The organism is Bremerella alba (assembly GCF_013618625.1).
Classification (GTDB): Bacteria; Planctomycetota; Planctomycetia; order Pirellulales; family Pirellulaceae; genus Bremerella; species Bremerella alba.
In genome coordinates this window covers 403,700-461,370 of the sequence record NZ_JABRWO010000003.1, presented here as the reverse complement: position 1 = coordinate 461,370, position 57,671 = coordinate 403,700, and the positions used below count along the sequence as shown (strand labels likewise).

Genomic DNA, 57,671 nt, shown 5'->3' with positions numbered 1-57,671 from the left:
TTATCGGACTGATGATCGCTGGCAGCCGCAAAGCAGACCTTCCAGCGTATCCAATTACCTTCTTGAGCGTTGCTGTACTGTTGGCCATCATCGCGTTATTGAATCAACGATTCGCAAAGCCGATTGTTGCCCAGGAAGATGATCCGCCGGTATTGGAAGAGCGTTCTCACTGTGTCAACGAGTCGCTGTAGAATCGTCGAGCTTATGCTCGTTGCAGGGCCAACTCGCGATAATATTCAATCGAACGCTTAAGTCCCTCTTCGAAGTCGACTTCGATCTCGTAGTTCAACAGCTTCGTGGCCAGCGTGTTGTCGGCCATGCTATCGCGGACGTCACCAGCGCGGGGCGGATCGTGCTTGGCTTGGACGTCCGTTCCTAGATTCTGGTTGAGCAATTTCAAAAGCGTTAGCAGCGAAGTACTCTTGCCATTGGCCACATTGATGACCTTGCCAGCGACATCTTCGGCGGCCATCGCATTCAGGTTGGCATTAACGATGTTCTTCACGTAGGTGAAGTCACGCGACTGCTGACCGTCTCCATAGACGACCGGTTGCTTACCGCTTAAAAGCAGTGTCAGAAAGATTGGAATCACGGCCGAATAGGGGCTATCAGGATCTTGCCGCGGGCCAAATACGTTGAAATAACGCAGACCGACTGTTTCCAGTCCATACGTGTGATAAAACGCCTGGCAGTAATATTCGCCAGCTAGTTTCGCGACCGCGTAGGGGGAAAGGGGAGCAGGCAAATCGGATTCGCGCTTCGCCAGATTGGGCTGATCGCCATAGGCACTGCTCGATGCAGCATAGACGACCCGCTTCACGCCAGCCTTGCGGGATTCGTTCAATACATTCAGCGTACCGGTGACGCAGTGCAAATTGGTATCTAACGGTCGCTCGACACTCAGAGGAACCGACGCGAGAGCCGCTTGGTGAAATACGTATTCGACACCATCGAGCGCTTTGGCTAAGTCATCAGCGTCGGTAATCGATCCTTCGATAAACGTTGCATTGCCATGTTCGGGCAGGTTCTTCCGGCTTCCCGTGCTGAGATTGTCGTAGATTACAACCTCGTCCCCTCGGGCAAGCAAACCGTTAACAATGTGAGAACCGATAAAACCGGCACCGCCGGTAACAAGATACTTGGCCATGGCAACTAGTTTGGCTGAGGGTTTGTTCGTCTAGGCTGATCGCAAGGACTAACGACTTAGCAGCCAAGTATAGCACTTAATTGCGAATGGAGGTGGCAATAAGCCCAGCCGGATCGACCCCTACGCGATGGTAGCAATCGACGGCAGCCTGAATGTCCTCGCGGGATACGCTCCCCAGATTTGCTTGAAGATACGTCTTGTTAGCAACTTGCGCGAGCAACCAAGACGCCGGGGTGTTTGGTCCCTCCCCTGCGATCAAGACGATTGAGCATGTCTTTAAGATCTCGCGAATCTGATCTCGCAGCGAAGCGAGGTCTTGTTCGCTGTTGGTCAGCATGAAAGAAGACTTTCCCGCCGGCATGACGGAAATGCCTAAATCGTTGTCACGGTAAGTCCCGTCTTGCCGATACGTCTCACGCCGAACCGTCTCGAAGAGTCCAGAACTAGACTTCAGTCCCAATTGCTGGGAGAGCGTTTTGTTTCTTAACTCGCCGTCGATCAAGAACACATTACACTTATTCAGACTGAGCCAAGATGCCAGTCGCAAGGCCAATCCCGATGTATCACGACCTGGAACGCAAGTCCCCAGGAAGATGACCATCGGTTCTGTAACCGACGAAAGTTGAACGGTCCCAAAGATGGTATCACACAGCGGAACGAGTTCCTGCGAGAAGTCCGTACTATTGAGCGAAGCGATCTCGCGATGAAGAGCATCTGGCACCGGGATCGGCTTTACGGTCTCGGATGCTCGCACCTGGGCTTTGAAAGCCATCGAGGCTTCCGCAGTCATTTGCGTCGGCTCGCTTTGTTTAGGCTGAACTGCTTCCGCAGTGGAAACTTCCCTCGTGGAAGCCGTTGCGGCCTGGTGCTTTACACGCTGCTCGACATCGCTCAGCTTCTTAGTAAACGAGTCTTCCTGCCGCTTTAGTTCTTTGAGCAGCTGGGTCTGAATTGACTTTGCTGATTCCTGGTGAGTTTCGAGCGTATCACGCAAGCGAACAATCTCTTGCTCGTATCGCTTATCGTGAGAGGCCAATTGCTCTCGAACTCGTTGCATATCCTGCTCAGTTTTGGAATCTTTGGCCACTGCCGGAGCGGCAGACTGGGCTTGGACCCGCAGCTCAACCTCACTCAACTTCTGAGTGAACTCTTCCTGCTGCTTCTGCAACTGACTACGAAGTTCCGTCTGAATCGCCTTTAGGTTCGCTTCGATCGCCTTAGACGATTGCTGATGGGTCTCGAGCGTGTCCCGCAGCCCGATGAGTTCATCTTCGTGACGTCGGTCGTGCGAAGCCAGTTCTTCTTTGACCTGAGACACTTCTCGGGCAACTTTGTCACGCTGCTTCAGCATGCTAGCAAGCTGAAGCGTTAACTTTTGGATAAGCTCGTTCTGCTCTGGTGAAGCGGCCGGTTGGGGTGGCGTCTTCGCCTCCGGTTCCTGAGCTTGCTCTGGCATGACGATGGTTTGTGCCACCGGTCGAGCAGGAGATTCCCCTGGCGGAGTCGCTTCCGCAGCCGATGGCTCGTTCGACACTTCGGGTGACCTATCCGACGAGCCTGAGGGGGCCTCTTGCGGAGGAGTTGCCTCAGGCACATCGGAGTGCAAACCTTGCAGTGCTTTTAGAAAACGAGCCATGAGAACCGCTTATGCGTGTTGGCGACGCAGTTGAGAGAATAATTGACGATACGTTCTTCGGCGCGGTGCGGGCATCTTGGGATGCTGTGGTTCTTCCACACGCTTTTCCTTGGAGTCGATCACGATAATGTCGCGATCGTCCCAATCGGTAAATCCAGTGGAATGCGTAGAGAAGTCACGTGACACAACCATACCCTCAGCATTTGAGTAGCTTGGCTGAACCACTTCGACTTCGGCTGGGTTATCTTCGGAGCCGACCAGAAACGCAGCGATTTCCGAGTTGCGTGGGCTAACCACCCGCCGAATTCCCCGAACGTCTTGGTCACCCAGCGAAGCGAATCGATCGATAACGACCTCTTCCTTTTCGAATTGCTCGTCGAACGGATTGGTGGCATTTTGAAATGCCAGTTCGACTTCAGGCTCTTCTGCGGCCTCTGGCGAGAACTCTTCTTGCTCTTCAGCCAGGGATCGTTCTTCAAAGCGAACGACCGAAGGGTATTCGTTTAAAGGTTCCGGCTTCGTTTCTTCCAGCGAGCCAAACTCGATCATCGAATCCGTCGTGTGCGCGCTGTCCGTCCGAATTTGTCGCTTAGGAGCTGGGAGCCGCTGCAGGTCGGCCCATGCCTCTTCGATCGCGTCGGCATCCAGCGTCGTCTCATCCCCCAGAGCTGCCAACAGCAGAGCATGGTCGCAAATTTGATTCACCAAACGCGGAACGCCTTGACTGCGCTGGGTAATCGTCCCGATCGCCGATTCGTCGAAAATAGTTCGCCTGGCTCCCGCGTCTTGCACTTGCTGACGGACATAGTTCGCGACTTCTGCGGTGGAAAGCGATTGTAGAAACGTCCGCGCACCAATTCGTTGATTGAACGACATCAAGTAGGGACTGGCCAGGCGTTCTTCCAACGACATACTCCCTAACAAGACAACCGACACTCGCGACCGATCTTTACTAGCGAAATTGGTTAAGAGCCGAAGCTCTTCCAACAGGCGGATCGGCAGCAGATCTGCTTCATCGGCGAGAATGACAATCCCTGTCATTCGGCGACTGTCCAGTCGTTCGACATACTCGGCGAACTGAATTCGCAGCTCCCCTTCTTCCAATCCACGGCATGGCAAATCCAACTCATAGGCGATTGCCTGAAGCAAGGCACGTCGCGAACCGCAGTGACCACTATTAAGACGGACCACCTCGAATTCGTCTTCTAGTTCCTCGTGCAGTCGCAGAGCGATCGTCGATTTGCCGAGCCCTGGTGCCGAGATCAGTGTGCCGACACCTTCGTCACGGCGAACACAACGCAACAGGGTTTCAATCGCTTCTAGGTGAGATTCCGTTTCCACGTAGCCGACCAAGGAGGGGACGCTGGGAAATGGGCGATGCGACAATCCAAAAAAATCTTCGTACATGGTCATCCGTGTCCCGGGAAGGGGTTTGATCTCCGCGTCCTTGCGGCTGGCCGAGCGATTCACCACTAGAGAATGCAGGGCTTTCTTTTCATCGGCATTTTAAGTCGTAGTTCTCCAAACCGAGGATTGGGCAAGCCACACTTACTTCTACGATGGGATAAGATTGCGCATCATCTCGCGTAATGCTGCCAGTGGGTCGTCTCGTAGCAATAGGCTAAATTCAGGTTGCGTCTGGGTTGCTAGCACCACCAGGCCAATGACGAATACAATCGATAATTCCGCAAGTCGAGTTAGCACAAAGGATGCTCGTCCGAATCGCCAAGCACCTCCACTCTCTGGCTGGGTGCTGCCGGTAAGGGTCACCGTTCCAGCCACGGCAAGGGGTGTGGCGGCGGCTAACTTGTGCGTCGAGGAAATCATTGCCGGGCTGGCCGAACTCGAAGCCAATTGAAACGCGATCAGACCTGCGAAGATCGACCAACCGCCGAGTACTAATAACGCCGTCGACCGCCAGACACCGCCAACCGAAGAGACGGTGATGTCACCGGAATGCTGCATCGTTATTCCATTCAGAAAGCCGAGGGCTTTGGCGGCATCTTTTTGCCGAAGCTTCAACGCGTCGAGCTGAGTTTGATTTTGCGCCATTTCTGAATGCAGTGCGGCAATTCGCTGTTTGTATTGTTCTACTAGTTTTTCACGATCCGACATCGGCTCAGGCGGAAGCGGTTTCGACTGAAATTCTGGTAGGGCGGCAAATTGCGTTTGTAGCTTCTCGATCTTCTTCTCTTGATCTTGCACAAGTGGATGCCGCTGAGTACGGGTCTCTAACAATTCCTTGAGCCGCGATTTCGCTTGATCTAACTTCTGCTGGGCTAGGAGCCAAGCGGGGCTGCGAGGCAGCGATAATTTTTCTGGAGCTGGCGCCACGTCACCTGGTACGGTCGCTTCAAGACCACGAAGCTCTGCGTCCATGGCGGCGAGTTCGCTTTCAGTGCTTTTGAGTTGATCGATGTACGTGTCTTCAATTCCTGTGACCTTTTCTCGCTTCCAATCATTGAACTCGCGATCGAAATCTTGGAGGATTCGGGACAGTAACCGTGAACACGCCAGGCGGTCTTCCCCGTAGTAATTTAAGCGAAGGGAAACTTGGCCACCAATTCGGTTGGGTGAAACTTCTAAGCGGCGGCGAAGTATTTCCAGGGCGGCTTGGTCATCAGACACCTGCAGATCTTGTCGTAGCTCGGGGTCCTGTGCCAAATAGTTTACGAGATGGTCGTCGGTTGTCGTTGCCTGTAATATTTCTTCAACCAACGGCTGCAAATGGGCGTGGGCCTCCGGTTCGAGAGAGTCCGAAACGATCGTTGCCTGGCCATGAGCCACGTAGCCCGATCGGTCCGTTCGACACCATGGCAATCCAAGAAGAATGACGGCCACGACCACCACCAAGGCGCGGTACCAGACCCAAAGACCTCCATGACGAGATCGAGGGGGAGTGTAGCGTGGTTGCGACATGGACACCAACGGGTCACCTTGAGCAAAGGATGCTGTAAAATATAAGCAAGGAGAACCGTGTGTCCTCCTGACATCACCGCTATCTACCTTGCATCGGTATCGCGAGGAAGAATATTCCGTCTAGCGAGGCGGTTAACGAATATACGGACTTCGTCGATCATGCCTGTCCCTGATATTTTTCGCATCAAAATCTGTGGATTGAACGATTTCGAGAACGCAATCGCCGTCGCGCATAGCGGGGCCGATGCGATCGGACTGAACTTTTTTCCTCAAAGCAAACGCTGCGTGGAAAAGAAGACCGCAGTGAAGATCGCCAACACGATCCGCGGCGAGGTGCAAATCGTTGGTCTGTTTGTGAACGCGACCCAAGAGGAGATTGAACAAACTCACGATCAAGTTGGTTTCAATTGGATCCAACTTCACGGGGACGAATCGGCCGAGTTTGCACAGTCTGTCAATCAGGCGACCGGCGTTCCCATTCTGGCTGCCAGCCGAGGTTCACTCAGTCGCTGGGCAACACTGCCCAATGACCTTCACCCTCATGCCCTACTGATGGATGCGGCAGTCCCTGGTTTCTTCGGTGGGACGGGGCAGCTTTCCAACTGGGATTTGGCTGCCACTTGGCATACGATGCCTCACCTGAAGCACCTGGTTCTAGCTGGGGGGTTAACTCCGTTGAATGTTGCTGAGGCGATACAAGCGGTTCAGCCAACTGCCGTCGATGTGGCGGGTGGGGTCGAGAATAACGGTCGGCCCGGTGTCAAGGATCTCGTCAAAGTCGAAGCGTTCGTCTCGGCTGCCCGCAAAGCGTTTGCGGAGCTTCCTCAAGAATAGGGCCAATCCGATTCGTGGTGGACGTGACGTATCTCTTGAAATCCCACGACTTTCTCAGCTGTTACCTGGGATTTCGCGTTACCCTGAGCCCCTCATCCCGGGTTGCTAAAGAGTGCCAGCACTTTATCATAACAGATTAGTTGCGGCGCAATGTTTTGCGTATTTAATGAGTCTTCCGGCGACCCCCTGGTGTGGAGTTTCGCATTGGGCTCATCCCCCGGTCCCTCCAATACAAGGTGGAGTTCATAGTGTCCCAGGTCGAAAAGCTTCCGTACAAGGTCAAGGACATCTCCCTCGCGAAGCGTGGACGTCAGGAAATCAAACTGGCCGAAATCGAAATGCCCGGCTTGATGGCCCTTCGTGAGAAATACCGCGACGAGAAACCCCTCGCCGGAGCACGAATCGCTGGCTGTCTTCACATGACCATCCAGACGGCTGTGCTGATTGAAACGCTCGTCGAGCTGGGTGCCGAAGTCACCTGGAGCAGCTGTAACATTTTCTCGACTCAAGACCACGCCGCCGCCGCCATGGCCGAAGCTGGCATCCCAGTCTATGCCTGGAAAGGGATGACCGACGAAGAATTCGATTGGTGCATCGAGCAGACCATCTTCTTCCCTAGCGGCGAACCACTGAACCTGATCTTGGACGATGGTGGCGACTTGACCGCCATGGTTCATAACAAGTTCCCCGAACTGCTCGAAGGCATCAACGGCCTTTCGGAAGAAACCACCACAGGCGTCCATCGCTTGTACCAGATGCACCAAAAGGGCGACCTCAAGACGCCTGCGATCAACGTCAACGACTCGGTTACCAAGAGCAAGTTCGACAACCTCTACGGTTGCCGCGAATCGCTGGCCGACGGTATCAAGCGTGCGACCGACGTCATGGTTGCTGGCAAAATTGTTGTCGTGGCTGGTTACGGCGACGTTGGCAAAGGCTGTGCCCAGTCGATGCGTGGCTTCGGTGCTCGTGTGATCATCACCGAAATCGACCCAATCATCGCCCTGCAAGCCGCCATGGAAGGCTTTGAAGTTTGCCCCATGGAAGACGCTGCCGATCGTGCCGACATCTTTGTCACCACGACCGGCAACCGCGACATCATCACCGGCGAACACATGGAGCGGATGAAAAACGACGCGATCGTGTGCAACATCGGCCACTTCGACCTTGAAATCGATATGGCTTGGTTGAATGGTCGCAAGGACGTTTCCAAGGAATCGATCAAACCACCTTCCCAAGAAGGCGGCCCGGTTGATCGCTACACCTTCCCAGACGGCCATAGCATCTTGATTCTGGCCGAAGGCCGCTTAGTCAATCTTGGCTGTGCCACCGGTCACCCGTCGTTCGTCATGTCGGCCTCGTTCACCAACCAGGTGCTGGCCCAGATCGAACTGTGGAAGAATGCCGAAGCCTACCCACTGGGTGTTCACGTTCTGCCCAAGAGCTTGGATGAAGAAGTGGCCCGCCTGCACTTAGACAAGCTGGGCGTGAAGATGACCAAGATGAGCCAGGCCCAAGCCGACTACATCGGCGTGCCAGTCGACGGCCCGTTTAAGCCAGATCACTACCGCTATTAATTCCGCGGGGCCGTTATTGGTCGCAATCGGTTAAAATGGGAGGGACTCGCACATGTGGCGAGTCCCTTTTTATTTACCTGTTAACAAACAGCACGAAATATTTCATGCCAGACATTCGAGCCATTCACGGACTGCGTTACGACCTCGGCCATATTGGCGCATTGGCAGACGTCATTGCACCGCCAGCCGACAAGTTGACGCCAGAGCAGATCGACGAACTTTACAAATGCCATCCAGCGAATGTCGTGCGCGTTCTGACCAATCGTGAAGAGCCAGGGGATGACGAAAATAACAATCGCTTCTCCCGGGCAAAGCGTTTCCTAACCGACTGGCAGCGGCAAGGCGTTCTACAACGCGAGCCTGACCCGGCAATTTATGTCTATCACCAAGAATTCGACTGGCAGGGTCAGCGGGTGACACGAAGGGGTTTTCTGGCAGGGCTCGCCCTCGAGGATATCGACCAGCAGCAGTACGAGGCGGTTCAGGTCCTGCTTGCCGAGAGTTCGGCTTCACGGCTTGATCGACTCCGAGCAGTCCAGGCCGATATCTGTCCTCAGGTATCTCTCTATGCCGACCCTAGCATTTCGGTGCAGCAAGATCTGGAGAACCATATTGCGACGGCGACTCCATTGGTCGCTAAGGATGGGGCAGGCGTCATCCACCGTTTATGGCCAGTGACCGATCATAACCTGATTGGATTGATACGTGAGAAGATGGCCCATCGTCAACTGCATCACGTCAACCCAGACGATTTAGCCGCGGCGACCCTCTATCGTTACGAACTGTCCCAGCAGGGAGAACTGACTCCGCAGCACCCGGCCAATGTCGCTTTGACGGTGTTCTTCGAGATGACGGAACCGGGACTTGAGGTCTTGCCTAGTTTTCCGCTTGCTCACCAGGCACCTCCTCTCTCCAGCCCAGAGCTGATCGAGAAGTTGGGCGTTCACTTTGATTGCTATGTCTTCGGACAAGGTCGTCATGTCGCGTCTGCCCTCTGGGAAGAACTTCAAACCAGCGGCGAGTTGGGCCACCTTGGGATCTTTTGTGCCGCAGACGAGACCTGGGTCAGTGCCCAGCTGACGGCGGACGGCCAATTGAAGATGGAAGGAGCCACCCCGGAACGAGACGATCTCTGGCGGGAACTAGACAACAACTTATGGGAGTGGTTAATCCTGACCGAACTGCTGGAGACGGCCGATGCCAATGAAACCTTTGTCCGCTCGGTCGACCATCTTGTTGATGCCCTGGACGAAGACACGGGTAAGAACGTTCGGCTTGCCGCTCTGCTCCGCCCTATCACGATGAGCCAATACCAGGATCTGCAGCACAGAGAGGTTGGCTTCCTGCAGACGGTCGCCACCCAGCCAATTCCACCCTGCGGATTAGTGATCCATCCGTTCTCGTAGCGAAGCGTTTCACGTGAAACAGGATCGAATGCCGCACCTGGAGCAGATGCTCGTCCTTTCACGATCCTGTAATCTGGGTGTTTCACGTGAAACACATAAGATGCGCACGAATGTTTCACGTGAAACAGGCCATCAAGTAGCCAAAGTGCCGTTTCCTCGTTTTCACGTTCGTGTCTAAAATCCTCACCTCGAAAACGGATTTTCGACTCGTTACTGCATTGAGGCATCATGGCTCGCATCCTGTGCATCGCCAACCAAAAGGGAGGCGTCGGTAAGACCACCACGGCCATCAACCTGGCCGCAGGGTTGGCCATGGCCGAAATGCGCACGTTGCTCGTCGACCTCGACCCCCAATGCAATGCGACCACCGGCGTCGGGCAGAAGCCGACCGAGCGTCATCCACTGGTTTCAGATCAGGCTTTAGGCGAGTCGATTCTGGAAACCAAGATAGAGAACCTCTTCCTGGTTCCCGGCAGCCGCAGCTTCGAGGACGTGGAACGTTTGGCCGGAGGCGAGAAGACGACGTCGGCCGTCCTGACCAATCATCTCGAGTCCGGCATGAATCAGTTCGACTATGTCCTGATCGACTGCCCCCCTTCAGTCGGCGCAATCACGCAAACCGCTTTGGCTGCCTCGACGGAAGTCCTCATGCCCATCCAGGCCGAGTACTTCGCGATGGAGGGGCTCACGCAGATGATCAAGGTGATCCGCGATGTCATGCGGCGTCCGCCTGGCAAGCTTGAGTTTGGTGGGATCGTACTGACGATGTACGACCCGACCCTAGAACTAACTCACGAGGTCGAACAAGAGGTTCGCGATTTCTTTGGCGATATCGTTTTCGATACGGTGGTCCCTCGGGATCACTGGGTTTCCGAAGCACCTAGCTTCGGTCAATCAGTAATTACCCACGCACCTCGCAGCCGCGGGGCACGTGCTCATATGGAATTGTGCATGGAGGTTTTAGATCGTGACTAGACAAAAGCGATTGGGACGTGGTCTGGCCGCTCTGTTGGGAGACCCAACCGATGAAACAGCGGAAGTAGAATTGCAAGAAGAAGCCACCGAGACGGTTCCATTCCGTCCTCGCTTGGCCGAGTCGGACTTCACTGAGGAAGCCTCACAAAAGAAAGACTCTTCGCGGATCGCGCTCGACCAGATCGACCGCAACCCGTTTCAGCCGCGGCATCACTTCGACGACGCCGAGATCACCTCGCTGGCCGAGAGCTTGAAGGAGCATGATATCCTTCAACCGATCGTTGTACGTCAGGTCGGGGATCGCTTCCAACTGATCAGCGGTGAGCGTCGTTTGCGTGCGGCCGGCATCGCTGGCTGGGACTCCATTCCGGCACTGGTTCGCGAAGCGGACGATCGTCTGGTCGCCGAACTGGCCATCGTCGAAAATCTGCAGCGTCAGGATCTCAACCCACTGGAAAAGGCCATTAGTTTCCAGCGTTACCTCGAGCAGCACGACGCTACCCAAAGCGAACTTGCTGACCGGATCAAGGTCGACCGCAGCACCATCGCTAACCTGGTCCGCCTGCTGGATCTGCCTGATGCTGTAAAGTCTTCGATACACGCTGGTGAGCTTTCCCAAGGGCATGCCCGGGCACTCTTGCCACTAGGCGAAGAAGAGATCCAAAACGAATTCGCCAAGCGGATTGCCAAGGATGGCTGGAGCGTCCGTGCGACTGAGCAAGCCGTGCAAGACTTCCTCAACGGGGAAGAACCAGCCATCGCGACAACTCCGGCCAAGAAGGGCTCGCGGACGAAGTCGCAACAGGTCGTTTCACTCGAAGAAGACCTGCGTATGGCCTTGGGTACCAAGGTCGACATCAAGCAGGCGACCAAGGGAGGCAAAATTGTCATCCACTTTAAAAACGCGGATGAATTCGATCGGTTAAACGAGTACTTGCTCGCCGACACCGAAGAAGACCGCCGGGCTGCTTAGCCACGTGGGAACAACGATTCGGTAATTACGACAGGGAGCCTCACGGCTCCCTGTTTCTTTTGGGGTGGGGGTGACGGCTTCCGAATCGTCCACAGGTCGCTTCTCGCTTTTGGTGACAATAGTCCGTAAAACGCTATCGATCAGCCAATCTACTTCTACCTAACTGTCTGCTTCAGGGTTCTCTATCGACGTTTCCAATCTGATTCCAGTCTATTGGCCACCCAATCGTTTCAGTATAGATTTGAATCATCTGTTTCAAGGTAGCGTTGATTGATTGCTCCGGAATTTAATACTTTCCACTTTCACCATAGATCGAGATTTAATAATGACGGTAGAAGGCCAGCACGATGTCGATGGGGTTCTTCGTATTGGTCAAGTCGTTGCCCGCGTTCGGGATGCCATGCTGAGAGTTGTCGAACCTGGAATGGCAACGGCTGAACTGGACGACTTCGCGGCAGAGATGCTAGCGAGATACGGAGCGATATCAGCCCCTAAGATCACCTACGACTTCCCTGGCACTACCTGCATCAGCATTAACGAAGAAGCGGCTCACGGGATTCCCGGTGAGCGGATCATTTGCGGCGGTGATATCGTCAATGTGGACGTCTCCGCAGAACTGGACGGTTACTTTGCAGATACGGCCGGTACGGTGGTGGTCCCCCCAATTTCCAGCTTAAAAGATCGGTTGTGTCGGGCGGCCAAGATTGCGTTAGATCACGCAATTATGGAAGCCAAAGCAGGCTCCCCTATCAACCACATCGGGAAGGCGATTGAACGTACGGCGAAGTCGCACGGGTTCAAAACAGTCAAGAATCTCGGAGGCCACGGCGTCGGGAGAAGCCTGCATGAAGAGCCGGAAGGGATCGTCGGATACTATAACCAAATCGATACTCGACGCCTTCAACTGGGCCAAGTGATCGCTATCGAACCGTTTCTTTCGACTCGAAGTTCTTACTTGAATGAGGCGGAAGATGGCTGGACACTTATCGGGCACCCTGAAAACCTCACGGCCCAATTCGAGCACACAATCATTGTGACTCAAGGTTCCCCAATCGTCGCCACGCTGTCGACATCTAGCCTCTATTAGGCAAGGCACCGAAACGCTACATCACTCGTAGCGTTTTAGACGACGGCATAAGCTTGTGTTCAAGCACAAAAAAACCTTTCGCAAGCCAAACTTACGAAAGGTTTTTTGAGTCGGGATGATAGGATTCGAACCTACGACCCTCTGCTCCCAAAGCAGATGCGCTAGCCAGACTGCGCCACATCCCGAGGACTTACGAATATACCCACATGGTTCAAGATTGACAATGCGGGGTTACCGATGATTTCGATATAAATCTAGTCACGATTTCAGACCCGAGGTTCGCTGTAATTGGGAAAATTATAGCGAGTCGTGGCTGACCACTAATCCGTCGTCTATCACGCACAGGCGACGGAACATTTCTCCGTCGACCGTGTAGCTGACAAATCTCACCGATCCGTCCACCAATACCGTGTTGATGCCGCTGGGGTGGGCCGCTCCAAAGAGGTTGGAATTGGAATCGGTCCCTAAAACTGTCTCGGGGTGATTTCGGTCGTGGTCTGGGGGCGAATTGCCCCGGCGGTAGATATCAACTTCCCAACCAGGATTGTAGGGGTTCTCGTTGTCATCGCAGCACCCGGAATCGTAAGTCCTGTCGGTTTGCTTTTCTCCGACCATCATGGTGTTTGATGTACCGTCGACAATGTCCTGAAACCCAGTTCTTGCCCGGTCTTGCCGGCGTGTAACTCCATTATCCCCTTCATTGTCGGTCCCGGCGTTGGCGGCATAATCAATCCGAGCATGCGACGATCCGCCGTATCCCTGAGCACTTCGACGACTGGGACAGTAATAGAGTTCGACTGCCGTTTGATAAACCTGGTTGTGATTCGTGTTGTCGTAGAGATTGTTCTGCTCGATATACGGCAGAATTTGATAAGGCCAACTCCATTGCGTCCGTTCGGAATGCTCGCCTTGGCAACATGGGTCGCCGTCAGGAGCATTGATGCCTCCATGTGGGAACTTCTGCAGAATGTCGTGATGGTTATGAAAGGCTAAACCGAGTTGCTTGAGGTGGTTGACGCATTCGGTTCTTCGAGCCGATTCACGTGCCATCTGCACAGCCGGAAGCAACAAAGCAATCAGGATGCCAATAATGGCGATCACAACCAGAAGTTCTACGAGGGTGAACGCTGAACGACACGAAGAACGTGACATAGTGGTGCCTAAAGATGAGACGGCCTAAAAGCAGTAGATAATTTAAAATTATCCTATCATCGACGCACCTGGATGAATAGAACAAAACACAGGATTCTTGATAAATTGCCCACTTGCCTTCAGCTGGGAGGCAAATCCTTTATCCCGGTCAACTGGTCTTCTAAACTTTTTCCTGGCCTCGGTCGATCACGACCATCCGTCTTCGACTAGCTTCCAGGGGATGCTATTTACCGAGTCCTCTTTTCCTCAGTTTTATTAGTTGGCTCTTCTCACCATGTCTGTTTCCGTTCAAATACCGTACGCACTCCGGCACGAGTGCGCGGGCAAGTCCGAGGTAGAGGTTAACGCTGGCTCGGTTCAGGACGCCCTAACCGACCTGAAAAACCACCAGCCAAAACTCTATCGCAGTGTCTGCGACGAGACGGGAGCCGTTCGCAAACACATCAACTTGTATATCAATGAGACGATTATCCATCGAGTCGACGGGCTGCAGAAGAAGCTAGAACCAGGGGATCTTCTTTTCATTATGACCGCAGTATCAGGAGGCTGAAGATGGCCGATCGCGTTGTTTTGTGCATTGGGACCAAGAAGGGGCTATTCGTTGCCGAGGCCAGTAAGTCGCGAGGGCGATTCTCGTTGCGGGGACCGTTCGGCTCTGGGGTCGCCGTTTATTCGGCTTTGATTGATACCCGTAAGTCCCCTCGCATTTTCGCTTCGAGTTGCAATGCCTGGTTTGGGATGAAGGTGCTAACCTCATCCGATCTGGGTAAGAAGTTCAAGGAAACCAAGTCCGCGCCTGCGTTTCCTGAAACTGATGGCCGTGTCCTCGCAAATATCTGGTCACTTGAGCCAGGCACCGACAACCAAGAGATATGGGCTGGTGTCGAACCTGCCTCGCTTTTTCGGAGCGAAGATGGTGGCAACTCTTGGGAGATGATCGCTGGTATCAGTAATCACAAGCACTCAAAAGACTGGCAGCCTGGCGCAGGCGGTTTGTGCCTGCATACGATTGTCCGCGACGGGGAACGCATTCACCTGGGTATCTCCACTGGGGGACATTACCTCAGTGAAGATGGTGGACAAACGTTTAACGCTGCCAACGATGGGGTGGGAGCTGGATTCGATCCCAATCCCTACCCAGAATTCGGTCAGTGCGTACACAAGATAGCTCGGCATCCCGATGCTCCTGGCCGACTGTATATGCAAAATCATGGCGGTTGGCCTGAACGCCCTGGGATCGGAGTGCTACGTAGCGATGATTACGGCCACACTTGGCAATCGATCGCCGATGGGCTGCCTTCGGACTTCGGCTTCCCTATTGTCGTTCATCCGCACGATCCCAATACGATCTATGTCGTCCCCCTAGAGCCCATGACACGAACGTGCCCAGAAGGGAAACCTGCCGTTTGGCGAAGCACTTCCGGAGGCAAGAAATGGAAAAAGCTATCGAAAGGATTACCCAAGCACGACGGCTATTTTACGGTGCTGCGTGATGCGATGACGACCGATACGCTGGCCGACCCTGCAATTTATTTCGGTACAACCACCGGTCAAGTATGGATGGGGCACGATAGTGGCGACGAGTGGAACTGCTTGTTCGACTCGCTTCCGCCAATCAACTGCGTCAAAGTCGCCGTGGTTTAATCGATTTTTAGATCGCATGTCGAAATGCACGCAGCGAGATCGACTACTCTCCAAACAGGCATCACGACCAAACTGGGAGAATCGATTTCATGCAGCGCATCACCCCCTTTCTTTGGTTTAACGATCAGGCCGAGGAAGCCGTCGAGTTCTACCTTTCGATCTTCGACGATTCACGAGTCTTGACGCAAACCAAGTACGGCGAAGTGGGACCGGGGCCCGTAGGCTCGATTATGACGATCGAGTTTGAACTTCAAGGCCAGAAGTTTGTGGCCCTCAATGGCGGTCCGCACTTTACCTTCAACGAAGCTGTTTCATTCGTGATCCACTGCGAATCAGCCCAAGAGGTGGATCACTTCTGGGAGAAACTCTCCGTCGGAGGCGAGACATCTCAGTGCGGTTGGCTGAAAGATAAGTACGGCGTCTTCTGGCAAGTTGTGCCAACTCTCTTGCCCCGTCTGATCAGTGACGCCAATCAAGATAAGGCTCAAATGGTAATCGCGGCCATGTTGCAGATGCAGAAACTGGATGTCGTCGCGTTGCAAACCGCCTATGACGACGCCTAATCCCAGATAACATTCCTCGACTTAACTTCCAAATCCTTAAAATAGAAAGAGACCCCATGACTCAATCCACCCCCGCTATTAACCGCGCCGGCCTTATTCCTTACTTGGTATGCGATCCCTGTTCAGAAGCGATCGAGTTTTACAAGAAAGCGTTCGCGGCCGAAGAGAAGTTCCGCTTGCCGACCGAAGCAGGCGATAAATACATGCACGTCGAACTAACGATCGGCGGTGCTAGCATTTTTATGGCCGATGACTTTCCCGAATACTGCGAAGGCAAATCGCAATCTCCTAAGTCTTTGGGCGGCACTCCGGTTACCATCCATCGCTATGTCACGGACTGCGATGCAGCCATTGCTCAGGCGGAAGCGGCCGGGGCCACGATCAAGATGCCACCAACCGATATGTTTTGGGGAGATCGCTACGGAATGATCGTTGATCCATTCGGACATACCTGGTCGTTCGCGACGCCTCAGCGAGAGGTCGGCATGGATGAACTGAATCGTGCCGTTCAGTCGATGGGCAAGCAGCAATAATAATATTTTATCGACTGCGACGAATGACCTTAAGCTTCTTACTTAAGGTCATTTTTCGTTTCACCAGTGGAGGAAATCACGTGATCGCCTGGGATCGAGGACGGATAGCAGCGTGTGCTGTTGCGATCGTCTCATTAGTGATTCATCTTGTGATGAGCCTAGACTTTCAGGCGGTCGCCTCGCATGCATTGTTTATGCTGTTGCCCCTTTCGGTCATTTTCTGGCCGGAATACAGTGATCGAATGTTTCGACTATCGGAGGAGGGGCGCGTTCATTCCACATCCAAACCTACGCCTGAAATCATGCTTCAACTAGTGGGTTGGATCCTGCTTGTGGTCGTCTGCGGCATTCCGCTTTTTATACGAGCGGATTCCTAATCGTCCCTTATCATAAATCCTTGCTTAACGATTATGCAGAGAGTATTTTGGGACTGACCTTCTCATTCCTACGCTCGCTCGAGACTTGACCATGCACAGTATCTTCCGCGCCCCGGTGGCCTTCCTCCTTTGCATTTGTCTTTTAAGTCACTCACTTTCTGCAGCCGACGGCGACCCCACGGCCGCGGAAGTTTTGGTAGCGATGAAGAAAGCTGCTACTTACTACCATGACCAGGTTGCTGTTCATGGGGGCTATGTCTATTTCTATAGTCCAGATCTTACCCAGCGTTTCGGCGAAGGAACCGCATCGCCCGATCAAATTTGGGTTCAACCGCCAGGCACACCCACGGTTGGCATGACCTACCTTGCTGCCTATAACGCCACGACCGATGCGTTCTACTTAAACGCGGCAACGGAGACCGCCGAAGCGCTCATCTATGGCCAATTAAACTCGGGAGGATGGACGAACTGCATCGATTTCGATCCTCAAGGACAACGCACGGCTCAATACCGAAACGGCAAGGGGAAAGGCAAAAACAATTCCTCGCTGGACGACGATCAAACCCAATCGGCAATTCGCTTTCTGATGCGAGTCGATAAAGCATACGACTTCAAAAATGAAATAATACATCAGGCAGTCACAACGGCACTGGATGCCTTACTTGCGGCCCAGTTCGCCAATGGTGCGTTTCCCCAAGTTTGGGCCGAGCCAGTCGATCAATCGTTACCTATTCAGCCGGCAAGCTTTCCGAAATATGACTGGAAAACCGAGGGCCGCGTTAAGAACTATTGGAACATGTACACCTTGAACGATGACCTGGCCGGCAGCGTCTCGGCGGTTTTAAGAGAAGCGTATGATACCTATGGAGACCAACGATATCTGGCGTCACTTAAGAAGCTGGGAGATTTCCTGATACTGGCCCAACTGCCGAGCCCGCAACCGGCATGGGCTCAGCAATACAACTACGACATGAATCCGATCTGGGCGCGTAAATTCGAACCCGCTGCCGTGGCAGGTCGGGAATCTCAAGATGCGATTGAAACGCTACTGCTAATTTATGACGTGACTCGCGACAAGAAGTATCTAGAACCCGTTCCCAAAGCCGTGAAGTATCTTGAAGCGTCGATGCTTCCGGATGGGCAACTTGCACGCTACTACGAACTACAAACCAATCGCCCGCTCTACATGAATCGCAACGGCAAGGATTACTTCCTGACCTACGATGACAAGAATCTGCCTGACCACTACGGCTGGAAAACAGGCCAGAAACTGGAGCATCTAAAGAACGAGTACCGCAAACTGATCAGTTCTCCGAAGTCTCGTCGCGCGAGTCGAAAGGTCTCGCCCGACCAGGTTAAGCCCATTCTCGCAAGCCTGGACGATCAAGGGCGATGGATTACCACCTTCGAGGAAGAGAAACTTGTTGGCGATCAACGATTTCGTCCTGGCGACCAGTACATATCCAGTCAAACGTTTGCCAAGAACATCGAAGCGCTCAGCGGGTATCTTAAGTCGTCTCGCTAAACAGAGAGTGTCTTTCTCATGAGAAAGTTCTTCAGCGTTACACCGTTGATGGTGACCTGCTGAGGGGTCACCGCGTGAAATCCGTGGACTTCAAAGAATGGCCTGGCCGTCATACTCACATGCGAGTGAAGTTCAGCCAGCTTCATTTGCTCGGCTTTGTGGTGAATCTCAGTGAAAAGCCTGCTACCGATACCTTTTCGCTGCCAGGCATGGTGCACATAGAACATGTCGACCAGCCCATCCGCTTGGACATCGGAGAATCCAACGATTTTGCCTTCGATCGTCACCACAAACGGATTGATACCTTCCAGACGTAAGCTCCAGTGTGAGAGATCGACCTTTTCAGGTGCCCAGGCCTCTAATTGCTGCGGTGTGTAGTCCCGCCGGTTGACGTGATGCACGGTATCGTGGAACAACCGCCATAACTCTGGGTAGTCTTCCGGCTTGGCCATCTGAACATTCAATCGCATCGTGAGCCTACTTACGAATCGACCGCGACGCCGCGGTAGGTGACCTTGCCTCGCGTGGCACAGAAGCGTTCGGCAAGCTGCGGGATATCGTTGGAATGCCCCAATACGATCACCACGTCGCCCGGATTAAGTATCGTTTCGGCGGTGGGGTTCAGCATGGTCGAGCCATCCTTCCGGCGAAGTCCAACGATCAAAAAGCCATGATTGCTCCGCAGCTCGATACTGCCAATCGACTTGTCGACCAGTGAGGAACCATCAGCGACGATCAACTCATCGAACTGAAGTCCAATCCGACCTAGTTCGTCGTTCATGTCTCCCTGGGTCGTTACTTGTTCGAGCATGTTCTCAGCCGACGGTCGAATAATCATCTGGGCGAGCTTCTTCGCGCCTATGGCGGTTGGCAAAACGACCTTATCGGCCCCACATCCAATGAGCTTCTTTTCGGTCTTGGGATTTTCGCCGCGTGCGATGATCATGATGTCGGCATTCATCCCCCGAGCCGTGACCGACACGAATACGTTGGTCGCATCGTCTGACAAGACAGAAGCAAGAACTGCGGCCCTTTTGATACCGGCTTGCTCGAGCACATGCTCGTCGGTGGCGTCTCCGTTGATGAATAGATAGCCCAGTTCCTGAGCCGAATTCAATCGCCGTTCGTCTGTGTCGATCACTACAAACGACTTGCCTTGGGCGGCTAATTCACGGGCCAGAATCGAACCCATGCGGCCAACACCACAGATAATTGCGTGATTGTCTAATCGATCAATATCCATGCACATTCGTCTCGCTCCCAAGGCCTTCTGAAGTTCTCCATCCACCACCATCTGCATGAATCCGCCGACGGTATAAATAACGGCCCCATATCCAGCGATAATCACCATGATGGTCAAAGCACGCAGAGCGATCGATTCGACCGGTTGGACTTCGCCATATCCTACGCCAAAGATCGTAATGATCACCATATAGATGGCATCATCCAGCCGCCAACCATGAGCCACGTAACCAACCACGGCCACGACGCAAATCGCCACAAACAAAGCTGCACCGGTGGCCATCTTGCGGATGGGACCAGTCAGGGGCTGCTTTCGCGGGGGAGGCGGATGATCTGGATCGAGATGTTGTGATACCACGTTCGCTGTTTCACGTTGTGCGCATGCTTGGTGGCTGAACCCCATCCGCCAAGCGTGATTCAGCTAACCGGTTACCGCCATGGGATGGGCAAGAATGCACCTCCGCAAGACAGACCGTTCTTAGTCGAGTCTACCAGTCTGACCCGCAATTAGCCATTGTCAATCGATCCACACGCTCGAGTTCATTCACACTTGTCTTGACAAGTGTTGTTCAGACATTTTCAATATCGGATATTAGTTTGCAGCTTAACCTTTACTGGGATTCGACCTAGATGGGGATTCCTCCTGTCCGCAGTTGGCCACGAATCTGGCCATTCCTCGCCTGGCTGACAGTCTTCTACTTTATTTGGCTAACCATCGTTACCCTCGGCAATTATTGGCCAACGGTGATATCCCATTGGCCGATTGCATTGACGATGTCTGTTGGTTCTTATGTTGCCGGCTCGACACCGATGGGGGGTGGTACAGTTGCGTTTCCGGTGCTGGTCCTGCTGTTTGACTTACCTGGCTCCCTCGGCAGAAACTTCGGCCTAGCGATTCAGTCGATCGGAATGACCTCGGCGGCCATCTATATTCTGTCCACCCATCGTCCTGTCGATTGGCGACTCCTCCGACCTTCGTTTGTCGGCGCCCTGGTTGGAACACCTTTAGGCGCGGCTTTAATCGCCCCGATTGTGCCCGACTTGTGGGTCAAGCTGATCTTCGGCGTGATCTGGGCAAGCTTTGGCATTCTGCACTTAGTGAAGTTGAGAGAACTAACTTCCAACCAGGGAGTGGCCGATCAAGCGTCTCCGCATGAGTTTTCCCTTGGCATTTTCATCGGGCTCGTGGGCGGCGTCGCCTCGTCGATCACAGGCGTTGGCATCGATATGATGATCTACGCAACCCTTGTGCTGCTTTATCGTGCTGACCTGAAAATTGCCATCCCAACGTCTGTGGTCCTCATGGCGTTTACTTCACTGGTTGGCATCGGATCGAACCTCGTACTTGCCCAGGCTCGCCCTGAGTTCTATGCAATTGATCCGCAAGTCTTTTCGTATTGGTTGGCGGCCGCTCCGATTGTCGCACTGGGGGCCCCTTTCGGAGCAATCGTTGTGAATCTAATCAGCCGAACCCCAACATTGATCGCCGTGTCGATACTTTGCATAGGACAATTCGTGTGGACACTCGTTCATGAACAAGTGTCAGGCACCATGTTGATCGCGGCTTTGACTGGCGTGGCAATCTGTAACCTTGCCTTTCAGATGCTCTATTCGCTCGGCAAGCAGTCGGACATCTTGATCTCGGTTGATGCAGCGGAGCAGGTAATAGATCAAGAGACGCCAGTCCTTGGAGAAGAGACTTTATGAAGTCGACGAGATGAATTCGCCACGTGATGCTTGCTTCGTGCTTACATCTCGCAGGGAGGAACCGGTGACGTCACCAGTGAGCTGAATCACGCTGCAAGATCCATCGGTTTCAAGAATGACTCCACCGACATTCGAGATATCGGCATATCCAGCACTCCGGATAGCTGACAGGACTTCTTCATTGGTGATACGAGATCGCTTCATTTCCTCCTTAAGAAACTGCCCATCGTAAAACACCAAGCGAGGTTCTCCTGTCACAATTCGCTTCACCCAGGGAGCCCGGGCACTTGACCAGGTGACTAAATATTGGAGCCCTATCAAAACAGAAAAAGCGACAAGCCCCTCTGCCAAAGCGGTCTGCTTGTTCAACAAAATCGTAGCTAACGTCGAACCCAAGGCGATAGTGACAACGAAATCAAACGCATTCATTTTCGATAATGTTCGATTGCCGCTAACTCGAAGTCCCAAAACTAGGGCGATGTAAGCGGCGACTCCAATAACGAACGTCCGCGCCAAACTGTCCCAATCATTGAAGAAGATTGAGCTAAGGTTGAGTTCTGCCCATAACAATTCCATACCTAGCATCTCCATGTAGATTACCAAATTCAATGCATTGAATGATTGTTAGGCAGGAAAAGCTTGGGGGCCTGCCTTCTTTGACGACCCTGTCAATGCGTCCAAAATAGAGAGTGCAATTCACGTTCCACTACCAGTAAAGTTAAAAGCAAAAAAGGAGAGATAGCTCATGCCGCAGAATGAAACGGTCTTTAAAGGCGTTCGTTTCAACGTTGAACGGGTCTGGCAAGGTGAACGTCCACGTGATGTTATGCGTCATCCTGGTGCCGCCGTCATTCTTCCGCTGGTCGATGACAACCACGTTTGTCTTATCAAGAACTATCGCATTGCTGTCGAGCAAACGCTTTTAGAGCTACCTGCCGGAACGCTTGAACCGAACGAAGCTCCGGAAATTACTGCTGGCCGTGAGCTAGAAGAAGAAACAGGCTACCGCGCAGACAAGATCCAACTGCTATCGACTTATTATCCTTCGCCAGGCGTTATGGACGAACGAATGTACACCTATCTGGCCACAGGACTCACGATGCACGCGCCGGCTCGGGAAGAAGGGGAAGAGATCGAGAATCACGTCGTAACGCTGAACGAAGCCAAGACCATGATCCAAGACGGACGTATCGCCGACGGCAAAACGATTGCTGGTTTGCTGTTCTACTTCCAGTTCCGCACTTAATTCATATCAATCGGCGGATCAAACTGGGGATCGGTAGCTTTGGTTTCTTTGAAGCCAGCGTCGAGCAGGTCTTGATACGTCTTGGTGATCGGTATGACTTTGGCGTCCACGCGTTCGAACATTTCAGACGCCAAAATCGCGCGACGCCCCGTATTGGAATACGCGTAAATCTTCAGATCAGGATCTTTCTTATATTTCGCGATCGCTTTTCTGGCATGTTTGTCGGTGGCCATTGCCGAAAGTGGGATAAGCTCGGCCTTGCTAAGATGGGCCTTCTTCCATTCGACTTCTTCGCGAACGTCGAGCAGTACTGCCATGCCTTCGTCGACTTCCTTCTTGACTTCTTTCAGATCAACGGCCAAGGCAATTGATGCCAATGAAAGCGTCCCCAGGACGCTTAGCGTGACAAGCATCAGGTGGCGGATCATATCTCGAATCCTTCGTGGAAGATGACGTGCGTGAACCGGCAGTTTAGAACTCAGCCCAACCTGGGGTGCGAGGGAAGGGAATCACATCGCGAATATTCCCCATGCCCGTAATAAACTGTAGAACGCGTTCTAGGCCAAGTCCAAATCCGGAGTGCGGAATCGTGCCATATCGTCGTAAGTCCAGGTACCACCAGTACTCTTCGGCATCGAGCCCCTGCTCTTTCATGCGGCTTTCGAGCACATCAAGGCGTTCTTCTCGCTGGCTTCCGCCGATAATTTCGCCTACCTGTGGCACAAGGACGTCCATAGCACGCACCGTTTTCCCATCGTCGTTACAACGCATGTAGAACGGTTTAATCGAGCGAGGATAGTCGTGCAGAATTACCGGTCGCTTGAAGTGCTGCTCGGTCAGGAATCGCTCGTGCTCGGATTGTAGGTCCATGCCCCAAGTAACGGGATACTCGAATTCCTGGCCAGATTTCTGCAGAATATCGATGGCGTCGGTATAACTGCATCGCAGGAATTCGCTCTCGACAATGCCTTGCAGCGTGTCGAGAATCCCGGGTGCGATACGCTCGTTGAAGAATGCCATGTCTTCGGCACAGTCGTTCATCACATCGCTGAAGATTCGCTTCAGGAAGGCCTCGGCGACCTCCATATTCTCTTCCAAATCAGCAAAAGCGATCTCCGGTTCCACCATCCAAAACTCGGCCAAGTGGCGACTAGTATTCGAGTTTTCAGCACGGAATGTTGGACCGAACGTGTAAACCTTACCCAACGAGGTCGCGAAAATCTCGCCTTCCAACTGGCCACTCACCGTCAGGTAGGTCGGACGCGCAAAGAAGTCTTTACTGAAGTCAACCTTACCGTTGACCTTTGGAGGCTGATCGACGTCCAAGGTCGTTACGCGAAACATCTCACCCGCCCCTTCGCAGTCGGAAGCGGTAATAACAGGCGTGTTCACATAAAGGTAGCCACGTTCCTGAAAGAACTGGTGAATCGAATACGACACACGATTCCGCACACGAAAGACACTGCCAAACGTGTTGGACCGAGTCCGCAGATGGGCCCATTCCCGGAGCTTCTCGAACGTGTGACGCTTCTTCTGCAGTGGATAGGTCTCTGCATCAGCGGTACCGAAAAGAAAGACTTCGCTGGCCTGTACTTCGGTGGCTTGTCCCTTCCCTTGAGATTCCTTGATTTCGCCGACAACGCGTATCGAACAACCAGGCGTCAGGTGCTTCACTTCGTTTTCGTAATTAGACAACTGGTTGTCGGCGACGACCTGAATATTCGCCAGGCAGCTACCGTCGTTCAGTTCAATAAAGCTAAAGCCACCTTTGGAGTCACGTCGCGTACGCACCCACCCCTCAAGGCAAACCTGCTGTCCAATCGAATCTGCACGACGTGCCTGTAAGACCGTTCTCTTTTCCATCGCACCGTCCCTGTTGTTTATTTGCCTGAAGCGGCGGCTCTTTCAAAACGACAGAAAGAGCCGCCGAAGTTTCCATTCTAGGCAGTTTCGGTCGCTTCGGCTTGGACTGGCTCATCGTCGTCCTTGCCGGTGCGGAGGAAGAATCCGCCTACGAATAGGATCAGGTACCCAATAACGACAGTCAAGACGACGGCCTTCTGCGCGAAGGGAGTACCAGGGTTTGTAACTTTGTCGGTAATGGACACAACAGCAGCTGCGATCGCTCCGATGACCGAGATGACCATCAACACGTTCCAAATGATCCAGCTCAGTCCCTTCGGCTTGTTTTCGCCGAGGATTTTCTTGCTATTCATCATCATGAAGAACGTCACGTAAGCGATTGGTAAAAACATCACCGCAAAACTGGAAACCAGAATGGCCAGCCAAGTCTTGGCCGGGCCATCCCACACGATAAACCACGATGCACCAGAGAGCCCGGCGACCAAACAGCCAATCACATGAGCAACACCGTTAGGCTTCGTGTTGAGCATCTCGGTAAATGCGTAGCCGTTGATCATCATTAGGATGATGATCGTCGAGAACCCCATCCCGAAGATTCCGATCCCAAACACCCAACGGGCCAAACCACCTCCCAGCAGGGGCGCCAGTGATTCGGACAATAGAAACTCACTGCGTTTGACGAGCGAAGCGGAGAGGCGTTTCTCGTTGTCGGGAAGTTCAGCCACCGCCAACTTCAACGGTTCGTACTTGGCTTCCAGAAGCAGATCAGCGAGCTTGGCATTATTAACCTTACCGTCTTCTCCGGTTGCTTCGTCGAGATATTCCTTAGGAACATCCAAGCTGTCCTTGTCGAATTCAAGGACGCGAACGGCTAACGTCTTCTCGGCACCACCGTAGATAGGGCTCTTGGCCATCGTATCAGGCGAAGTCGAGAGAAAGTCGGCATCCACTTTGGCATGAAACGCCGCCGCCGAGGCAATCACAACACAGCTTGTCACCAAGATGTAGGGAATCGCCATCCCGGTCGAGAGGTCGAATCGTGCTAGACCTCGGAAGGTTTTGTCCCATCCGCGAGCCAGCATCGAATAGGGCAGCAGGAAGGTCATATTAATACCAACGGCAGTCGCCGCGGCACCGATCATCGCGGCGCGTTGATCAGCGACGATCCGATCAGTCCAAAAGGTGCGATAGGGATCTTCTACCTCGGCCGCAATCTCGGCCACCTGCCCTGTTGGTTCACTTGCTGCGGATAAATCAGGGATAAAACCAGCGAAGACTTCTGACCATGTGAAAGCCTCGCCTGACATGCCCAACTTAATAACAACTCCAAAGAAGCAAAGCACGATCACACCGATCATGCCCTTTAGCAGCATATCGAATATCTTGGTCGCGATCCCTGGTCGCGAATTCATGTAGACGAGTACGCCGCCAGCGATGAGAAGCAACAAGGAAACAATCGCCTTGGTTGACGTATCATCGCCAACGAGACCAGGGGCCAGATTTTTATTCAGGGCAGCATAGCAGAGCCCGAACTGCGGCATGAGGAAAATCATATTCGCCGCAACTGTCGCCACGATCCACCCCCAGCCAAGCACAGGGTTGATGTGCGCATTGATTTGGCGAAATGGCCGCTTGCCGGTCGACAAAGTGACGTAGCTAATCGCCGAGAGCATTACCACGCCGCAAATGATGGCCACTAATTGCAGCCAAAGCAAACTGTATCCGCCCAAGATCCCCATGAAGAGCGCGCCGGACAAAGAGCCACCACCCAAGGTGATCGCACTTTGCAACCAACCAGGTCCTGAAAGTCGAACCCAAGCACCCAGCGTGGCACCAGGCCCCTTTTCTTGTGCTTCCTGGAGAATCTCTCGATCCGTTTCGACTTTGCTTACGGTCTCAGACATAGCGAATCCTTCGCCTAGATTCGGCGTAGATAAGGGATGATGGGGAGGGATCTAATAGAACAAGGGGAACGATCTTCGTCCCCCTTGCTGCGTTTTTTCGTTGACACACGGAACGTGCAAGGTTCTCAGTGCATCTAATGATGGTTGCATTTTTAGCTTAATGCAAGCCCTGCGAGGCCAACCAGCGTTCCGCATCCAGTGCCGACATACAACCGGTTCCTGCTGCTGTTACAGCCTGGCGATAGTAGTCGTCGGCCACGTCCCCGGAAGCAAAGACGCCGTTGACGCTTGTATTGGTACGAAAGGGAACCGTCCACTTAAGATAGCCCGCGTTATTCATTTCCAACTTCCCCTTCAGAAAGTCGGTGTTGGGTGTATGACCGATGGCTAGAAAGAACCCACTCGCATCGAGCTTCTTCGTGGAATCATCCACCGTGCTTTCCAGCATGGCCCCGGTGACGCCGTTTTGATCGTCGCCGAGCACCTCGGTCACGACGTGATTCCAAACAACTTCGACCTTCTTGTTTTCCGTGACCCGATCGACCATGGCCTGGGAAGCCCGGAATTTGTCTCGACGATGTACCAAATAGACGACCGAGCTGTACTTGCTCATGTAATCGGCTTCTTCAATAGCCGAGTCGCCTCCACCTACCACGATGCATGGCTTTTCACGGAAACGCGGCAAAGCGCCGTCGCATACGGCACAGGCACTAACGCCCCGGTTCTTGTAGGTTTCTTCCGATTTCAATCCGAGGTAATTTGCACGAGCGCCCGTAGCGATAATCACTGAGCGGGCTTTTAGCCATTCTTCGCCTTCGCGAGGCTTGAGTTTGAATGGCTGTTCGCTGAAATCAACTTCTACGATGTCGTCGGTTACAACCCGAGTGCCAAAGTTCTTGGCTTGTTGCCGCATTAGCTCCATCAATTCAGGACCGCTGACACCATGCTTTTGGTGCGGTGCCATATACTGACGCAAGCTATCGTCAATGGCGTCATCCAAGTAACCGCCCAGGTCGCCAGAGGGAAATCCGGGGAAGTTCTCTACTTCCGTCGTCATTGCCAACTGGCCGAGTGGCCCCCGTCCGAGATCGTAGTGCTCTTGAAGCGCAGCACCTTCGTAGAGAAGCGGCTTCAAATTGGCTCGAGCTGCATAGATGGCGGCAGTCCATCCCGCAGGGCCACTTCCGACGATAATGACGTTTTCAATCTTTTCCGACACGGTCGTTCTAGTCCTTTTGAAAGCGCAAAGCCGCGAAAAAAATTTATCTCAATTGAATTGTGAGCTATTCACGTCGCTGAAAGAATTCATCATTATAGAGATAAGCAGGAAAGCTCACTATCCCTGCGTACCACCCACCATCAAGTTCGCTCCTCTGTTGGATGCACGATGCCTCACGTCGTGACACAAATTTTACGCTTATGTCGACGCTAATTGTTGCCGTTCTGTCTTTCGTTGGCTTTATTGTTGCCTATAACACGTATGGGCGCTGGCTATCGAAACGGCTATTCGAGCTTGACGATAGCAATGAAGTCCCCAGCAAACAGCTCCGGGACGATATCGACTACTGCCCAACCGATCGTCAAGTTGTCTTCGGACACCATTTCACCAGCATCGCAGGCACCGGTCCCATTGTGGGCCCCGCCATCGCCGTTTTCTGGGGTTGGCTTCCGGCCCTGTTGTGGGTCGTATTCGGTTCGATCTTCGTGGGAGCCGTTCATGATCTGGGTGCTTTGATCATCTCACTTCGCAACCGAGGGCAAACTGTCGGTCAAATCGCTGGCCGTATGATTAACAAGCGTGCCAAGTATTTGTTTCTCATCGTGCTTGCCGCCGCGTTGATGGTCGTCCTAGCGATCTTTGGGTTAGTGGTGGCTGTCATCTTTGCTGAATACCCACAAACCGTATTGCCGGTTTGGATCAGCATGCCGATTGCGATTGCCTTGGGTATTTACGCCCGTAAAAAAGATGCCCACCTGCTGCTTCCATCACTGGTTGCTCTGTTTATTGTCTACGCTTCGATTCTCGTGGGCGTCTATTACCTGCCCATCGATCTTTCGTTGATTTTGGCGAAGGTTCTGGGACCTACTCTTGCAGAAAATCACTACCTAAGCGCCTTGATGATCTGGACCGTCATTTTATTGGGTTACTGTTTCGCCGCTTCCGTGTTACCGGTTTGGCTGCTGCTTCAGCCTCGCGACTATGTCAACAGCCATCAGTTGATCGTGGCGTTAGTGCTGCTGTTCGTGGGACTTCTTGTGGCGAGTGTGACCGGTGCGGCAGATCTGGCCCAGGCAACGCCTGCGGTGGCGACGACGATGCCGGCAGGTGCCCCCCCCATCTTTCCGTTTCTATTTATTACGATCGCCTGCGGTGCGTGTAGTGGATTTCATTGCCTAGTCAGTAGCGGAACCTCGAGTAAGCAAGTCGAGAAAGAATCTGATGCCCAATACATCGGCTACGGTGCCATGCTCCTGGAAGGCGGGCTCGCCGTTATCGTTATCCTTGCTTGCTGTGCAGGCGTCGGCATGGGCATCTTTGAAGGGAGCAAAGGGCCTGACGGGTCGTACGTATACACCGCTATGACCGATGCCGAAGGCGTACCGCTAACAGGGCAAGCCGCTTGGGAAACTCGGTACGCTATCACGAAGAATTGGAGTGATTTCAAACTGCCAAACTTGGTGGCGGCTTTTGTCGAAGGAGGAGCGAACTTCCTCACTGCGATCGGCATTCCCCTAGAAATCGGCATCAGCATTATTGCGGTACTCGTCGCGAATTTCGCAGCCACGACCCTCGACACGGCCACGCGACTTCAACGATATGTCCTGCAGGAACTGTTCGTATCGGTACCAGTGACCAGGCCTCTTTCTGGAAAATATGCGGCGACGGCCGTGGCCGTGATTTCGGCATTAGCGATCGCCGTATTTGCCGACACAGTACCCGGCAAAGGTGGGACACTGCTCTGGCCATTGTTTGGAGCAATCAATCAATTGCTTGCAGGACTTGCCATGATGGTCACCGCGTTCTACTTGTGGCGGCGTAACAAACCGATTTGGTTTGTTGCCCTGCCGATGATCGCGATGCTCATCTTGCCAGCCTTGGCAATGTACTACAACGTCTTCAGCGAGACGGGATATTGGGCTAAACAGCAATGGTTACTGTTAGTCTTGGGCGTTGGCGTGCTCATCCTGCAAGCATGGATGTTATTCGAAGCAATCGTAATGTGGCCGCGTGTGAAGGGTGTCTTGGAAGAATCGCTCCCTCCGTTGCCGGAGAAGAAACCTGTCGTAGCCGCGGAGAACTCATAACCAAACAGGCCCCTGATTCAATCACGAATCGGGGGCCTGTTTTTTACTTTTTGGAGATACCGTTATCGACTAGGTTTCCGATTTTCCTTCGGTCACCACGACGGTCGCAACTGACTCGCCACTGATACCTTCACCGAGGTCGGTCTCGATGGTTATCTTCTTAACGACCGTTCCACCTTCGCTTCCCGCGGTAAACGTTAGTGGCAGGAAGTGAAGCTTCTTGGGTTCCTCTGGCAAAGCCGCAAACTGAAAGCTTTCGCTGTCACAGTTGATACCAGTAATAAGAAACGGCTTCTTGGCTCGCACGATTAATTTCGCTTCGGTCTTTTGGCCGGGCTTCAACTCACCTAGCGACAAAGCGCTCGGGCTGACGTTCAAAGCCGACTCGACTTTGCCTTCGACAGGCAGCGACACGGAAGGGCTTCGCTTGTCGTTGGTAATCAATGCCAATTGGCTCGAAATAAAACCGACCGGAGCATTATCTTTTAGGCGAACGACCAAATCGTATCCAACCCGACCGCCACCACGATTGGTTTCACTTAGTTCGACGCCTAGGAAATCGTCGTTACTACGAACATCCGTGATTTTCCAGTCGCTACGACCGGCCTGAGTCACGTGAATCTTGGCAACGCCACTTTCACCTTGTTCGACGTTACCGAACTGGACCGAGCCTGGCTGAAAAACCAAGTCACCGCGAATGTCCGTCGAAACATTCAACTGAACTTCCGCATAAAAAGGCTTATCGATTGTGACCGTAACGGTCGCACTTTTATGGCCCAGGAAGCTGTCGGTGTTCAGTTTCGCGACAATCGCCCCTTTTTCCCACGTTTTCAAGGTGTCGTTCTTGATCGAAGGGCTCGTGCAGCCGCAGCTGGAACGAACACTGGCGATATGAACATCTTCTTCATAGATGTTTTGAAGTTCAAACTCATAGGTAACTTTGGCCCCTTTAGCCACGGCACCGAAATCGTGCGAGCGAACTTTGAACATCTTGTTCGCCCAATCCTGGCCCATGCCGAAGGATGCTAATAGTGGTAAGAGACAGACAGCGAGCCATACTTTACGAAACACGTTTTGATCCTCCGATATTTGGCGGGCTTGGTCCATAAGGGTAGGATGTGGCCCAAGTCACTCCGACTTCACCACACGTAGACCATTCCACCAAAGGTAGCACGTTCCTCGGTGCACGTTCGACAATATCGTTTCCGGACGTACCCGGAACAATCGCTATAATCGTTATAGATTGTCGGCAAAATTCCATGCTCACCCCAGGAATTTTTTCAAGATGCTCGCCAGACTCCCCTACAGAGTGGTCGATGCATGCACGCCAGACATCATGTGAAAAGAGCTACCCGGAACATCCTGAGCCGGTAAACTACTAGTATTGTAAGAATAAACACAGCCATTCTCTCCCTAAATCATTCCAATTTTATTGGAATCCTGCCCTCGAATCCGGAAGGTCCTATAGATGCCTTACCTGCACTTTTCTCCGAAATTCATTTTACGCAAGCTAGCCATGTTTGCTGCTGTCTTGCTGCTAGTTGGTTGTGGCAGTTCCTCATCCCATCCGTTTGCGATGGCCGAAGAACAGCAACCGGTCGCGGCAAAGGAAAAAGCAGCAGACGATACGCCTGATGCCAAAGAAGACGATCATCCCTTCCGCGCACGCATACCTGCGCCCGAGTTTCCGCAGGACATGGAGTGGATGAACACCAAAGAGCCTTTGGAGCTCGAAGAGCTCAAAGGCAAGTTCGTCTTGCTCGACTTCTGGACTTACTGCTGCATCAATTGCATTCATATCCTCCCTGAACTTAAGAAGTTAGAGCACGAATTCCCCAACCAGTTAGTTGTGATCGGCGTTCACTCTGCCAAATTTGACACTGAAAAAGAGGCCAAAAACATCAGCGAAGCGATCCTCCGATACGAGATCGAACATCCCGTTGTGAACGACGACGAGATGAAGATCTGGAATAGCTTCAGCGTCAGTAGTTGGCCCACAATGTACCTGATCGATCCCGAAGGCAACGTTGTTTACCTTCGCCGCGGAGAGTTCAAAGCAGACGATATTCGCGAGGTGCTTAATCGAGCGATGCCTTATTACCGAGAAAATGGTTCTCTCGACGAAACTCCGATTCAGTTCGATCTGCTGGCCTACGATCAGCAGCCCACCCAACTACGATTTCCAGGGAAAGTCTTGGCCGATGAAAAGTCGAATCGGTTGTTCATTTCAGACAGCAATCACAACCGAATCGTGATCACTTCACTCGATGGAGAATTGCAGGAGGTCATTGGCAGCGGAGAGATCGGTTCCGCAGACGGTGCCTACGAATCTGCCCAATTCGATCACCCGCAAGGCATGGCCCTTAAGCAGGACACTTTGTATGTTGCCGATACCGAAAACCACCTCATTCGCAAAATCGATTTGAAAGAGAAGCAGGTTTCAACGATCGCAGGCGTAGGTGAACAGGCCAAAAACAACTGGCCTGGCGTTGGCGAAGACGCCACCTTATCGAGCTTGCCGAAACGATTCGTTGGCACTCCGAAGACAACGCCAATCAACAGCCCTTGGGCTCTTTGGCCGCATGGTGACAGTCTCTACATCGCCATGGCAGGTCCGCACCAGATCTGGAAAATGAAGCTCGATGAGTCGGAAATCGGCCCCTACGCAGGCAACGGTCGCGAAGACATCGTCGACGGCCCCTTGCTTCCATCGATTCCTTACCAGCAAGGCCACTCGTCTTTTGCTCAACCCTCAGGTTTGACCTCCGACGGTAAGTCTCTGTTTGTTGCCGACAGCGAAGGAAGTTCGATACGCGCCGTACCCTTCGACCCTGAAGGAAGCGTGCGGACAGTGATCGGAACAGCGCATTTACCGTACGGTCGCTTGTTCAGCTTCGGGGACGTGGATGGCCCTGCCAAGACAGCCAAACTGCAGCATGCACTGGGCGTCACTTACGTCGACGGCATCATCTATACAGTGGACACCTACAACAACAAGATCAAAGCAGTCGATGCGACCACAGGCAACGTAACAACGATCGCTGGTACCAGCGAACCTGGGACCGCCGACGATCCCGCTCAGTTCGACGAACCAACCGGTATCTCGCATGCAGGCGGGAAACTGTACATCGCCGATACGAATAATCACTTGATTCGTGTGATGGATTTAGAATCCAAAAAAGTTTCCACGCTGCAAATCAAAGGGCTTAAACCGATGCCTGCGAAGAAACGGCCCGAAGCTTTGCCAGGTGCGATTCAGAAGTAAGATAGCTACATGGCTCACTCTTTTACGCTGGACGATTTCAGAAAACAGCTTGAACAGATTACTCGCCCAAGCCTTCTGAAGAGGATGCTGGGGCTCACGCTCGGAATGGGCGAGATGACTAAGACGCTACAAAGTGGCGAACACCAAAGAGAAATGTGCCGCCTGGGCGGAATGATTGACGCAATGACCCCAGTCGAACGCAGCGATCCCAAGTCGATCGACCTCGGCCGACGGCTGCAAATTGCCAAAGGCACGGGAGTCTCTCCGCGAGAAGCTACCGATCTGATCAAACAATTCGAGAGTATGGCTACGCTCATGAAGAAAATGGCAGAGGGTGGCAATCGCCATGCCATAGAAAAGTTGCGAGAGCTTCGTCGGGGAGAACTTGTCGATGATTGGGATGATGACGACATCCTAGGCACAGACGACGACTCGTAGCTATGCATAGCACTACTCACCACCCATCAAGGGAACACCACCTACCGAAAAACCTTTTCCCTGTCCCGCTTTACCAATTGCCAACCTGCCGTGGGGTTCGCTAGAATACGCGTTTCGACCCATCTCTCGGGAGCGGGCCATGGGATTGTTTTGTCCTTGAAATGGGCAAGACATCGGTCCCCCGAGCGAACTCCCAGCTACGTGATAATCGACCCTTAGGCAAATCCTCCGATGTTGGAATCGCTACAAGACGGCTTACAATCAGCGTTTAAGACGCTGCGCGGACAGGGCCGTCTGACCGAATCGAACATGCGAGAGGGCCTGAAACTGGTCGAAAACGCCCTGCTCGAAGCCGACGTAAGTTATGACGTCGTCAAGGCTTTCATGCAGGACATCTCCGACAAGGCCGTTGGCCAAGACGTACTCAAGTCGCTCAAGCCTGAGCAGCAGCTTGTCGGTATAGTCAACGAGGCCCTGATCGAACTGCTGGGCGGCGACTCTGACCCGACCTTGCACCTGAAACAAGATGTCACCGTGCTGATGATGTGCGGTTTGCAGGGTGCTGGTAAGACAACCACGTGCGGTAAATTAGCGCGATTAATCGGCCAAGATGGCAAAAAAGCCTTACTTTGTGCCGCTGACCTTCAGCGTCCTGCCGCCGTCGATCAGCTGCATATCGTCGGTAAGAGCGTCGACACGCCCGTTTACAGTGAGCCGGGTGCTACCGACCCGATCGCTGTTTGCCAAAACGCGGTCAAGCATGCCCGTGAAAATGGTATCGATGTCGTGATTCTCGACACGGCCGGTCGACTGGCTATCGACGAAGAGCTGATGCAACAGCTCAAAACGATCGACCTGAAGGTGCATCCTGACAAGGCCTTCCTGGTAGTCGACGGCATGACCGGACAAGACGCGGTCAATAGTGCCAAGGCGTTTAACAATGCCCTGGACCTCAACGGCGTCATCATGACCAAACTCGATGGCGATGCCCGAGGCGGTGCATTGCTGTCGGTTAAACAGGTCACCGGTGTACCGATTAAATTCATCGGTACCAGCGAGCACATGGACGGCCTCGAACCCTTCCATCCGGACCGCTTTGCGAGCCGGATCCTCGGAATGGGCGACATCCAATCGATGTTCGAGATGGCCCAGCGTGAGTTCGACCAGGAACAAGTCCAGAAGACGCAGGAACGGCTTCAAAAAGGCCAGTTCACGCTAGACGACTTCCGCAAGCAACTCAACCAGATTGCTCGTCCAGGCCTAATGCAGAAGATGCTCGGTATGATGCCAGGCATGGGCGAGATGACCAAGATGCTGCAGGGCGGCGACCACGAAAAAGAAATGCGTCGCCTGGGCGGGATGATCGACTCGATGACATCGGTCGAACGCAACGATCCTAAGTTGATCGACAACAGCCGTCGCCAGCGGATTGCCAAAGGATCTGGTGTTTCCCCGCAAGAGGTCAACGAACTGATCAAGCAGTTCGACAGCATGGCCTCGCTGATGAAGGGAATGGCCGGTGGTGGCATGGGGGGCGCCATGGACATGATGCGGAAGCTTCGCAGTGGCGAGCTCATGGACCCGACCGGCAAAATGAAAAAGTCCAAGCAGAGTACCGGTAAACGGATGACTGCGAAGGACGTTAAGACTCAAAAGAACCTTAAGAAGAAGCTCAAAAAGCGGCGTCGTTAACCTCGTCGTTGAGCGCGTTTAGACAAAAGATTTACTTTAGGAGTAACGTTACGTGGCAGTTCGCATTCGCATGAAAAAGATGGGTCGGGCACACCGTCCGTTCTATCGTATTTGCGCCATGGATTCTCGCTCTCCGCGAGATGGCAAGGCAATTGAGTATCTCGGCACTTACGATCCTTTCGTCAAAGAAAAAGACGCCCGGGTCAACATGAAGTCCGAACGCGTCGACTACTGGCTTGGCGTCGGTGCTCAGCCTTCACCTAAAGTGGCCGTTTTGATCCGTAAGTACGGTTCCAACGGCAGCCACTTGGCAGCTCGCGAAGAAGCCTTGGCTCGCATGGCGACCAAGACTGCCTACGTTCCTCCGAAAGTTGAAATCAAAGAGCCTGAACCGGAAGCACCGGCCGCCCCTGAAGGCGAAAACGCCGAAGCTCCGACCGAAGAAGTTGCCGCTCCAGCTGAAGGTGAAGCTGCGGCAGCACCGGCTGAAGCAACCACCGAAGGTGGCGAAGAGCAGCCCAAGGCCGAAGGTTAAGCAGGCAGACTTGCCATGCGGTTCGATGTCCTCACGTTGTTTCCAGAGATCTTCACCGGCTATCTCGGTGAAAGCCTGCTCAACAAGGCCATCGACAAACGATTGGTCGAAGCCCATGTCCACAACCTGCGAGACTGGGCAAATGACAAACACAATCGAGTCGACGATCGACCTTTTGGCGGTGGACCTGGAATGGTCATCCGTGCACAGCCGGTTGTCGAGGCGATTGAACAAATCCAGCCACGGGGTAATAAGCCAGGCCGGTTGATTCTGCTAAGCCCACAAGGGAAAACGCTTAATCAACCACTAGTCGAAGAGCTTTCCCAACAAGAGCGGCTGACCATGATCTGCGGCCGCTACGAAGGTTTCGATCAACGCGTGATCGACCTTCTACAGCCGGAAGAAATTTCGCTGGGAGACTTCGTCCTTAACGGAGGCGAAGTCGCAGCGATGGCGATCATCGATTCGGTGATTCGCCTGATCCCTGGTGTACTGGGTGACGAGCAAAGTGCAGTCGACGATTCTTTCAGTGAAGGAAATCGTCTTCTCGAGTTCCCGCAGTACACGCGGCCTCGAGAATATCGCGGCCTGAATGTTCCGGAGGTTCTCCTCGGTGGCAATCACCAAGAGATCCTTGCCTGGAGAAAGCAACAGTCGCTAGAAAAAACCAAGATGCGACGAGCCGACCTGCTGGACCAGCATTCGGACGACGCCCATGAAAATAAACGTTAAATCGCTGTAGCAGAAGGAAACTGGCAATGAGCCAAGAATTGATGAACAAGGTCGAAGCGGCCTACCAAAAGTCGGACGTCGATTTCTTTGAAATCGGTGACACTGTCGAGGTCCACACCAAGATCCTCGAAGGTCAAAAGGAACGTATCCAGAAATTCATCGGCACCGTCATCGCCAAGAGCGGCAGCGGTACCCGTGAAATGTTCAGCGTTCGCCGTATTGTCGCTGGCGAAGGTGTTGAAAAGAAGTTCCCACTTCACAGCCCACAGATCGCTAAAGTGGAAGTTACGCGTCGCAGCGTCGTCCGCCGAGCCAAGCTGTATTACCTTCGTGATCGCGTTGGTAAGGCTACTCGCCTGCGAGAACGCCGCGTCTAAGACGCCCATCGCAACTTCGCCTACAGCGAGACGAATCGGAAGCACCGCACGAGGTAAACTTCGCGCGGTGTTTTTGTATGCGCTAATCCGGTGACCAACGATAACAGTTGAGTTCACCGAACCTTTGGAAACCGATCTTCCGATAGAGCGACTCCGCCTTCCGTGAAGCACAGAGCGTCGCCAGCTCATACCCCTGTTCTTCAATCAGGGATAGCAACGAGATCGTAAGCGTCGAGGCGACTCCCTGCCCGCGATACTGGGAAAGCACTCCGATGTTATAGATTCCCGCAGCCTGACTTCCATAGAAAATTGACCCGACTCCAGCAACTTCTCCATCCACCAATGCGAGAAAATGCTGAAGCTTTTTCCGGCTACCAAGTCCTGCTTTTTTGAGTATTCGGAGCCATGGTTCCTGGGTGAACTCCGGCAAACCATAAACTCCGGTCATGATCTCGACCCACGTCCGCAGATCGATTGCCGAAGTGACGGCTCGAATCTCAACTTCCTCAGAGACACGTTCATAGTCGGCAACGTTCGGCTCAATAGCCATCGCTGATTCGCAGGCCACATGCTCTAATTCATGGGCGATTAGCGACTGGCCAAGTCCTTTCGGTCGAGTTTTAGGACCGACCCACCAGGCCATTGGCAGTTTTCTCTCTCGAAATGGATCCAGTGCCTCATCAACGACTTCAGAGAGTTGGGCCGGTGGGACATTCGCCTCGAAGATGCTATTGAAATACGGGTGCGAGATCTCACTGATCAGACGGTACCAGCGGGACTCCCTGATTAATTCCACCTCTGACGACTGCGCCCAGTGGCAACAGAACTCGCTGTCGTTCGCTTCAATTGTCTCGGCAATTTGCGAGGAATTCAGGCCTGCCAATCGATTCTCCAAACGCTCTACCCATTCGAATTCTTTTGTTAACAACCGATCAAGTGACACCATCGAAGCGTGAAGGTTCGATTCTTTTTGCCTCGGCTTATATGGCGTCCCAATCTTCTGCCAAAGGTTTCTCTTGCGAAGGACGACAAACAGTGTACATTCATACACCACTCAAAGCAAACCTTCCTAAGGGCGAACGCGATGACTCACGTGAACTGGATGATGCAAGACATGAACTCTTTTTTTGCGTCTGCCGAGCAGTTTTTGCGTCCCGAATTGCGAAATCGAGCGATCGGGGTGGTACCACTCGACTCGGACTACACCTCCATCATCGCGGCCAGTTACGAGGCCAAGCGATGTGGCATACAAACGGGCACCAAGGCCCACGAAGCCAAGCGGCTCTGCCCTCGCATTCAGTTGGTCAGGGCACGACCGAGCGTTTATGTCGAGATTCACCACGACTTACTTAAAAGCGTCGATCGATGCGCTGAGGTCCATCACGTATACTCCATCGACGAATGGACCATCAAGCTGTGTGGCCGATACCAGCAAATCGAACATGCCGTTCAGCTTGCCGGCGCCATCAAGCGGCAACTTCGACAAGATTTTGGTCCCTGGCTGACTAGTTCAATCGGAATTGCTCCCACGCGATTACTGGCCAAGACGGCAAGTAATCTGAAAAAGCCGGACGGTTTGACCGTTCTTCCGATAGCAGAATTACCAGGTCGACTTTCTCATCTCTCACTGGAGGACTTGCCTGGGCTAGGACGAGGCATGGTATCGCGACTCAACAACTCACGCATTAGAACAATTGAGGAACTCTGGAAACTCGATCGTCGACAGGCCCTACAACTCTGGGGTTCGGTTTCTGGTGCTCGTTGGTGGGATGGATTCCACGGCATTGATGCCCCGGAACCTCCCACCCAGCGTCACTCGATGAGCCACGGTCGTGTGCTGGACCCTCGCCTACGAAATGAATCTGGGGCGCATTGCATTTTGGTCTTGCTGCTCTGCAAACTTTCTCGACGACTGCGGCAAACTGGCTACTGTTCTCGCAACCTCCAACTTACTCTATCCGGGGATCGCGGAGCCTTATTCAATGAGAAAATCGATCTGCCTTGTGTTCAAGATACGCTATCGATCCTTCATCAGTTTGAACGCCTGTGGCGTCGGCGGCCGCAGAATTTGCGTGGGCTCAAAAAGGTCGATGTAACGGTGAGCAAACTAGAGCCGCGCAGTGAAGTCTCAGGCTATCTCTTCGACGAGATCTCTCAGTCCCAGCGGCTGTCCCATGCCCTCGATGAAATCAGCGATCGCTGGGGAGCAAATGCGATTTATTTCGCGAATACGCACGCCTACCGCGACGTCTTGGAAGACAAAATTGCATTTGGGCGTATTCCCGAGTTGGTCGCCAAAGGAAGTGCGTTTCACACGGTCACTTAAGCAGTTCGCTGCCACTCACGATAAATGAATTGGGCATGCTCGTCTTCGCGGGTAACTTCCCACTGACTGCGATTGAATTCAGGGAAGTATTTGTCTCCATCAAAATCTTCTTTGATTTCACTCAAATACATCCAGTTCGCATGCGGCAGAGCCAATTCATAGATCTGCGAACCGCCAGCGACAAAAATCTTCACCCCATAGGAGCGAGCCATTTCGAGTGCTTTCTCGATGCTGTCGACAACCGGCACGCCAAGATCTGGTGCTCCTCGCGAAACAACAATGGCCTGTGCACTAGTGAGATCGGGGCCAAATACTTCGTAGGATCGTCGTCCCATAATGACCGTTTGCCCACGAATGTTGTCGATGAACGTCTGATATTCTTCGGGAATGTCCCAAGGCATTCCATTCCCTGTACCAATAACGCGATCTTTGGTCATGGCACCTACGAGAATAACCGGAAGATTGGTATCGTCGGATCGGGTCGTCACTTGCTGAACTCCTGCATCAAGAAACAAAAAAAGCGGCTTAAGACCGAAGTCTCAAGCCGCCTCATTCTACCAGGCCAGTGCCTTAAACCCTCCGGCAGAGAGTCCAAGGAGCCGGTTTCGCATCGTTACGCACCGCAACCACAATCGCTGGCAGCAGCTTGGCCACCGCAGCAAGGATCGCAAGGGGCCGGGCAGCAAACTGTGACCGGAACCGTCTTGCAGATGGTCTTAGGAACGCAACGGGTAACCGTGTAAGCAACCTTCTTCGGCACACACTTAGCGACCTTGACGGTCTTGGTGGTGTGAACAGGCTTCTTTACACAGTAAGGAACTTGCTTGGTGTGGGTCTCTTGGACCATCTTGCACACCTTGTAAGGAACTTCCTTCGTGTGACATTCCTTGACCATCTTGCAGACCTTGTAGGTGCAAGTCTTGGTACGCTGTTCAGGAACCATCTTGCAAACCTTGTAGGTGCAGGTCTTGGTACGCTGTTCAGGAACCATCTTGCAGACCTTGTAGGTGCAAGTCTTGGTCTTGTTTTCCTTGACCATGTGGCAGACCTTGTAAGTACAGGTCTTGGTACGCTGTTCAGGAACCATCTTGCAAACCTTGTAGGTGCAAGTCTTGGTACGCTGTTCAGGAACCATCTTGCAGACCTTGTAAGTGCAGGTCTTGACGCGTTGTTCCTTCTCCATGCGGCACACTTTGTAAGGAACTTGCTCAGTGATGGTTTCATGTTCGTAGCGAACGCAATCGATTTGCTTTTCAGTGACTTCTGGAACCCAAACCTTCTTGCAGCAGGTCTTAGGTGGGCACTGAACTTCAACAACCGAGGTTTCGCCTGGGCAGTAGACACACTTGCACTGGCAAGGGTCCCAAGTCCAGCAACCTGGCTCTTGAATGCACTTCTTTACAACAGGACCGGGGATCGTTTCGGTCTTGGTTTCCCAGTGACCGCCACAGACCTTAACCGTCTTGGTGTAATGAACTGGCTTGCAGATCGTCTTGCAAACGTCACGATACTTGGTCTCGTAGACAGGCTTGCAAACGGTGTAGCAAATATCCTTAGTCTTGGTTTCCCAAACAGGCTTGCAGACCGTATAGCAAATCTCTTTCGTCTTGGTTTCCCAGACTGGCTTGCAGACGGTGTAGCAAATTTCCTTAGTCTTGGTTTCCCAGACTGGCTTGCAGACCGTGTAGCAGGTTTCCTTCGTCTTGGTTTCCCAGACTGGCTTGTTCACGGTGTAGCAAATTTCCTTGGTCTTGGTTTCCCAGACTGGCTTGCAAACCGTGTAACAGATGTCTTTAGTTCGAGTTTCCCAGACCGGCTTGCAAGTGGTGTAGTTCACCGTGCGGTACTTGGTTTCCCAAACTGGTTTGCACGTGGTGTACGTGCAATCTTTGTAGCGCGTTTCCGTTTCGTAGGTAACGCAATCCACAGTCTTGTCTTCATAGACCGTTTCATAGACGGTCTTGTAGCAGGTTTGTTCCTGCTGTTCGTAAACAGTCTCTTTACAAGTCTTGTTTACGGTGTAGCACTGCTGCTTGCAGCACTCGTAAGTTGCTGGTTCACAACAACCCGCATTCCGGAAGCTGAACAATCCGCCATAAGCGGCTTCAGCCGAGTTCGCCGAAAAAGCAGCCAATATGACCGCTAGGATCGGCAATCCCATTACAGCTCGCATTTTCCTTCTCCTTCGTTGACAAAACGCCGTACGACTAAGGGCCTGGCCTGGTTTGGGCAAATCCTTGCCGTGTCCTGTGCCCTCAAACATTGAATCGTGCAATATCTCCTGCTATCGCCCGTTTACCCGCAGCACCTACTCTTGGCATCTTTCGTGTCACTCACTGACACCCCAATCCGCCTATTCAGTACTCAGATGTCCTTCTGTATCGTCAATCTGGGATGAATGCTTGAGATAGAACACATGGGAGTTACCCAAAAGATACGAAGACATCAACAGATGGGCAGAGTGCGAGCATCGAAAGGAATGCAACAAACAAGTACCCTTTTGCCGGCTATGACAATTAAGACAAATGCCCCACAAGTGCATTTAGTGCGGTTTTTATAGGGGGGATCGCCTACCCGCCCATGAGAAGAGAAGCCATCGGTCACAAGCTATGTTTATGCCAGTGGATAAATAAGCAGCAAATTCACCCCTCACAATGGATGGCATGCATGCGTTTTAGAGAAAATCTCCTTGACCTGGCATCCGCGTAACGTATCTACCTTCAGAAAGCAAATGCATCGCCGCTTTCGGGTAATCCACTTACGCAATGAAAACATGATCCTTGCTGATTGATCCTAGGCGAGAATTCTCCCTAAACGAATCAGCAATATTCGACTTGGAGTGTCAAAACAATGTCGCAAGCAAAAAAAGCTGGTTTCACGCTTATTGAAGTCCTGATTGTCGTGGTGATCTTGGCTGTCCTAGCAGCAACGGTTATCCCTCAATTCACGGACTCAACGACGGATGCCAAAAAGAGTAGCGTGCTGTTCAATCTGCATACATTGCGGTCGCAGATCCAGCTCTATCGCGCCCATCATGAAGGTGCTGTCCCCGGATCTGCTCTCAATGAGCTAACTATTTCAACCAAAGCCGATGGAACAGCCGACGGCCCGTTCGGTCCGTACCTGTCAAAACTTCCTGTAAACAACTTCACCAACAGCAACACCGTGAAGGTCGTCACAGACGATCCTGTGACTGCCGACTTCACCGACACCCATGGCTGGCTGTACAATGCGACTACCGGCGAAATCTGGGTCAACTACGAAGAACTTGGCACCGAGTAATCGCGCAAGTGTGATCATCCGATAGCATTGGTGAGAGCCTGGCTGAAGTACTGCCGGGCTTTCACACTTTCTTGTTGGGGCCGCGTCCAGCAACCACCCTTGTTGGGCAGTCTGCTGACAGGGTAGAGTTGATGGTGTTCTATCCACCAACTCTCGCGATACTTCGATGACGCCTTGGCGTCGACCTGTTGGCACACGTCATGGCGAAAAGCAAAGACAACAAGAAAGCTTCCAGCGACCAGCGTGTCTCAAAGGCCGTCGTCAGTCGATTGAGCCTATATTTGCGTGAGCTTTCTCGTTTAGAGCGGGCCGGAATCGAGACCACTAGCAGCACCAAACTAGGAGAAATGCTAGGTTTCTCGGATGCCCAGGTCCGAAAGGATTTGGCAAACTTCGGGCAATTCGGCTATCCAGGCGTCGGCTATCGCTGTTCAGAATTGATCGCCACGATTCGCCAAATCATGGGGACCGATCAGAAATGGCCGGTGGCTTTGGTAGGCGTGGGTAACCTGGGCCGCGCACTTTTAGGTTATCGCGGCTTTTCCAATCAAGGTTTCAATACGGTTGCCGCATTTGACCTCGATCCCAAGATTGTTGGTAGTGAGATCGAAGGGATCCCTGTCTTCAACCTGGACAATGCAGACAAGATCGTCAAAGAGAAGTCCATCCAGCTTGCGATCCTTGCCGTTCCTGCTGCGGCCGCACAGGAGGTGGCTGAGCGTCTGGTTGAGGCAGGTATTCATGGTTTTCTCAACTTCGCTGCGGTAACACTCAGACTGCCGGATGATGTCACTGTCATTGGAGTAGATCTGGCAATTGAAATGGAACAACTGTCATTCGCAATGACGTCGCGGATGCCTTAGTTTCCGCAGCGAACCCGATGTTTGTTCGCGGGTCCTCTTGTCGTACCATGACGGTATCCGGTACTATCTATACTCCCGCAAACGGGAATTACCCCCTAGTGTAATGGTAGCACTACAGATTTTGGCTCTGTCGGTCGAGGTTCAAATCCTCGGGGGGTAGCTAAGCACGCCTAAATGGGCGTGCTTTTTTTATGCACGTTCCCAGGGGATTAGCGATCTTTTCTGTCCAGAACTTACTAAATTCGGCGGAAACGGGCAGTCGCTCTGTAACACTACAAACAGATTAGCATCGAAAACATATGCATAATCATTTCTTGTCCCACTGATTAACGGGGCAAAGCATTGCCAACAAGAGGATCCACTAATGGCGGGACAAATCTGGTATCTCAAGTCGTGCCGGCTTTTTGAGAACTGTACACCTCCCCAGATAGCACGTCTCGAATCCGCTAGTCGTGCCAAATCTGTCGGCAAGGGCGAGCCCATCTATCTGCCAGCTGATGATGCCAATTCGGTACTGGTTTTAGCGAGCGGCCGCGTCAAAATCTGCCATTTGACCAGTGATGGAAAGCAATCCATTCTGGCATTCATCGAGCCAGGCGAAATCTTCGGCGAATTAGCGATTTTGAACATGGGGAATCGCGATGAATACGCAGAAGCAGTTGAGGACTCGCGCGTAATTGCCATTCCAGATCAAACGCTGCGGGAATTGATGGAAGAGCATGCGAATCTCTGCCTAGGCGTCACCAAGATAATTGGCCTGCGACGACGAAGAATCGAACGTCGGGTAAAGAATTTGCTCTACCTGCCTAATCGCGAACGGATCATTCACCTCCTTCTAGAGTTAGCAGAGCAGTATGGCCATGAAACAGATCACGGTATTGAACTGTCCATTCGCCTGTCACATCAAGATTTAGCGAGTCTCGTGGGTAGCACGCGCGAAACAGTGACCGTTGTTCTCGGTGCCATGCAGAACGAAGGACTGATTAAACTGGGCCGCAAAAAAGTTATCCTCAGAGCACCTGACCAATTAGCTCATCAAGTTAGCGTCCCACCGCTGCGTATGAGCGAACAACCTCCATCTAGTACACCTGCCGGTTTCTATTTACGACACTCACTTGGCACGTGATCAATCCTCTTAGCATCTCCCAAATTGAGGGGTTCGCCTCGACCTGGGAACGACAAGGGGGATTTTTCCGGAAATCGCTACCATGCCCACGAACAAACCTTGGTCCGAATGCCCTGCTGGAGAGCTCGCCGAGCTACAGCGGTCGCTGCAAGAACAATCGCGTCGTGTTCATGGGCGCCGAAACTTTATGATCGCTACAGGAAGCGTTACTTTAGGAATTGCTAGTGCCGGGATCGGCATTGTTTTAAGCCGCCGCGAGCCAGGCATTTCGATCCTCTCTTGCCAGGAAACCATTGACCTTCTTCCTCGGTTTGTCGATGGAACACTGACCAATGTATCGATGCGAAAAGCGATTGAAGTACATCTAGACCATTGTGTGCGTTGTCGTGAGCATTTCGAGGCAACCTACTAGCCCCTTTCTATCGTGTAGGTCGTTGACGATTCTGGAAGAATCGGCTATTCTCGTGAGCTTCCATCCCCCTCACTTTGTTGCCCTGGGGGAAGTACCAAGAACTAGGGAGGCTCCTACCACTTAGGAAGCCAGCCACGGTTCGGCCGTTCAACTGCGACGAATTCTCCGAAAACTGTGTGGGAAGTGAGGTTTTCGGAATCGAGAATCGCCGTAGTACAGGTATCGCTTCCACTAATTGGCATGGCGCCAATCTAGAGCCTGAAACGCCCGCATATCGTTGCAATCCCTTACACAAAAGGACTTTGCGCCATGTCGAGCGGACAACAATTCGTTCAGGAACTTGTCGAATGCGGCATCCACTTCGGTCACCGTACCAGTCGGTGGAATCCGAAGATGGCACCGTACATCTACGCTAAAAAGAATCAAATCCACATCATCGACGTCCGCGAAACCATTCGTGGGCTTCTACGAGCCAAGAAATATCTGGCCCAGGTTTCCGAAGGGGGCAGCTTAGTGCTGTTCGTGGGAACCAAACGACAAGCCGGCGCGGCCATCGAACGTGAAGCCGAACGCTGCGGTATGCCGTTCATCAACGAGCGCTGGCTCGGTGGAACTCTAACCAACTTCCGTACCATTCGCAGCCGCCTGAGCCGCTTGGAAGAGTTGGAACGAATCATCGAAGGGGACGAATTGGCCAAGTACTCGAAGAAGATGCAATCTTCTTTGAACCGCGAATATCGCAAGATGTATCGCAACTTGAACGGTTTGCGAACGATGAACCGTCTGCCGGAAGCTTTAGTTATCGTCGACCCCAAGAAAGAAAAGAACGCCATCAAGGAAGCTCAATCCCTGGGCATCACGACGGTGGCTTTGACCGATACTGATTGTGATCCGGACCAAGTCGACCTGCCAATCCCAGGCAATGACGACGGTATCCGTTCGATCGAAATGTTCCTTAAGCTGATGGCCGATGCTGCCATCGATGGTAAGCATCACGCTGCCCAGCAAACGGAACAATCGGCCAAATAGGCTTTATTTCAGCTTCGGAATCCCTCGGTGAACCTCGAAGGAAGATGCAATCTCCTTCAAACGTTAACCGAATCGGTCTTCGCCGAGGGAAACCTGCAGCGGTAGAATTTCTCACGTAGAGCTCCCAGACTTTTAGAGCGACGAATTTCGAGCATTGGAGATAAGACAATGACGGCAATCACCGCCGGAGCAGTTAAGGCACTTCGCGAAAAGACCGGCCTTCCCATGATGGAATGCAAAAAGGCCCTGGCTGAGTCGAGTGGCGACGAAGATAAGGCTATCTTGTGGCTTCGCGAAAACGGCAAGGTCAAAATGCTCAATCGCACCGACCGAGTCACTGAATTCGGTCGCCTTGGTATCTTCACCGACGGTGAAAAGGGTGCCATGGTCGAGTTCAAGTGCGAAAGCGCACCGGTCACGCAATTGGAAGAGTTCATCGCATTGTCGGACGACCTGGCCAAGGTCTATGCTGAGACTCCTAGCGTCACCAATGCCGAAGAATTGCTGGCTCAACCATCGACCATCAAAGAAGGTACCACGCTGGGCGAGCTGAAGGACGACATGTTCAACCGCATCCGCGAAGTCTTCAACATTGGACGTATGGTCCGCGTCGAAGGTGCCACCGGTGGTTATAGCCATAACTCTAGCACCGTTAGTGGGGTTCTGGTCGAAGTCGAAGGCAACAATGCCGAAGCGGTTAGAGACGTTGCCATGCACATCGCCGCAATGAGCCCAGCGGTTTTGAGCAAGGATGAAATCGATCCTGCCCTAGTGGAAAAGGAACGATCCATCCTCAAAGCAGCTGCCATGAACGAAGATTCGAGCAAGCCTGAGAACATCATCGATAAGATGGTGGAAGGCCGACTGCGTAACTTCTACGCCCAGGTCGCCCTGCTCGAACAGCCATTCGTCAAGGAACCTAAGCAGACCGTCAGCAAGTACGCTGAAGAAAATGGCGTGAAGATCAAGAACTTCACCCACTGGGTCATCGGCGACGACGCTGTTCCTGCTGAAGAAGGCAGTGAAAGCTAGTCGTTTGAACTTAGTTCAATTGCTAAAGCACAAAAATCCCTCGTCAAAACTGCCGAGGGATTTTTTTATGCGCCGCGTTCTCCTGCACATCGCAAGCAATCCCGGTTAGAATCTCCCCAACCCTGAAACTTGCCACGATTGACATGAGGAAGACTCAACCATGCCGGAAACGCCTGAGAATAACACCACGAAGTACAAGCGGATCATCCTCAAACTTTCAGGCGAGAGCTTTTCCAGGGCAGGCGAACGTGGGATCGCAATGGACGAGGTCGTCAGCATTTCGCAGCAAGTTCAACAAGCTTCGGAGCTTGGCTGCCAAATTGCGGTCGTTATTGGTGGGGGCAACATTCTTCGCGGTGGCCAGTTCAAGAATGAAAGTGCTTCGATCCAAGAGGCCACGGCACACTATATGGGCATGCTGGCTACAGTGATCAATGGGCTCGCTCTGCAAGACGCGTTAGAAAGCTTGGGCATGTCCACCCGCTTGATGACTGCCATCCATATGCACGGCGTTGCCGAACCTTACATCCGCCGTAAGGCATCGCGTCATCTGGAAAAGGGACGTATCGTTATCCTGGCCGCTGGAACAGGCAGCCCCTTCGTCACCACCGATACGGCGGCCGCCCAACGAGCTCTGGAACTGGAAGCCGATATCTTGATGAAAGCCACCCGGGTCGACGGCGTTTACAGCGACGACCCAGAAAAGAATCCTCATGCCGTCTTTTACCGCACCCTAGGCTTCGAAAAGGTCGTCACCGAGAACCTTCGCGTGATGGACGGAACAGCAATCAGCCAATGTCGAGAGCACGGCATGCCCATCCTGATATTCAACTTTAAGACCGATGGCAATATTCAAAAGGCGGTCCAAGGAGAGCAGGTCGGAACGCTGATTGATCCTAACCTGTAAAACGAAGTCGCACCAAGAATGCCTCGGTCCAAACGAATAGTATGTCAACGAAGGTAATTTGCCCGGTGACTTGTTTGAGGCCTGTGCGATGAATGAATCCTTGTTTCCGGCCAAAGTTGACTGGGGTGTCTCTCTGCTACTGGCCGGATTAGCTGTCCTGTGCTTTGGATTTGGCATCGCATGTTTCTTCTTCCCCGCACCCTCATATATTGGCGGGGTATTGCTACTGCTAACCGGTGCACTTTTGCAGTCGGTTTGGATGCGTACCAACTACAAGCTGGATGAACTGCGCGTGCGGATTCAGTGCGGGCCCTTTTGGTGGACCATCCCCCTAAGGCATATTACTCAGGTAGAGAAGACCTCCAGCATTTGGCTCTTGATGGGAGGTCCTCATCTTCGGTTTGCCCTCTCGAAAGAAGGCCTTATGATTCGCTACCGTCGCCCCACACAGCAAAAGTGGTTTGGACTTTTCGATCCATCGGTACTGATCTCGCCTGCCGATCGAGATCAATTCTTCGACGCTTTGCTGTCCACTTGCCCAAACATGACGCTCACTAAGGACGGAAACTTGGGACTTAAAGCGTAACTGTTGTTGCCAGATCGTTATCTTTTCATGCTCGGGCCGGTGGTGTAGGTTATTCTCGTAGGCACCCCCATGCCTCAATCGTCAGTTAGCGAGGATCATTCCTGCGATAAAGGATATTTAAAATGAACACGGATCAAATTACCGAAGACGCAACAAAGCGTATGGAAAAGGCGATCGACGTCCTGAAGAATGGCCTCAGTGGCGTTCGCACCGGGCGTGCCACACCGGGCCTGGTCGATTCACTTCGAGTCGAAGTCTATGGGTCGCTTCAACCTATCAAGCAAATCGCTTCGGTCAGTGTTCCCGAGCCCAGCCAGCTTTTGATTCGCCCCTATGACACTGGCGCCATCAAAGATATTGAAAAAGCAATTGTCGCCAGCGATCTCGGCATGGCACCGCAAAGCGACGGACGCGTGATTCGCCTGAACGTTCCACCACTTTCGACGGAAGTTCGTAAGAAGCTCGTTTCGCGAATCAAAGACCTAGCGGAAGAATCCCGAGTTGCAATTCGCAACATCCGCCGCGACGCCAACAAGGCAGCTGATACGGCAGAAAAAGAAAAGACGATCGGCGAAGATATTCGCGACGACATCAAGGACAGCGTCCAGGAACTGACCAAAAAGTACGAAGAACAGGTCAGTGAACTGGCAAAGACCAAAGAGAAGGACGTAATGGAAGATTGAGCCTGAAGACGTAGGCTCTCGTTTCCAGAGCAGTGCATTTACGTCACTGCACTGCCCAGTGAAATAAACACAAGCGGTACGATAACCCCATGATGGTTTGTCGTACCGCTTTTTTTTGCGACGCCCTCATGCGGCAGTTTTGCTCTGTTGCTCGTCCCCGGCACACTTCTGGGTGCTAGCATTCTCGCGATCCACGGGAACAGCTTTTGACTGGATAGAAGAATCGACCTTGACCCGGTTCTAGCATTCTTCTTATATTTCGCTGCCCGAACCTTATGGTATCGGTCTATCGAACAACTCTCCTTGAGAAAATCTTGCAAGAAATTTTTGGAGCAAGCGGAATGACTGGCAAGGATGCTACTCGCCGACTTCCCCTGGGTACGTCCTGGGTTTTGGCAGCCGTCGGATTTGTTATTTTGATCGGTGGAGTCGTCGCCTGGCGACAAGTCACCGGCGGTCCGCAAACGGCGGAAGCTCAAGCACCTGTCCAACAACGACAGGCGTCCCCACAGCGTCAAACGGCTTCTGGGCCTTTGGCAGCTCCGGCGGAAGAAGTAGCTGCCCCGACGCGATCCGTTCAGAAAATTCAAACCGTTGCGGTCGTGAATCGTGAACCGATCTCCCGCGAAATACTGGCAGATGAGGCTCTTCGTCGTCATGGTGAAGACGTTCTCGAAAGCCTGCTCAACCGTCACCTGATCTCGATGGCCTGTCAGCAAAAGGGCATCCAGATCACCGAGGCAGACATCGACAACGAAATCGCCAACATCGCCAAGAAGTTTGGCCTATCGATCGATCGTTGGCTGGGACTTCTCAAAGAAGAACGAAACGTTAGCCCGGGTCAGTATCGCCGCGAAATCATTTGGCCCACGATCGCTCTTCGCAAATTGGCTGAAGGCCAGCTTGCCGTGACCGATGCCGAAGTTCAAGTCGAATACGAAAAGAACTACGGACCGAAAGTCAAAGTCCGCATGATCTCGCTCAGCGAACGTGGCCTTGCTGAAGAACTGCGGGCCAAAGCCGCAGCGAATCCAGATTCGTTCGCCGATATGGCCAAAGATCACTCCCAAGACGTCAACAGTGCGGCGGCTCGTGGCTTGATCCCACCGATTCGTAAACACATTGGCAATCAGGAAATTGAAGATACCGTCTTTGCGTTGCAACAAGGCGAAATTTCTCCTGTGTTGTTCGTTCAAGGTCAGTACCTGATTTTCAGGTGTGAAGAACACCTCGCGGCCGATCAAATTCCTGCCAACAGCCTGCCAGCAATTCGTCAACGCCTGGCAGACGCCGTTCGCGAGAGCAAGATGCGTGACGCCGCTGGCGACATCTATCAACAGCTGCAAGCAAACGCTCAAATCGTGAATGTTTTCAATGATCCGAGCAAGTCTTCGCAGATGCCTGGGGTGGCTGCTACGCTCAATGGCCAGCCTGTTAGCATCCAGGAACTAAAAGAAGAATGCATCAGCCGTCACGGCGTGGAAGTCTTGGATGGAGAGATTAATCGTAAGATTCTTCAGCAGGAACTGACCCGTCGCAAACTCTCGGTTTCTGAAGCGGACCTGGAAGCCGAGATCATTCGAGCAGCTGACTCCTTCGGCTTCCTTACCAAGCAAGGCAAACCCGACATGGAAGCTTGGCTGAAACAGGTAACCGAAGAGCAAGGCGTTTCGGTCGAACTGTACGTTCGCGATGCTGTCTGGCCTACGGTTGCCCTGAAGAAGCTGGTCGACAGCAAAGTCCAGATCAATGAAGAAGACATCGCCAAAGGTTTCTCGGCCAACTATGGCGAGCGAGCCCAGGTCCTAGCGGTTGTCTTAGATAGCCAACGCCGTGCTCAGGAAGTCTGGGAAATGGCTCGCCGAAACCCAACCGAAAAGTTCTTCGGCGAACTTGCCCGACAGTACTCGATTGAGCCTGTCTCGAAGAACAACGATGGTCAAGTTCCTCCGATTCGACAAAACGGTGGGCAACCAACCATTGAAAAGGAAGCCTTTAATTTGCGGCCAGGCGAAATCTCGGGCATTATCGCTACCGGTAATCAGTACGTGATTTTGTACAGCCTTGGTCTAACCAAGCCGCTGATCAACAATGTCGAAGATGTACGCGACGAGCTGGTCAAGGAACTGCACGAGAAAAAGCTTCGCTTGGCAATGGCCGAAGAATTTGAGCGTCTGCGTGATAACGCTCAAATCGATAATTTCCTGGCCAACACCACTCAGGCCGGCAAAGCGTACGAATCGGCTGTTCGTCAAAAGATGCAGCAGCAGCGAAAATAGTGCTTAAGCATCATCTCTGACCTCGCTGGTCAGATCTTCCTTCAAATGAAAAAGGATCGCACATCTGTGCGGTCCTTTTTTCATCTGCATGCATAAGCGATTTTTGGGATGAATTTCCTGACAAACTATCGTATCGTTTAAGAAGCAGCCCCCGCTGAGGGCATTTGCCTACCACCCTTGTCTCGCCAAGTTACCTCGTCATGCATCGCCTCACCTGGTCTCATTTGCTTCTCCGTAACAGCATGGTGCGTTTGCCCATGCTCGTTGCTTTTGTTCTGCCCCTGCTTCTCCATGCAAACGATTGCCGCGGGCAAGATACTGGGCAGGGCCAGCCCCTACTAAATATGGTTCTTTTTGTTCCATCAGATGTCGAACCACCCCCGGGCGTACAACGTCGCTTCGCTCAGATTGCGGCGATAACCGAAGAGTTTGTGGTTAAAGAGATGACCAAGAATGGTTACCCACCGAAAGTGACGACACCCTTCTCTCGTGACGAACGAGGAAACTACAAGTTCCTATTCGTCCGCGGAGAACATCCGGTTGGTAGCGGCAAATACGATAAGCCTGGTTTCCAGCACGGTGTCATCAACGCGGCCGTGAAAAAGTACAAGCTATCTAGAGATCGCCATGTTTGGTGGATCTGGGTTTACTTGGGTGATCCACCTAAGCGGTATTCCGACTATCGAGGTAGTGGTAACTCGATCGATGGCGGTTGGGCGCTGTGTAATTACACCAATCTTCAAGGCGAGCTCGATCCCAAGCTCCCCTTGGCTGGCGGACTCCATCAAGACCTAACCTTGAAGGCCTGCATTCACGAACTTGGCCACGGTTTTGGTCTGCCTCATTTAGGGCCCATGTCTCATGACCGACGTGGAAACACATTGATGGGGCCGCAAACGAAGGTTTTTCACGGTAAGGTCGATGCCCGCGAAAACGATGTCTATATGTGCGACGCCACAGCAGCGATGCTATGGACGCATCCAATTTTCTCGGGTAGCACCGCCAAACGACTGCAAATGCCGCAGTTTGAAATGACCTCGTGCGAGGGAGTGTACAATCGTAGTGGCCGCTATTTGGAAATCACTGGGAAAATCAAATCCTATATTCCCGCGCACAGCGTCGTTGTCATTGAGGAAGCCCCCAACGGGGGAGCCTACTACTTCCGAAAGTCGTTCGCAGGAAAGGTCGATGAGGATGGAAAGTTTCGTGTCAAAGTCACCGAACTGGAAAGACAAGAAGGGGAATTCCGCATCCTTTTCTGCTTTGAAAACGGAGTCAACTCGGGTGATGGAAAAGGGCACGGCGACAAAAGCGGGCTCACTAAACCGTATCGTGTCACCCGACGGGGAGTAGAACTTGTCGGCACAGGAGCCGAAAATTAGGTTCTGGCGTCAAACCGTGAACACTTCTTACTATCGGTTGTCCAATGTGAACAACTGGGGCTAACGCAATCGCGTCTCGCCTTGGCTTGTGCGCTTGTCGATTTTAGAATATGCGTGCCGGTTCCCCTTGTGAATCCTGGTAAATATAACATTCCACCACTTTGCTGAAACACGACGTCCATGTCCGATTCCGCTCAAACCAATGACGACCAACAAGACCCTCCTTTTGAGGTTCAATTCGCGCAGCGTGTCTATCGCTTGCCTCCGTACATGTTTGGGAGAATTAATGCCCTGCTGTACGAAAAGAGAGTCGCTGGAAACGACGTTATCGATATGGGAATGGGTAACCCGTCAGACCCGCCCGCTGATTACGTCATGGAAAAGATGTGCGAAGCTGTTCAGGATGTTCGCAACCACGGTTACAGCAAGTCCAACGGTATCCGTAACTTGCGCCGAGAAGTCGCCTCCAAATACCTCAAAAAGTATGGCGTTCGGCTAGATCCCGAATCGGAGGTCATGGTCTGCCTAGGATCCAAGGAAGGCTTTTCGCATATGTGTCTGGCCATGATGGGGCCTGGCGACACGGCGATTGTTCCGGCACCTTATTTTCCAGTCCACACTTATGCTGTCGCGTTGGCTTCAGGAAATGTGATTTCACTGGACGTTGGCGACAGCGAAAAGTTTCTCTCGAACATCGCCTACACGTGCGAGCACCTTTATCCTAAGCCCAAGCTTCTCATCATTTGCTATCCACATAACCCTTCGACAGTGACCGTCGAGCCGGAATTCTTTGTGGATGTGGTGAAGATTGCCAAAAAATATGGGCTGATGGTTATCAGCGACTTCGCTTATGCGGATGTCGCATTCGATGGATACAAGCCACCAAGCTTCCTCTCAGCCCCTGGTGCCAGTGACGTAGGTGTTGAATTCACGACGATGAGCAAAGGCTATAACATGGCCGGCTGGCGAGTCGGGTATTGTGCTGGCAATAAAGAGATGATCCGTGGCCTTGGTACCATCAAAGGCTACTACGACTACGGCATGTTCCAGGCTATCCAAATTGCGTCGATCATCGCTCTGCGAGAAGGAGATGCGGCGGTCGAAGCCCAGAGCCAGATCTATCAAAGCCGCCGAGATGCCCTGGTTGAAGGCCTGGTTCGACTTGGCTGGGACGTGACACCGCCTCGTGCTGGAATGTTTGTTTGGGCAAAAATCCCCGACCAATGGCAGAAGAAGATGAGTACGATGGACTTCGCCATGATGCTGCTTGAGAAAGGGGACGTTGCTGTCAGTCCCGGCAGTGGCTTTGGACCAAGTGGTGAAGGGTATCTGCGACTTAGCCTGGTTGAGAATGAAAATCGACTTCGTCAGGCTGTCCGTCAGATCAAAGGCTGCTTGAAAGACGCCGATTCGGAATCGATTTCAACTTAAGCATGTCCCTATGGCGGAAAACCAAGATTTCGAGATCGAGCTTGTCCACCAAACGCATGCATCTTGCGTGGGCAAGTTTCGCCTGACCACAGGCACCGACGATCCGCGACGCTGTGTCCTTACGGTTAAATGCGAATTGGGTGAATTCCAAGCTACCGAATGGAACTACTTCGATGCCCTTTGTCTGATCCGAGAGGAATTGGAACCCTCCGGTTGGCGTCCTCGCTGCTATGGTGCGTGTGAGGACGTCTATCCCTCCAACATGTGCCGCGACATGGGACGAGGGATGGTAGCCTACCGCAATCAAATCGGAAGGCCTGCTGAGCAAGAGCATCTGGTAGAGACGTTTGCAACCAGCTCTGAGATCGAACCCGCCTCAGTCGAACAGCAGCGGGCCTTTTTCCAGCGTTGGTTAAGTTCCCCGAGATAAATCAGGGTGCTCTGCTTGCGGATTCCCCTAGAGAGAAACTCTAGGCCCTGTACTTGAGAGTCTCGCAGCCTATAATAGCGGAAATTTGCCCACAGCCAGGGTCTATACCTACGTAAAAAAAGGAAAGCACCTGCTCGCCGAAACAAGTGCTTTCCCAAAGGCTGTCCAAACTTTCGCTTGGAGACCCACAGCCGTACTCCTTGGTATCGGGCTCACCTTCGGGAAGACTTTAGCCGCGTCAAAGAGCGGGTTGGTTTCCTTCTCGAAAATGTACATGGTCGTCCCCCGCGAACCCAGATTAAAGAAAACGAATCGACATGCCGCAGCCCGCCAAACTTGCTCTGGAAGATGGAACCGTTTTCACTGGCACCGCATTTGGAGCCATCGGCGAAGTCGCTGGCGAAGCTTGTTTCAACACATCGATGACAGGTTATCAGGAAATTCTGACCGACCCGAGCTATCGCGGCCAAATCCTGACCATGACTTATCCGCAAATTGGCAACTACGGTGTCAATGCCGAGGACATGGAGAGTGCTAAGATTCATATGGCAGGCTTTATCGTCCGCGAAGCGAGCCGCACGGTCAGTAACTTTCGCTCGGAAGGATCGCTTGACGAATTCCTAAAGAAGAATAATGTCGTTGGGATGGCCGATATCGACACGCGTGCCCTAGTGCGTCGACTGCGGTCCCACGGAGCGATGAAAGCAATCCTTTCCAGCATCGACCTGGATGATGCTTCCCTGGTGGAAAAAGCGAAAGCCAGCGATGGGCTACTAGGTCGCAACCTCGTTCAGGAAGTCCTCCCCGACCAGCAGAAGATGTGGGAAGAAGACCTCAGCCCCTGGATTAAGATGGGGGACCGTAATCGTGCACTTACCAGCCGCAAAGAACAAGACTTGCACGTGCTGGCTTTAGACTACGGCATGAAATGGAACATCCCTCGGCACTTGCGTGACCTGGGCTGCAAAGTCACCGTGCTGCCCGGAACGGTATCGGCGGAAGAAGTCTTAAGCCACGATCCGGATGGCATCTTTCTTTCCAACGGTCCTGGCGACCCCGAACCACTATCTGGCCCTGTCGAGACGATTCAGGGGCTTTTAGGTAAAAAGCCTATTTTCGGAATCTGTCTGGGGCATCAGCTGCTGTCCCTTGCTTGTGGTGCCAAGACGTTCAAGCTGAAGTTCGGACATCGAGGTGCCAACCAGCCGGTGCTCGACTTGGAAACCGATAAGGTTGAAATTACCTCGCAGAATCATGGTTTCGCCGTCGAAGAAAACACGCTTCCCAGTTGCCTGGAAATTACCCACCGCAATCTAAACGACAACACCGTTGCAGGCGTTAAGCACAAAGAACTGCCAGCATTCAGCGTGCAATATCACCCAGAAGCATCGGCCGGTCCTCATGATAGCGAGTACCTGTTCCTAAGGTTCCGCGAAGCAATGGACGAACGCAAAGGTGCCGCGACTACTTAGTTAGTCGGACGAGTTCTCGTCATCCACTGGTGCATACTTCTTCATGTACGCCAGTGCAAACCAGTCGTACAGTGTATGGATGACGATCGGAACGATAATATCTCCGGTGTAATAAAACCAAAGCCCGAGATAGGCCCCCATGACGGCACTGATGATGAAGTATTCCCTCGTCACAAAGTGCACCAAGCCGAATAATAGGCTGGTCAAGAGAATTGGCACTGCAGGACCAGCCTCAGGCCCCATAAGTTGATGAAGGTAGCTCTGAATCACTCCGCGAAAGAGAGCTTCCTCGCCAAGCCCTGCAGCTAAGCTAATCATCCCCAGTTCGAGAAGGGTCGCTTCGCGAAATAACGGGACGATCTCTCGGTCCATGTAGTCCTGAAGTTCGCCGAGCGACTGTATGTCGGAATACTGCAAACCCATGAATGCAACCAACAATGGTAGCGTCGCCAGGGCCCCCAGACCGATTGCCCCGAGCACTGCCGAGACGCTATCACTATCCCAACTGGCACTGATCCAAGGAGCGACATCGACGAACCACCCCAGTCCTACGGCGACGAACGCAAGTGCTGATTCAAAAAGCACCGCAGTACGGATAAACCCTTCGGCTCGCTCTCGAGCGGTCATTTCTGGGCCGTAGGGATCTTCGTAATCGTAGTCGTCTTCGTCGTCAAACACTGAGATTCGCTGTCGCTTGCAGTTCGTACTAAACTAATCGAGAGACGCATTTTAACTGGATAGTAACGCCCTGCCCCTCTAGAGTCTATTGTCTTGTTTCTACCGCGATGCGCCAAACGGCTTGCGGGGCAAATTGGGATGATTCCGAAAATCCCGATTCGTTAAATGGCGTAAGATGAGGGCTAGTTGACGCTTGCTTACATTCTCAAGTAAACTTTTCTGCTTATATCCGCATGAAATGCGGTCCTTCTGTGTATAGCTGGCGGGAACTCCCTGCGAGTTGCCGCGGCAGGGACACCCCTCACCGAACCACACTCCAGCGTTTGCGACATTCAAAGGTTTCCAAACATGGCCAAGAAAACGGCAAAGAAATCCAAGCCCTCGAAGATGGTGTACTACTTCGGCAAGACCAAAACCGAAGGCAAAGGGGTCAAAAAGGATCTGCTCGGCGGTAAAGGGCTGAATCTGGCAGAAATGACCGCGATTGGCCTGCCAGTCCCTCCTGGCATGACCATCACCACGCAAGTCTGTGCCGACTACTACAAAAACGGCAAGAAGTTGCCTAAGGGCTTGATGGATGAAGTCCACGATGCAATCGCTTCGTTGGAAAAAGAATTGGGCAAGAAGTTCGGCGACAGCAAGAACCCGCTGCTCGTTTCGGTTCGCTCGGGTGCTGCCGTTTCGATGCCCGGTATGATGAACACCATTCTGAATCTCGGTTTGACCGATGAATCGGTTGTCGGCTTGGCAAATGCAACTGACAACGAACGTTTCGCCTATGACGCTTACCGCCGCCTGATCGACATGTTTGGCGACGTCGTGATGGACGTCGATCGCGAGCACTTCGAGGAAGCATTCAGCGCGATCAAGAAGAAATACAAAGCGAAGCTGGACAATGAAGTCCCAGCGGCTGGCCTGATCGAGCTTTGCAACGAATACAAAGCGATCTACCAGAAGTACGCCGGTGAAGAATTTCCTCAAGACCCCATGAAGCAGTTGGAATTGGCTGTCGAAGCGGTCTTCAAGTCGTGGAACACCACGCGTGCCGTTCGCTACCGCGAAGTCGAAGGCATCCGCGGTCTGCTGGGTACAGCCGTC

General features: G+C 52.7%; 54 protein-coding genes and 1 tRNA gene (2 of these 55 running past the window's edge). 37 read left to right on the top strand and 18 right to left on the bottom strand.

The window, feature by feature from the left end; genetic code table 11:
- On the top strand, positions 1–191 hold the final stretch of the coding sequence (locus tag HOV93_RS07595; protein WP_207395864.1) for an MFS transporter. It extends 1,090 nt beyond the left edge of the window; the window shows 191 of its 1,281 coding nt (coding positions 1,091–1,281); its start codon lies beyond the left edge, outside the window; the stop codon is at positions 189–191.
- An 11-nt stretch (positions 192–202) separates the two neighbouring features.
- On the opposite strand, the gene HOV93_RS07590 is transcribed toward HOV93_RS07595, so the two are convergent.
- The 4 genes from HOV93_RS07590 to HOV93_RS07575 form a co-directional block, all read right to left on the bottom strand.
- The gene (locus HOV93_RS07590) at positions 203–1,147 is read right to left on the bottom strand and encodes an SDR family oxidoreductase (protein WP_207395863.1); all 945 of its coding nucleotides are present in this window, start codon (positions 1,145–1,147) and stop codon (positions 203–205) included.
- Positions 1,148–1,223: 76 nt separating this feature from the next.
- Entirely contained in the window at positions 1,224–2,783 is a 1,560-nt protein-coding gene (locus HOV93_RS07585; protein ID WP_207395862.1) for a hypothetical protein, read from the bottom strand.
- A gap of 9 nt (positions 2,784–2,792) precedes the next feature.
- Positions 2,793–4,190 (bottom strand): ExeA family protein, encoded by a 1,398-nt coding sequence (locus tag HOV93_RS07580; RefSeq protein WP_207395861.1) that lies wholly within the window; start codon positions 4,188–4,190, stop codon positions 2,793–2,795.
- A 147-nt stretch (positions 4,191–4,337) separates the two neighbouring features.
- Complete coding sequence (locus HOV93_RS07575; RefSeq protein WP_207395860.1) at positions 4,338–5,708, bottom strand: hypothetical protein; 1,371 nt, start codon at positions 5,706–5,708, stop codon at positions 4,338–4,340.
- 153 nt (positions 5,709–5,861) lie between these two features.
- On the opposite strand from HOV93_RS07575, the gene HOV93_RS07570 reads away from it, so the two are divergent.
- The 6 genes from HOV93_RS07570 (at position 5,862) to map (ending at position 12,554) form a co-directional block, all read left to right on the top strand.
- Positions 5,862–6,536, top strand: coding sequence for a phosphoribosylanthranilate isomerase (locus HOV93_RS07570; protein WP_207395859.1), 675 nt, complete (start codon positions 5,862–5,864; stop codon positions 6,534–6,536).
- A 248-nt stretch (positions 6,537–6,784) separates the two neighbouring features.
- Positions 6,785–8,113, top strand: a complete 1,329-nt coding sequence (ahcY, locus tag HOV93_RS07565; RefSeq protein ID WP_207395858.1) for an adenosylhomocysteinase — start codon at positions 6,785–6,787, stop codon at positions 8,111–8,113.
- 104 nt (positions 8,114–8,217) lie between these two features.
- On the top strand, positions 8,218–9,519 hold the full coding sequence (locus HOV93_RS07560; protein WP_207395857.1) for a DUF1015 family protein: 1,302 nt from the start codon (positions 8,218–8,220) through the stop codon (positions 9,517–9,519).
- A gap of 228 nt (positions 9,520–9,747) precedes the next feature.
- Positions 9,748–10,494 (top strand): ParA family protein, encoded by a 747-nt coding sequence (locus HOV93_RS07555; protein ID WP_207395856.1) that lies wholly within the window; start codon positions 9,748–9,750, stop codon positions 10,492–10,494.
- A complete protein-coding gene (locus HOV93_RS07550) occupies positions 10,487–11,467 on the top strand; it encodes a ParB/RepB/Spo0J family partition protein (RefSeq protein WP_207395855.1) in 981 nt (326 codons plus the stop codon). The genes HOV93_RS07555 and HOV93_RS07550 overlap by 8 nt, the downstream gene beginning before the upstream one ends.
- Positions 11,468–11,792: 325 nt before the next feature.
- Positions 11,793–12,554 (top strand): type I methionyl aminopeptidase, encoded by a 762-nt coding sequence (map, locus tag HOV93_RS07545; protein WP_207395854.1) that lies wholly within the window; start codon positions 11,793–11,795, stop codon positions 12,552–12,554.
- Between the two features lie 110 nt (positions 12,555–12,664).
- Here map and HOV93_RS07540 read toward each other — a convergent pair.
- Positions 12,665–12,739, bottom strand: a tRNA-Pro gene (locus tag HOV93_RS07540).
- 112 nt (positions 12,740–12,851) lie between these two features.
- A complete protein-coding gene (locus HOV93_RS07535) occupies positions 12,852–13,706 on the bottom strand; it encodes a DUF1559 domain-containing protein (RefSeq protein ID WP_207395853.1) in 855 nt (284 codons plus the stop codon).
- Between the two features lie 274 nt (positions 13,707–13,980).
- Between HOV93_RS07535 and HOV93_RS07530 the strand changes: the two genes are divergently transcribed.
- The 5 genes from HOV93_RS07530 to HOV93_RS07510 all read left to right on the top strand — a co-directional run bounded on the left by HOV93_RS07530 (position 13,981) and on the right by HOV93_RS07510 (position 18,348).
- A complete protein-coding gene (locus HOV93_RS07530; protein ID WP_207395852.1) occupies positions 13,981–14,256 on the top strand; it encodes a MoaD/ThiS family protein in 276 nt (91 codons plus the stop codon).
- Positions 14,257–14,258: 2 nt separating this feature from the next.
- The gene (locus HOV93_RS07525) at positions 14,259–15,350 is read left to right on the top strand and encodes a sialidase family protein (RefSeq protein ID WP_207395851.1); all 1,092 of its coding nucleotides are present in this window, start codon (positions 14,259–14,261) and stop codon (positions 15,348–15,350) included.
- Between the two features lie 89 nt (positions 15,351–15,439).
- Positions 15,440–15,913, top strand: coding sequence for a VOC family protein (locus HOV93_RS07520; RefSeq protein WP_207395850.1), 474 nt, complete (start codon positions 15,440–15,442; stop codon positions 15,911–15,913).
- Between the two features lie 56 nt (positions 15,914–15,969).
- Positions 15,970–16,446: a VOC family protein gene (locus HOV93_RS07515; RefSeq protein WP_207395849.1), complete on the top strand. Its 477-nt coding sequence runs from the start codon at positions 15,970–15,972 to the stop codon at positions 16,444–16,446.
- Between the two features lie 468 nt (positions 16,447–16,914).
- Positions 16,915–18,348 (top strand): pectate lyase, encoded by a 1,434-nt coding sequence (locus HOV93_RS07510; RefSeq protein ID WP_207395848.1) that lies wholly within the window; start codon positions 16,915–16,917, stop codon positions 18,346–18,348.
- On the opposite strand, the gene HOV93_RS07505 is transcribed toward HOV93_RS07510, so the two are convergent.
- Both HOV93_RS07505 and HOV93_RS07500 read right to left on the bottom strand, forming a co-directional pair.
- Positions 18,345–18,818: a GNAT family N-acetyltransferase gene (locus HOV93_RS07505; protein WP_207395847.1), complete on the bottom strand. Its 474-nt coding sequence runs from the start codon at positions 18,816–18,818 to the stop codon at positions 18,345–18,347. The two genes, HOV93_RS07510 and HOV93_RS07505, sit on opposite strands and share 4 nt — an antisense overlap.
- A gap of 11 nt (positions 18,819–18,829) precedes the next feature.
- The gene (locus HOV93_RS07500) at positions 18,830–19,948 is read right to left on the bottom strand and encodes a potassium channel family protein (protein ID WP_315853370.1); all 1,119 of its coding nucleotides are present in this window, start codon (positions 19,946–19,948) and stop codon (positions 18,830–18,832) included.
- Positions 19,949–20,220: 272 nt separating this feature from the next.
- Between HOV93_RS07500 and HOV93_RS07495 the strand changes: the two genes are divergently transcribed.
- Complete coding sequence (locus HOV93_RS07495; RefSeq protein WP_207395845.1) at positions 20,221–21,297, top strand: sulfite exporter TauE/SafE family protein; 1,077 nt, start codon at positions 20,221–20,223, stop codon at positions 21,295–21,297.
- On the opposite strand, the gene HOV93_RS07490 is transcribed toward HOV93_RS07495, so the two are convergent.
- Positions 21,292–21,873, bottom strand: coding sequence for a DUF421 domain-containing protein (locus tag HOV93_RS07490; protein ID WP_207395844.1), 582 nt, complete (start codon positions 21,871–21,873; stop codon positions 21,292–21,294). The two genes, HOV93_RS07495 and HOV93_RS07490, sit on opposite strands and share 6 nt — an antisense overlap.
- A 169-nt stretch (positions 21,874–22,042) precedes the next feature.
- Between HOV93_RS07490 and HOV93_RS07485 the strand changes: the two genes are divergently transcribed.
- Positions 22,043–22,543: an NUDIX hydrolase gene (locus HOV93_RS07485; protein WP_207395843.1), complete on the top strand. Its 501-nt coding sequence runs from the start codon at positions 22,043–22,045 to the stop codon at positions 22,541–22,543.
- Here the strand turns inward: HOV93_RS07485 and HOV93_RS07480 are convergent.
- The 4 genes from HOV93_RS07480 to HOV93_RS07465 form a co-directional block, all read right to left on the bottom strand.
- Positions 22,540–22,971 (bottom strand): rhodanese-like domain-containing protein, encoded by a 432-nt coding sequence (locus HOV93_RS07480; RefSeq protein WP_207395842.1) that lies wholly within the window; start codon positions 22,969–22,971, stop codon positions 22,540–22,542. The genes HOV93_RS07485 and HOV93_RS07480 overlap by 4 nt on opposite strands.
- A 43-nt stretch (positions 22,972–23,014) precedes the next feature.
- Positions 23,015–24,406: an asparagine--tRNA ligase gene (gene asnS / locus HOV93_RS07475; RefSeq protein WP_207395841.1), complete on the bottom strand. Its 1,392-nt coding sequence runs from the start codon at positions 24,404–24,406 to the stop codon at positions 23,015–23,017.
- Positions 24,407–24,483: 77 nt separating this feature from the next.
- The gene (locus tag HOV93_RS07470) at positions 24,484–26,310 is read right to left on the bottom strand and encodes a divalent metal cation transporter (protein ID WP_207395840.1); all 1,827 of its coding nucleotides are present in this window, start codon (positions 26,308–26,310) and stop codon (positions 24,484–24,486) included.
- 157 nt (positions 26,311–26,467) lie between these two features.
- Positions 26,468–27,529: a thioredoxin-disulfide reductase gene (locus HOV93_RS07465; RefSeq protein ID WP_207395839.1), complete on the bottom strand. Its 1,062-nt coding sequence runs from the start codon at positions 27,527–27,529 to the stop codon at positions 26,468–26,470.
- 200 nt (positions 27,530–27,729) lie between these two features.
- Here HOV93_RS07465 and HOV93_RS07460 point away from each other — a divergent pair, with 200 nt between their 5' ends.
- A complete protein-coding gene (locus HOV93_RS07460) occupies positions 27,730–29,616 on the top strand; it encodes a carbon starvation CstA family protein (RefSeq protein WP_207395838.1) in 1,887 nt (628 codons plus the stop codon).
- Between the two features lie 69 nt (positions 29,617–29,685).
- On the opposite strand, the gene HOV93_RS07455 is transcribed toward HOV93_RS07460, so the two are convergent.
- Positions 29,686–30,687 (bottom strand): DUF1573 domain-containing protein, encoded by a 1,002-nt coding sequence (locus HOV93_RS07455; RefSeq protein ID WP_207395837.1) that lies wholly within the window; start codon positions 30,685–30,687, stop codon positions 29,686–29,688.
- A gap of 397 nt (positions 30,688–31,084) precedes the next feature.
- On the opposite strand from HOV93_RS07455, the gene HOV93_RS07450 reads away from it, so the two are divergent.
- The 6 genes from HOV93_RS07450 (at position 31,085) to rplS (ending at position 36,655) form a co-directional block, all read left to right on the top strand.
- A complete protein-coding gene (locus HOV93_RS07450; protein ID WP_235989921.1) occupies positions 31,085–32,881 on the top strand; it encodes a thioredoxin-like domain-containing protein in 1,797 nt (598 codons plus the stop codon).
- Positions 32,882–32,890: 9 nt separating this feature from the next.
- Complete coding sequence (locus HOV93_RS07445) at positions 32,891–33,319, top strand: hypothetical protein (RefSeq protein WP_207395836.1); 429 nt, start codon at positions 32,891–32,893, stop codon at positions 33,317–33,319.
- A 231-nt stretch (positions 33,320–33,550) separates the two neighbouring features.
- Positions 33,551–35,011: a signal recognition particle protein gene (ffh, locus tag HOV93_RS07440; protein WP_207395835.1), complete on the top strand. Its 1,461-nt coding sequence runs from the start codon at positions 33,551–33,553 to the stop codon at positions 35,009–35,011.
- Between the two features lie 52 nt (positions 35,012–35,063).
- Positions 35,064–35,546, top strand: coding sequence for a 30S ribosomal protein S16 (rpsP, locus tag HOV93_RS07435; protein WP_315853369.1), 483 nt, complete (start codon positions 35,064–35,066; stop codon positions 35,544–35,546).
- A 15-nt stretch (positions 35,547–35,561) separates the two neighbouring features.
- Positions 35,562–36,278, top strand: coding sequence for a tRNA (guanosine(37)-N1)-methyltransferase TrmD (trmD, locus tag HOV93_RS07430; RefSeq protein ID WP_207395834.1), 717 nt, complete (start codon positions 35,562–35,564; stop codon positions 36,276–36,278).
- A gap of 26 nt (positions 36,279–36,304) precedes the next feature.
- Positions 36,305–36,655 (top strand): 50S ribosomal protein L19, encoded by a 351-nt coding sequence (gene rplS, locus HOV93_RS07425; RefSeq protein ID WP_207395833.1) that lies wholly within the window; start codon positions 36,305–36,307, stop codon positions 36,653–36,655.
- An 82-nt stretch (positions 36,656–36,737) separates the two neighbouring features.
- On the opposite strand, the gene HOV93_RS07420 is transcribed toward rplS, so the two are convergent.
- Positions 36,738–37,538, bottom strand: a complete 801-nt coding sequence (locus HOV93_RS07420) for a GNAT family N-acetyltransferase (protein WP_207395832.1) — start codon at positions 37,536–37,538, stop codon at positions 36,738–36,740.
- A 201-nt stretch (positions 37,539–37,739) separates the two neighbouring features.
- On the opposite strand from HOV93_RS07420, the gene HOV93_RS07415 reads away from it, so the two are divergent.
- Entirely contained in the window at positions 37,740–38,981 is a 1,242-nt protein-coding gene (locus tag HOV93_RS07415; RefSeq protein WP_207395831.1) for a Y-family DNA polymerase, read from the top strand.
- On the opposite strand, the gene HOV93_RS07410 is transcribed toward HOV93_RS07415, so the two are convergent.
- Both HOV93_RS07410 and HOV93_RS07405 read right to left on the bottom strand, forming a co-directional pair.
- On the bottom strand, positions 38,978–39,469 hold the full coding sequence (locus tag HOV93_RS07410) for a dihydrofolate reductase (protein ID WP_207395830.1): 492 nt from the start codon (positions 39,467–39,469) through the stop codon (positions 38,978–38,980). The two genes, HOV93_RS07415 and HOV93_RS07410, sit on opposite strands and share 4 nt — an antisense overlap.
- Before the next feature lie 125 nt (positions 39,470–39,594).
- A complete protein-coding gene (locus HOV93_RS07405) occupies positions 39,595–41,154 on the bottom strand; it encodes a hypothetical protein (protein ID WP_207395829.1) in 1,560 nt (519 codons plus the stop codon).
- Between the two features lie 677 nt (positions 41,155–41,831).
- Between HOV93_RS07405 and HOV93_RS07400 the strand changes: the two genes are divergently transcribed.
- From HOV93_RS07400 to carA, 14 genes are all read left to right on the top strand, one after another.
- Positions 41,832–42,263: a type II secretion system protein gene (locus HOV93_RS07400; RefSeq protein ID WP_207395828.1), complete on the top strand. Its 432-nt coding sequence runs from the start codon at positions 41,832–41,834 to the stop codon at positions 42,261–42,263.
- Positions 42,264–42,463: 200 nt separating this feature from the next.
- Positions 42,464–43,126 carry a redox-sensing transcriptional repressor Rex gene (locus HOV93_RS07395; protein WP_207395827.1) on the top strand — a complete coding sequence of 221 codons (663 nt, stop codon included), beginning with the start codon at positions 42,464–42,466 and terminating at the stop codon, positions 43,124–43,126.
- A 364-nt stretch (positions 43,127–43,490) separates the two neighbouring features.
- A complete protein-coding gene (locus tag HOV93_RS07390; RefSeq protein ID WP_207395826.1) occupies positions 43,491–44,252 on the top strand; it encodes a Crp/Fnr family transcriptional regulator in 762 nt (253 codons plus the stop codon).
- A gap of 82 nt (positions 44,253–44,334) precedes the next feature.
- Positions 44,335–44,664: a zf-HC2 domain-containing protein gene (locus HOV93_RS07385; RefSeq protein WP_207395825.1), complete on the top strand. Its 330-nt coding sequence runs from the start codon at positions 44,335–44,337 to the stop codon at positions 44,662–44,664.
- Between the two features lie 309 nt (positions 44,665–44,973).
- Positions 44,974–45,693, top strand: coding sequence for a 30S ribosomal protein S2 (rpsB, locus tag HOV93_RS07380; protein ID WP_207395824.1), 720 nt, complete (start codon positions 44,974–44,976; stop codon positions 45,691–45,693).
- A 168-nt stretch (positions 45,694–45,861) separates the two neighbouring features.
- Complete coding sequence (gene tsf / locus HOV93_RS07375; protein ID WP_207395823.1) at positions 45,862–46,725, top strand: translation elongation factor Ts; 864 nt, start codon at positions 45,862–45,864, stop codon at positions 46,723–46,725.
- A 160-nt stretch (positions 46,726–46,885) separates the two neighbouring features.
- Complete coding sequence (pyrH, locus tag HOV93_RS07370) at positions 46,886–47,632, top strand: UMP kinase (RefSeq protein WP_207395822.1); 747 nt, start codon at positions 46,886–46,888, stop codon at positions 47,630–47,632.
- An 88-nt stretch (positions 47,633–47,720) separates the two neighbouring features.
- Entirely contained in the window at positions 47,721–48,218 is a 498-nt protein-coding gene (locus tag HOV93_RS07365; protein ID WP_207395821.1) for a PH domain-containing protein, read from the top strand.
- A gap of 122 nt (positions 48,219–48,340) precedes the next feature.
- Complete coding sequence (gene frr / locus HOV93_RS07360; protein ID WP_207395820.1) at positions 48,341–48,901, top strand: ribosome recycling factor; 561 nt, start codon at positions 48,341–48,343, stop codon at positions 48,899–48,901.
- 341 nt (positions 48,902–49,242) lie between these two features.
- Positions 49,243–51,180, top strand: a complete 1,938-nt coding sequence (locus HOV93_RS07355) for a peptidylprolyl isomerase (RefSeq protein WP_207395819.1) — start codon at positions 49,243–49,245, stop codon at positions 51,178–51,180.
- A gap of 200 nt (positions 51,181–51,380) precedes the next feature.
- Positions 51,381–52,562, top strand: coding sequence for a hypothetical protein (locus HOV93_RS07350; RefSeq protein WP_207395818.1), 1,182 nt, complete (start codon positions 51,381–51,383; stop codon positions 52,560–52,562).
- Positions 52,563–52,742: 180 nt separating this feature from the next.
- Positions 52,743–53,993, top strand: a complete 1,251-nt coding sequence (locus tag HOV93_RS07345; protein ID WP_207395817.1) for an aminotransferase class I/II-fold pyridoxal phosphate-dependent enzyme — start codon at positions 52,743–52,745, stop codon at positions 53,991–53,993.
- Positions 53,994–54,003: 10 nt separating this feature from the next.
- Positions 54,004–54,423, top strand: a complete 420-nt coding sequence (locus tag HOV93_RS07340; protein ID WP_207395816.1) for a hypothetical protein — start codon at positions 54,004–54,006, stop codon at positions 54,421–54,423.
- A gap of 317 nt (positions 54,424–54,740) precedes the next feature.
- Positions 54,741–55,895: a glutamine-hydrolyzing carbamoyl-phosphate synthase small subunit gene (gene carA, locus HOV93_RS07335; RefSeq protein WP_207395815.1), complete on the top strand. Its 1,155-nt coding sequence runs from the start codon at positions 54,741–54,743 to the stop codon at positions 55,893–55,895.
- On the opposite strand, the gene HOV93_RS26350 is transcribed toward carA, so the two are convergent.
- Positions 55,896–56,573, bottom strand: coding sequence for a CPBP family intramembrane glutamic endopeptidase (locus tag HOV93_RS26350; RefSeq protein ID WP_207395814.1), 678 nt, complete (start codon positions 56,571–56,573; stop codon positions 55,896–55,898).
- Between the two features lie 348 nt (positions 56,574–56,921).
- Between HOV93_RS26350 and ppdK the strand changes: the two genes are divergently transcribed.
- A protein-coding gene (gene ppdK, locus HOV93_RS07325) for a pyruvate, phosphate dikinase (protein ID WP_207395813.1) crosses the window boundary here: on the top strand, positions 56,922–57,671 show its 5' end (the start). 1,920 nt of this gene lie beyond the right edge of the window; the window shows 750 of its 2,670 coding nt (coding positions 1–750); its start codon is at positions 56,922–56,924; its stop codon lies off the right edge, out of view.

Excerpts from the sequence above, each read along its gene's own strand:
- HOV93_RS07405 (WP_207395829.1), bottom strand. The coding sequence starts at position 41,154 with ATGCGAGCTGTAATGGGATTGCCGATCCTAGCGGTCATATTGGCTGCT.
- HOV93_RS07460 (WP_207395838.1), top strand. The coding sequence starts at position 27,730 with ATGTCGACGCTAATTGTTGCCGTTCTGTCTTTCGTTGGCTTTATTGTT.
- HOV93_RS07445 (WP_207395836.1), top strand. The coding sequence starts at position 32,891 with ATGGCTCACTCTTTTACGCTGGACGATTTCAGAAAACAGCTTGAACAG.
- HOV93_RS07535 (WP_207395853.1), bottom strand. The coding sequence starts at position 13,706 with ATGTCACGTTCTTCGTGTCGTTCAGCGTTCACCCTCGTAGAACTTCTG.
- HOV93_RS07495 (WP_207395845.1), top strand. The coding sequence starts at position 20,221 with ATGGGGATTCCTCCTGTCCGCAGTTGGCCACGAATCTGGCCATTCCTC.
- HOV93_RS07480 (WP_207395842.1), bottom strand. The coding sequence starts at position 22,971 with ATGATCCGCCACCTGATGCTTGTCACGCTAAGCGTCCTGGGGACGCTT.
- HOV93_RS07450 (WP_235989921.1), top strand. The coding sequence starts at position 31,085 with ATGCCTTACCTGCACTTTTCTCCGAAATTCATTTTACGCAAGCTAGCC.
- HOV93_RS07345 (WP_207395817.1), top strand. The coding sequence starts at position 52,743 with ATGTCCGATTCCGCTCAAACCAATGACGACCAACAAGACCCTCCTTTT.
- HOV93_RS07415 (WP_207395831.1), top strand. The coding sequence starts at position 37,740 with ATGACTCACGTGAACTGGATGATGCAAGACATGAACTCTTTTTTTGCG.
- rpsB (WP_207395824.1), top strand. The coding sequence starts at position 44,974 with ATGTCGAGCGGACAACAATTCGTTCAGGAACTTGTCGAATGCGGCATC.
- HOV93_RS07555 (WP_207395856.1), top strand. The coding sequence starts at position 9,748 with ATGGCTCGCATCCTGTGCATCGCCAACCAAAAGGGAGGCGTCGGTAAG.
- HOV93_RS07570 (WP_207395859.1), top strand. The coding sequence starts at position 5,862 with ATGCCTGTCCCTGATATTTTTCGCATCAAAATCTGTGGATTGAACGAT.
- HOV93_RS07355 (WP_207395819.1), top strand. The coding sequence starts at position 49,243 with ATGACTGGCAAGGATGCTACTCGCCGACTTCCCCTGGGTACGTCCTGG.
- HOV93_RS07340 (WP_207395816.1), top strand. The coding sequence starts at position 54,004 with ATGGCGGAAAACCAAGATTTCGAGATCGAGCTTGTCCACCAAACGCAT.
- tsf (WP_207395823.1), top strand. The coding sequence starts at position 45,862 with ATGACGGCAATCACCGCCGGAGCAGTTAAGGCACTTCGCGAAAAGACC.
- HOV93_RS07585 (WP_207395862.1), bottom strand. The coding sequence starts at position 2,783 with ATGGCTCGTTTTCTAAAAGCACTGCAAGGTTTGCACTCCGATGTGCCT.
- carA (WP_207395815.1), top strand. The coding sequence starts at position 54,741 with ATGCCGCAGCCCGCCAAACTTGCTCTGGAAGATGGAACCGTTTTCACT.
- HOV93_RS07560 (WP_207395857.1), top strand. The coding sequence starts at position 8,218 with ATGCCAGACATTCGAGCCATTCACGGACTGCGTTACGACCTCGGCCAT.
- HOV93_RS07395 (WP_207395827.1), top strand. The coding sequence starts at position 42,464 with ATGGCGAAAAGCAAAGACAACAAGAAAGCTTCCAGCGACCAGCGTGTC.
- trmD (WP_207395834.1), top strand. The coding sequence starts at position 35,562 with ATGCGGTTCGATGTCCTCACGTTGTTTCCAGAGATCTTCACCGGCTAT.
- map (WP_207395854.1), top strand. The coding sequence starts at position 11,793 with ATGACGGTAGAAGGCCAGCACGATGTCGATGGGGTTCTTCGTATTGGT.
- frr (WP_207395820.1), top strand. The coding sequence starts at position 48,341 with ATGAACACGGATCAAATTACCGAAGACGCAACAAAGCGTATGGAAAAG.
- HOV93_RS07400 (WP_207395828.1), top strand. The coding sequence starts at position 41,832 with ATGTCGCAAGCAAAAAAAGCTGGTTTCACGCTTATTGAAGTCCTGATT.
- HOV93_RS07385 (WP_207395825.1), top strand. The coding sequence starts at position 44,335 with ATGCCCACGAACAAACCTTGGTCCGAATGCCCTGCTGGAGAGCTCGCC.
- HOV93_RS07515 (WP_207395849.1), top strand. The coding sequence starts at position 15,970 with ATGACTCAATCCACCCCCGCTATTAACCGCGCCGGCCTTATTCCTTAC.
- pyrH (WP_207395822.1), top strand. The coding sequence starts at position 46,886 with ATGCCGGAAACGCCTGAGAATAACACCACGAAGTACAAGCGGATCATC.
- HOV93_RS07390 (WP_207395826.1), top strand. The coding sequence starts at position 43,491 with ATGGCGGGACAAATCTGGTATCTCAAGTCGTGCCGGCTTTTTGAGAAC.
- ffh (WP_207395835.1), top strand. The coding sequence starts at position 33,551 with ATGTTGGAATCGCTACAAGACGGCTTACAATCAGCGTTTAAGACGCTG.
- asnS (WP_207395841.1), bottom strand. The coding sequence starts at position 24,406 with ATGGAAAAGAGAACGGTCTTACAGGCACGTCGTGCAGATTCGATTGGA.
- HOV93_RS07525 (WP_207395851.1), top strand. The coding sequence starts at position 14,259 with ATGGCCGATCGCGTTGTTTTGTGCATTGGGACCAAGAAGGGGCTATTC.
- HOV93_RS07350 (WP_207395818.1), top strand. The coding sequence starts at position 51,381 with ATGCATCGCCTCACCTGGTCTCATTTGCTTCTCCGTAACAGCATGGTG.
- HOV93_RS07510 (WP_207395848.1), top strand. The coding sequence starts at position 16,915 with ATGCACAGTATCTTCCGCGCCCCGGTGGCCTTCCTCCTTTGCATTTGT.
- HOV93_RS07580 (WP_207395861.1), bottom strand. The coding sequence starts at position 4,190 with ATGTACGAAGATTTTTTTGGATTGTCGCATCGCCCATTTCCCAGCGTC.
- HOV93_RS07485 (WP_207395843.1), top strand. The coding sequence starts at position 22,043 with ATGCCGCAGAATGAAACGGTCTTTAAAGGCGTTCGTTTCAACGTTGAA.
- HOV93_RS07505 (WP_207395847.1), bottom strand. The coding sequence starts at position 18,818 with ATGCGATTGAATGTTCAGATGGCCAAGCCGGAAGACTACCCAGAGTTA.
- HOV93_RS07520 (WP_207395850.1), top strand. The coding sequence starts at position 15,440 with ATGCAGCGCATCACCCCCTTTCTTTGGTTTAACGATCAGGCCGAGGAA.
- HOV93_RS07470 (WP_207395840.1), bottom strand. The coding sequence starts at position 26,310 with ATGTCTGAGACCGTAAGCAAAGTCGAAACGGATCGAGAGATTCTCCAG.
- HOV93_RS07490 (WP_207395844.1), bottom strand. The coding sequence starts at position 21,873 with ATGGAATTGTTATGGGCAGAACTCAACCTTAGCTCAATCTTCTTCAAT.
- HOV93_RS07365 (WP_207395821.1), top strand. The coding sequence starts at position 47,721 with ATGAATGAATCCTTGTTTCCGGCCAAAGTTGACTGGGGTGTCTCTCTG.
- rplS (WP_207395833.1), top strand. The coding sequence starts at position 36,305 with ATGAGCCAAGAATTGATGAACAAGGTCGAAGCGGCCTACCAAAAGTCG.
- HOV93_RS07590 (WP_207395863.1), bottom strand. The coding sequence starts at position 1,147 with ATGGCCAAGTATCTTGTTACCGGCGGTGCCGGTTTTATCGGTTCTCAC.
- HOV93_RS07530 (WP_207395852.1), top strand. The coding sequence starts at position 13,981 with ATGTCTGTTTCCGTTCAAATACCGTACGCACTCCGGCACGAGTGCGCG.